General features: G+C 67.9%; 63 protein-coding genes (2 of these 63 cut by a window edge). 51 read left to right on the top strand and 12 right to left on the bottom strand.

Annotated features, from left to right (window positions below):
* From M9945_RS13340 to M9945_RS13315, 6 genes are all read left to right on the top strand, one after another.
* On the top strand, positions 1-1,201 hold the 3' portion of the coding sequence (locus M9945_RS13340) for a 3-methyl-2-oxobutanoate dehydrogenase (2-methylpropanoyl-transferring) subunit alpha (protein ID WP_367944998.1). It extends 32 nt beyond the left edge of the window; only the last 1,201 of its 1,233 coding nucleotides appear in the window; the start codon falls outside the window, past its left edge; its stop codon occupies positions 1,199-1,201.
* A 4-nt stretch (positions 1,202-1,205) separates the two neighbouring features.
* Positions 1,206-2,219 (top strand): alpha-ketoacid dehydrogenase subunit beta, encoded by a 1,014-nt coding sequence (locus M9945_RS13335; RefSeq protein ID WP_367944997.1) that lies wholly within the window; start codon positions 1,206-1,208, stop codon positions 2,217-2,219.
* A gap of 4 nt (positions 2,220-2,223) precedes the next feature.
* Entirely contained in the window at positions 2,224-3,540 is a 1,317-nt protein-coding gene (locus tag M9945_RS13330; protein ID WP_367944996.1) for a dihydrolipoamide acetyltransferase family protein, read from the top strand.
* Between the two features lie 4 nt (positions 3,541-3,544).
* The gene (gene lpdA, locus M9945_RS13325; RefSeq protein ID WP_367944995.1) at positions 3,545-4,942 is read left to right on the top strand and encodes a dihydrolipoyl dehydrogenase; all 1,398 of its coding nucleotides are present in this window, start codon (positions 3,545-3,547) and stop codon (positions 4,940-4,942) included.
* Between the two features lie 422 nt (positions 4,943-5,364).
* Positions 5,365-6,060, top strand: coding sequence for a LuxR C-terminal-related transcriptional regulator (locus M9945_RS13320; protein WP_367944994.1), 696 nt, complete (start codon positions 5,365-5,367; stop codon positions 6,058-6,060).
* The gene (locus tag M9945_RS13315; RefSeq protein ID WP_367944993.1) at positions 6,057-6,821 is read left to right on the top strand and encodes a LuxR C-terminal-related transcriptional regulator; all 765 of its coding nucleotides are present in this window, start codon (positions 6,057-6,059) and stop codon (positions 6,819-6,821) included. The genes M9945_RS13320 and M9945_RS13315 overlap by 4 nt, the downstream gene beginning before the upstream one ends.
* Positions 6,822-6,845: 24 nt before the next feature.
* Here M9945_RS13315 and M9945_RS13310 read toward each other — a convergent pair whose 3' ends face one another.
* The 6 genes from M9945_RS13310 to motA form a co-directional block, all read right to left on the bottom strand.
* Positions 6,846-7,280: a hypothetical protein gene (locus M9945_RS13310; protein ID WP_367930345.1), complete on the bottom strand. Its 435-nt coding sequence runs from the start codon at positions 7,278-7,280 to the stop codon at positions 6,846-6,848.
* Positions 7,277-8,368 carry a flagellar biosynthesis protein FlhB gene (gene flhB / locus M9945_RS13305; protein ID WP_367930346.1) on the bottom strand — a complete coding sequence of 364 codons (1,092 nt, stop codon included), beginning with the start codon at positions 8,366-8,368 and terminating at the stop codon, positions 7,277-7,279. Before flhB ends, M9945_RS13310 begins: the two co-directional genes overlap by 4 nt.
* A gap of 22 nt (positions 8,369-8,390) precedes the next feature.
* Positions 8,391-9,401, bottom strand: coding sequence for a flagellar motor switch protein FliG (locus M9945_RS13300; RefSeq protein WP_367930347.1), 1,011 nt, complete (start codon positions 9,399-9,401; stop codon positions 8,391-8,393).
* 42 nt (positions 9,402-9,443) lie between these two features.
* Positions 9,444-9,857, bottom strand: coding sequence for a flagellar motor switch protein FliN (gene fliN, locus M9945_RS13295; RefSeq protein WP_367945582.1), 414 nt, complete (start codon positions 9,855-9,857; stop codon positions 9,444-9,446).
* A gap of 138 nt (positions 9,858-9,995) precedes the next feature.
* Entirely contained in the window at positions 9,996-10,973 is a 978-nt protein-coding gene (locus M9945_RS13290) for a FliM/FliN family flagellar motor switch protein (protein ID WP_367944992.1), read from the bottom strand.
* Positions 10,973-11,833, bottom strand: a complete 861-nt coding sequence (motA, locus tag M9945_RS13285) for a flagellar motor stator protein MotA (protein WP_367944991.1) — start codon at positions 11,831-11,833, stop codon at positions 10,973-10,975. The genes M9945_RS13290 and motA overlap by 1 nt, the downstream gene beginning before the upstream one ends.
* Positions 11,834-11,996: 163 nt before the next feature.
* Here motA and M9945_RS13280 point away from each other — a divergent pair, with 163 nt between their 5' ends.
* The 39 genes from M9945_RS13280 to M9945_RS13090 all read left to right on the top strand — a co-directional run bounded on the left by M9945_RS13280 (position 11,997) and on the right by M9945_RS13090 (position 44,791).
* Complete coding sequence (locus tag M9945_RS13280; RefSeq protein ID WP_367944990.1) at positions 11,997-13,103, top strand: DUF1217 domain-containing protein; 1,107 nt, start codon at positions 11,997-11,999, stop codon at positions 13,101-13,103.
* A 10-nt stretch (positions 13,104-13,113) separates the two neighbouring features.
* The gene (flgF, locus tag M9945_RS13275) at positions 13,114-13,836 is read left to right on the top strand and encodes a flagellar basal-body rod protein FlgF (RefSeq protein WP_367930351.1); all 723 of its coding nucleotides are present in this window, start codon (positions 13,114-13,116) and stop codon (positions 13,834-13,836) included.
* 4 nt (positions 13,837-13,840) lie between these two features.
* Complete coding sequence (fliI, locus tag M9945_RS13270) at positions 13,841-15,202, top strand: flagellar protein export ATPase FliI (RefSeq protein ID WP_367944989.1); 1,362 nt, start codon at positions 13,841-13,843, stop codon at positions 15,200-15,202.
* Complete coding sequence (locus M9945_RS13265) at positions 15,186-16,358, top strand: hypothetical protein (RefSeq protein ID WP_367944988.1); 1,173 nt, start codon at positions 15,186-15,188, stop codon at positions 16,356-16,358. Before fliI ends, M9945_RS13265 begins: the two co-directional genes overlap by 17 nt.
* Before the next feature lie 74 nt (positions 16,359-16,432).
* Positions 16,433-16,813, top strand: a complete 381-nt coding sequence (gene flgB, locus M9945_RS13260; RefSeq protein ID WP_367930354.1) for a flagellar basal body rod protein FlgB — start codon at positions 16,433-16,435, stop codon at positions 16,811-16,813.
* Positions 16,814-16,818: 5 nt separating this feature from the next.
* The gene (flgC, locus tag M9945_RS13255) at positions 16,819-17,235 is read left to right on the top strand and encodes a flagellar basal body rod protein FlgC (protein ID WP_367930355.1); all 417 of its coding nucleotides are present in this window, start codon (positions 16,819-16,821) and stop codon (positions 17,233-17,235) included.
* Between the two features lie 47 nt (positions 17,236-17,282).
* Positions 17,283-17,561 carry a flagellar hook-basal body complex protein FliE gene (locus tag M9945_RS13250; RefSeq protein ID WP_367945581.1) on the top strand — a complete coding sequence of 93 codons (279 nt, stop codon included), beginning with the start codon at positions 17,283-17,285 and terminating at the stop codon, positions 17,559-17,561.
* Positions 17,562-17,572: 11 nt separating this feature from the next.
* Entirely contained in the window at positions 17,573-18,361 is a 789-nt protein-coding gene (flgG, locus tag M9945_RS13245) for a flagellar basal-body rod protein FlgG (RefSeq protein WP_367930356.1), read from the top strand.
* A 5-nt stretch (positions 18,362-18,366) separates the two neighbouring features.
* The gene (flgA, locus tag M9945_RS13240; protein ID WP_367944987.1) at positions 18,367-18,837 is read left to right on the top strand and encodes a flagellar basal body P-ring formation chaperone FlgA; all 471 of its coding nucleotides are present in this window, start codon (positions 18,367-18,369) and stop codon (positions 18,835-18,837) included.
* The gene (locus M9945_RS13235) at positions 18,834-20,090 is read left to right on the top strand and encodes a flagellar basal body P-ring protein FlgI (RefSeq protein ID WP_367944986.1); all 1,257 of its coding nucleotides are present in this window, start codon (positions 18,834-18,836) and stop codon (positions 20,088-20,090) included. The genes flgA and M9945_RS13235 overlap by 4 nt, the downstream gene beginning before the upstream one ends.
* Before the next feature lie 10 nt (positions 20,091-20,100).
* Positions 20,101-20,637, top strand: coding sequence for a MotE family protein (locus M9945_RS13230; RefSeq protein WP_367944985.1), 537 nt, complete (start codon positions 20,101-20,103; stop codon positions 20,635-20,637).
* Positions 20,634-21,344, top strand: coding sequence for a flagellar basal body L-ring protein FlgH (gene flgH, locus M9945_RS13225; RefSeq protein ID WP_367930360.1), 711 nt, complete (start codon positions 20,634-20,636; stop codon positions 21,342-21,344). The genes M9945_RS13230 and flgH overlap by 4 nt, the downstream gene beginning before the upstream one ends.
* Positions 21,345-21,358: 14 nt before the next feature.
* Complete coding sequence (locus tag M9945_RS13220) at positions 21,359-21,853, top strand: flagellar basal body-associated FliL family protein (protein WP_367944984.1); 495 nt, start codon at positions 21,359-21,361, stop codon at positions 21,851-21,853.
* Positions 21,850-22,605: a flagellar type III secretion system pore protein FliP gene (fliP, locus tag M9945_RS13215; protein ID WP_367944983.1), complete on the top strand. Its 756-nt coding sequence runs from the start codon at positions 21,850-21,852 to the stop codon at positions 22,603-22,605. The genes M9945_RS13220 and fliP overlap by 4 nt, the downstream gene beginning before the upstream one ends.
* Before the next feature lie 211 nt (positions 22,606-22,816).
* Positions 22,817-23,596: a flagellin gene (locus M9945_RS13210; RefSeq protein WP_367930363.1), complete on the top strand. Its 780-nt coding sequence runs from the start codon at positions 22,817-22,819 to the stop codon at positions 23,594-23,596.
* 360 nt (positions 23,597-23,956) lie between these two features.
* Complete coding sequence (locus tag M9945_RS13205; protein ID WP_367930364.1) at positions 23,957-24,742, top strand: flagellin; 786 nt, start codon at positions 23,957-23,959, stop codon at positions 24,740-24,742.
* A 241-nt stretch (positions 24,743-24,983) separates the two neighbouring features.
* Positions 24,984-25,772 carry a flagellin gene (locus tag M9945_RS13200; protein WP_367944982.1) on the top strand — a complete coding sequence of 263 codons (789 nt, stop codon included), beginning with the start codon at positions 24,984-24,986 and terminating at the stop codon, positions 25,770-25,772.
* A 108-nt stretch (positions 25,773-25,880) separates the two neighbouring features.
* Positions 25,881-27,566: a flagellar basal-body MS-ring/collar protein FliF gene (fliF, locus tag M9945_RS13195; protein WP_367944981.1), complete on the top strand. Its 1,686-nt coding sequence runs from the start codon at positions 25,881-25,883 to the stop codon at positions 27,564-27,566.
* A complete protein-coding gene (locus M9945_RS13190; RefSeq protein ID WP_367944980.1) occupies positions 27,566-28,222 on the top strand; it encodes a hypothetical protein in 657 nt (218 codons plus the stop codon). Before fliF ends, M9945_RS13190 begins: the two co-directional genes overlap by 1 nt.
* A complete protein-coding gene (locus tag M9945_RS13185) occupies positions 28,219-29,433 on the top strand; it encodes a MotB family protein (RefSeq protein WP_367944979.1) in 1,215 nt (404 codons plus the stop codon). The genes M9945_RS13190 and M9945_RS13185 overlap by 4 nt, the downstream gene beginning before the upstream one ends.
* Positions 29,430-30,632 carry a chemotaxis protein MotC gene (locus M9945_RS13180; RefSeq protein ID WP_367944978.1) on the top strand — a complete coding sequence of 401 codons (1,203 nt, stop codon included), beginning with the start codon at positions 29,430-29,432 and terminating at the stop codon, positions 30,630-30,632. The genes M9945_RS13185 and M9945_RS13180 overlap by 4 nt, the downstream gene beginning before the upstream one ends.
* Complete coding sequence (locus tag M9945_RS13175) at positions 30,629-32,005, top strand: flagellar hook-length control protein FliK (RefSeq protein WP_367944977.1); 1,377 nt, start codon at positions 30,629-30,631, stop codon at positions 32,003-32,005. The genes M9945_RS13180 and M9945_RS13175 overlap by 4 nt, the downstream gene beginning before the upstream one ends.
* The gene (locus tag M9945_RS13170) at positions 31,959-32,522 is read left to right on the top strand and encodes a lytic transglycosylase domain-containing protein (RefSeq protein WP_367930371.1); all 564 of its coding nucleotides are present in this window, start codon (positions 31,959-31,961) and stop codon (positions 32,520-32,522) included. Before M9945_RS13175 ends, M9945_RS13170 begins: the two co-directional genes overlap by 47 nt.
* 145 nt (positions 32,523-32,667) lie before the next feature.
* Positions 32,668-33,336, top strand: a complete 669-nt coding sequence (locus tag M9945_RS13165) for a winged helix-turn-helix domain-containing protein (RefSeq protein ID WP_367944976.1) — start codon at positions 32,668-32,670, stop codon at positions 33,334-33,336.
* Positions 33,337-33,481: 145 nt separating this feature from the next.
* On the top strand, positions 33,482-34,768 hold the full coding sequence (locus M9945_RS13160) for a flagellar hook protein FlgE (RefSeq protein WP_367944975.1): 1,287 nt from the start codon (positions 33,482-33,484) through the stop codon (positions 34,766-34,768).
* A gap of 34 nt (positions 34,769-34,802) precedes the next feature.
* Positions 34,803-36,254 carry a flagellar hook-associated protein FlgK gene (gene flgK, locus M9945_RS13155; RefSeq protein WP_367944974.1) on the top strand — a complete coding sequence of 484 codons (1,452 nt, stop codon included), beginning with the start codon at positions 34,803-34,805 and terminating at the stop codon, positions 36,252-36,254.
* Between the two features lie 4 nt (positions 36,255-36,258).
* Positions 36,259-37,305, top strand: coding sequence for a flagellar hook-associated family protein (locus M9945_RS13150; protein ID WP_367944973.1), 1,047 nt, complete (start codon positions 36,259-36,261; stop codon positions 37,303-37,305).
* 35 nt (positions 37,306-37,340) lie between these two features.
* Positions 37,341-37,688 (top strand): flagellar biosynthesis regulator FlaF, encoded by a 348-nt coding sequence (gene flaF / locus M9945_RS13145; protein ID WP_367930643.1) that lies wholly within the window; start codon positions 37,341-37,343, stop codon positions 37,686-37,688.
* A complete protein-coding gene (gene flbT / locus M9945_RS13140) occupies positions 37,685-38,119 on the top strand; it encodes a flagellar biosynthesis repressor FlbT (RefSeq protein WP_367930642.1) in 435 nt (144 codons plus the stop codon). The genes flaF and flbT overlap by 4 nt, the downstream gene beginning before the upstream one ends.
* A gap of 5 nt (positions 38,120-38,124) precedes the next feature.
* Positions 38,125-38,517 (top strand): flagellar hook assembly protein FlgD, encoded by a 393-nt coding sequence (gene flgD / locus M9945_RS13135; protein ID WP_367930641.1) that lies wholly within the window; start codon positions 38,125-38,127, stop codon positions 38,515-38,517.
* A 69-nt stretch (positions 38,518-38,586) separates the two neighbouring features.
* Complete coding sequence (gene fliQ, locus M9945_RS13130; protein ID WP_367944972.1) at positions 38,587-38,853, top strand: flagellar biosynthesis protein FliQ; 267 nt, start codon at positions 38,587-38,589, stop codon at positions 38,851-38,853.
* 125 nt (positions 38,854-38,978) lie between these two features.
* Complete coding sequence (gene flhA / locus M9945_RS13125) at positions 38,979-41,066, top strand: flagellar biosynthesis protein FlhA (RefSeq protein ID WP_367944971.1); 2,088 nt, start codon at positions 38,979-38,981, stop codon at positions 41,064-41,066.
* 20 nt (positions 41,067-41,086) lie between these two features.
* Complete coding sequence (fliR, locus tag M9945_RS13120) at positions 41,087-41,845, top strand: flagellar biosynthetic protein FliR (RefSeq protein ID WP_367944970.1); 759 nt, start codon at positions 41,087-41,089, stop codon at positions 41,843-41,845.
* A 2-nt stretch (positions 41,846-41,847) separates the two neighbouring features.
* On the top strand, positions 41,848-42,252 hold the full coding sequence (locus M9945_RS13115; RefSeq protein WP_367930637.1) for a hypothetical protein: 405 nt from the start codon (positions 41,848-41,850) through the stop codon (positions 42,250-42,252).
* An 80-nt stretch (positions 42,253-42,332) separates the two neighbouring features.
* Positions 42,333-42,872, top strand: coding sequence for a rod-binding protein (locus M9945_RS13110; protein ID WP_367944969.1), 540 nt, complete (start codon positions 42,333-42,335; stop codon positions 42,870-42,872).
* A 48-nt stretch (positions 42,873-42,920) separates the two neighbouring features.
* The gene (locus tag M9945_RS13105; RefSeq protein ID WP_367930649.1) at positions 42,921-43,316 is read left to right on the top strand and encodes a hypothetical protein; all 396 of its coding nucleotides are present in this window, start codon (positions 42,921-42,923) and stop codon (positions 43,314-43,316) included.
* Positions 43,313-43,816 (top strand): hypothetical protein, encoded by a 504-nt coding sequence (locus M9945_RS13100; RefSeq protein WP_367944968.1) that lies wholly within the window; start codon positions 43,313-43,315, stop codon positions 43,814-43,816. Before M9945_RS13105 ends, M9945_RS13100 begins: the two co-directional genes overlap by 4 nt.
* A gap of 218 nt (positions 43,817-44,034) precedes the next feature.
* Positions 44,035-44,316, top strand: coding sequence for an SCP2 sterol-binding domain-containing protein (locus M9945_RS13095; protein ID WP_367930634.1), 282 nt, complete (start codon positions 44,035-44,037; stop codon positions 44,314-44,316).
* Positions 44,317-44,467: 151 nt separating this feature from the next.
* Positions 44,468-44,791 (top strand): hypothetical protein, encoded by a 324-nt coding sequence (locus M9945_RS13090; RefSeq protein WP_367944967.1) that lies wholly within the window; start codon positions 44,468-44,470, stop codon positions 44,789-44,791.
* Between the two features lie 40 nt (positions 44,792-44,831).
* Here the strand turns inward: M9945_RS13090 and M9945_RS13085 are convergent, their stop codons facing one another.
* From M9945_RS13085 to M9945_RS13075, 3 genes are all read right to left on the bottom strand, one after another.
* Entirely contained in the window at positions 44,832-45,398 is a 567-nt protein-coding gene (locus tag M9945_RS13085) for a GNAT family N-acetyltransferase (protein ID WP_367944966.1), read from the bottom strand.
* 130 nt (positions 45,399-45,528) lie between these two features.
* Positions 45,529-46,662, bottom strand: coding sequence for an ornithine/lysine decarboxylase (gene odc2 / locus M9945_RS13080; RefSeq protein ID WP_367944965.1), 1,134 nt, complete (start codon positions 46,660-46,662; stop codon positions 45,529-45,531).
* A 519-nt stretch (positions 46,663-47,181) separates the two neighbouring features.
* Positions 47,182-47,814, bottom strand: a complete 633-nt coding sequence (locus tag M9945_RS13075; RefSeq protein WP_367944964.1) for a TetR/AcrR family transcriptional regulator — start codon at positions 47,812-47,814, stop codon at positions 47,182-47,184.
* Between the two features lie 89 nt (positions 47,815-47,903).
* Between M9945_RS13075 and M9945_RS13070 the strand changes: the two genes are divergently transcribed.
* The 4 genes from M9945_RS13070 to M9945_RS13055 all read left to right on the top strand — a co-directional run bounded on the left by M9945_RS13070 (position 47,904) and on the right by M9945_RS13055 (position 51,157).
* Positions 47,904-48,398, top strand: a complete 495-nt coding sequence (locus M9945_RS13070) for a DUF1772 domain-containing protein (RefSeq protein ID WP_367944963.1) — start codon at positions 47,904-47,906, stop codon at positions 48,396-48,398.
* Between the two features lie 45 nt (positions 48,399-48,443).
* Positions 48,444-49,343 (top strand): LysR family transcriptional regulator, encoded by a 900-nt coding sequence (locus tag M9945_RS13065; RefSeq protein ID WP_367944962.1) that lies wholly within the window; start codon positions 48,444-48,446, stop codon positions 49,341-49,343.
* A 114-nt stretch (positions 49,344-49,457) separates the two neighbouring features.
* Positions 49,458-50,102, top strand: a complete 645-nt coding sequence (locus M9945_RS13060) for a DUF1007 family protein (protein ID WP_367944961.1) — start codon at positions 49,458-49,460, stop codon at positions 50,100-50,102.
* 2 nt (positions 50,103-50,104) lie between these two features.
* On the top strand, positions 50,105-51,157 hold the full coding sequence (locus M9945_RS13055; RefSeq protein ID WP_367944960.1) for a nickel/cobalt transporter: 1,053 nt from the start codon (positions 50,105-50,107) through the stop codon (positions 51,155-51,157).
* Here the strand turns inward: M9945_RS13055 and M9945_RS13050 are convergent, their stop codons facing one another.
* The 3 genes from M9945_RS13050 to M9945_RS13040 form a co-directional block, all read right to left on the bottom strand.
* Entirely contained in the window at positions 51,158-51,364 is a 207-nt protein-coding gene (locus M9945_RS13050; RefSeq protein WP_367930625.1) for a hypothetical protein, read from the bottom strand.
* Entirely contained in the window at positions 51,364-52,092 is a 729-nt protein-coding gene (locus M9945_RS13045) for a GNAT family N-acetyltransferase (RefSeq protein WP_367944959.1), read from the bottom strand. The genes M9945_RS13050 and M9945_RS13045 overlap by 1 nt, the downstream gene beginning before the upstream one ends.
* A gap of 308 nt (positions 52,093-52,400) precedes the next feature.
* On the bottom strand, positions 52,401-53,120 hold the full coding sequence (locus M9945_RS13040; protein ID WP_367944958.1) for a tellurite resistance TerB family protein: 720 nt from the start codon (positions 53,118-53,120) through the stop codon (positions 52,401-52,403).
* A gap of 191 nt (positions 53,121-53,311) precedes the next feature.
* On the opposite strand from M9945_RS13040, the gene M9945_RS13035 reads away from it, so the two are divergent.
* Both M9945_RS13035 and M9945_RS13030 read left to right on the top strand, forming a co-directional pair.
* On the top strand, positions 53,312-54,196 hold the full coding sequence (locus M9945_RS13035) for an N-acetylmuramidase domain-containing protein (protein WP_367944957.1): 885 nt from the start codon (positions 53,312-53,314) through the stop codon (positions 54,194-54,196).
* Positions 54,197-54,289: 93 nt separating this feature from the next.
* Positions 54,290-54,506, top strand: the 5' portion of a protein-coding gene (locus M9945_RS13030) for a 2-dehydro-3-deoxy-phosphogluconate aldolase (protein WP_367944956.1). 434 nt of this gene lie beyond the right edge of the window; only the first 217 of its 651 coding nucleotides appear in the window; its start codon is at positions 54,290-54,292; its stop codon lies beyond the right edge, outside the window.

The raw sequence follows: 54,506 nt of genomic DNA, 5'->3' as shown, positions 1-54,506 counted from the left end.
GCCGGAGCCGGAGGTGCGCCCCGGCGACACGCCCGATTTCGCCAATGTGAAGATTCCGCGCGCCGGCACGGTCGAGCGCCCGCCGGTCGACGTCGATCCGCGCGACATCCGCGATCTCGCCTATTCCATCATCCGGGTGCTCAACCGCGACGGCGAGGCTGTCGGCCCTTGGGCCGGAACTCTCACCGACGAGGAACTGCTGGAGGGCCTGCGCCACATGATGACGCTGCGCGCCTTCGATGCGCGCATGGTGATGGCGCAGCGGCAGGGCAAGACCTCGTTCTACATGCAGCACATGGGCGAGGAGGCGGTCAGCTGCGCCTTCCGCAAGGCGCTGTCGCACGGCGACATGAATTTCCCGACCTACCGGCAGGCCGGCCTCCTCATCGCGGGCGGCTACCCCATGGTCGACATGATGAACCAGATCTTCTCCAACGAGGCCGACCCGATCAAGGGCCGCCAGTTGCCGGTGATGTATTCGTCGAAGGAGCACGGCTTCTTCTCGATCTCCGGCAATCTCGGCACCCAGTTCATCCAGGCGGTGGGCTGGGCCATGGCCTCGGCCATCAAGGAGGACACGAAGATCGCCGCCGGCTGGATCGGCGACGGCTCGACCGCCGAGAGCGACTTCCATGCCGCGCTGGTCTTCGCCTCGACCTATCGCGCCCCGGTCGTGCTCAACATCGTCAACAACCAGTGGGCGATCTCGACCTTTCAGGGGATAGCCCGCGGCGGCTCCGGCACCTTCGCCGCGCGCGGCCTCGGCTTCGGCCTGCCGGCGCTGCGCGTCGACGGCAACGACTATCTCGCCGTCCACGCCGTAGCCAAATGGGCCATCGAGCGGGCGCGGAAAAACCTCGGGCCGACGCTGGTCGAATATGTCACCTACCGCGTCGGCGCCCACTCGACCTCGGACGACCCGTCGGCCTACCGGCCCAAGACCGAGTCCGACGCCTGGCCGCTCGGCGATCCGGTGATCCGGCTGAAGAATCACCTGATCGTCCGCGGCGTCTGGTCGGAGGAACGCCACAAGCAGGCGGAGGCCGAGATCCTCGACACGGTGATCGCCGCCCAGAAGGAGGCCGAAGCCAACGGCACCCTGCATTCGGGCGGCAAGCCCTCGGTGCGCGACATGTTCGAGGGCGTCTACGAGACCATGCCGCCGCATCTGCGCCGGCAGCGCCAGCAGGCGGGGGTTTGAGACCATGCCGCGCATGACCATGATCGAGGCGATCCGATCGGCGATGGACGTATCCATGGGCCGCGACGACAACGTCGTCGTCTTCGGCGAGGACGTCGGCTATTTCGGCGGCGTCTTCCGCTGCACCGCCGGCCTCCAGGCCAAATACGGCAGGAACCGCTGCTTCGACGCGCCGATCAACGAATCCGGCATCGTCGGCGCGGCCATCGGCATGGCCGCCTACGGCCTGCGCCCCTGCGTCGAGGTCCAGTTCGCCGACTACGTCTATCCGGCCTACGACCAGATCGTGTCGGAGGCGGCGCGCCTGCGCTACCGCTCCGCCGGCGGGTTCACCTGCCCCATCGTCATCCGCATGCCGACCGGTGGCGGCATCTTCGGCGGCCAGACCCACAGCCAGAGCCCCGAGGCGCTGTTCACCCACGTCTCGGGCCTGAAGGTGGTGGTGCCGTCCAGCCCCTACGACGCCAAGGGCCTCTTGATCTCGGCCATCGAGGACCCCGACCCCGTGATCTTCCTCGAGCCGAAGCGGCTCTACAACGGCCCGTTCGACGGCCACCACGACCGGCCGGTGACGGCATGGTCGAAGCACCCGATGTCGGAGACGCCGGAGGGCCACTACACCGTGCCGCTCGGCAAGGCCGAGGTGCGGCGCGAGGGCTCGGCCGTCACCGTGCTCGCCTATGGCACCATGGTCTACGTCGCCAAGGCGGCCGCCGAGGACACCGGCATCGACGCCGAGGTGATCGATCTGCGCACACTGGTGCCGCTCGATCTCGACACCATCGTCGCCTCGGTGAAGAAGACCGGCCGCTGCGTCATCGTCCACGAGGCGACGCTGACCTCCGGCTTCGGCGCGGAGCTCGCCGCGCTGGTGCAGGAGCACTGCTTCTATCACCTCGAAGCCCCGGTCGCGCGCGTCGCCGGCTGGGACACGCCCTACCCGCACGCGCAGGAATGGGACTATTTCCCCGGCCCCAAGCGCGTCGGTGAGGCGCTTCAAGCCGTGATGGAGGGCTGAAGGAATGGCCGAACACGTCATCAAGATGCCCGATGTCGGCGAAGGCGTCGCCGAGGCCGAGCTGGTCGAATGGCACGTCGCGGTCGGCGATCTCGTGCGCGAGGACGCGATCCTCGCCGCGGTGATGACCGACAAGGCGACGGTGGAAATCCCCTCGCCCGTCGACGGCAAGGTGTCGTGGCTGGGCGCGGAAATCGGCGACACCGTCGCCGTCGGCTCGGCCTTGGTGAAGATCGAGATCGCCGGCGACGCGCCGGCGCCGACGCCGATGGATGACGGCCAGGGCGAGGCGCCGATCGCCGAGGGCATGGCGCCTGAGGGCGAGACGCTTCCGGCCCCGCCGGCCGAAAAGATCGAGAAGCCCAGGGAGCCCGCGCAGGCCGAGAAGCCGGCGGCTCCTGCGAAGAAACCCGCGCCGGCCCCGGCAGCCACCGGCGCGCCGCGCCCGGAGGGCGAGCGGCCGCTCGCCTCGCCCGCCGTGCGCCTGAGGGCGCGCGAGGCCGGGGTCGATTTGCGGCAGGTCGCCGGCAGCGGCCCGGCCGGGCGCATCAGCCATGACGATCTCGACGCGTTCATCGCCCGCGGCAGCGCCCCCGCCGCGGCCGGCCTCAGGCCGAACACGTCCGTCGATGAAATCAAGGTCGTCGGCCTGCGCCGCCGCATCGCCGAGAAGATGCAGATCGCCAAGGCGCGCATCCCGCACATCACCTATGTCGAGGAGGTCGATGTCGGCGCGCTGGAGGATTTGCGCGGCAAGCTGAACGCCGAGAAGCGCCCCGAACAAGCGAAGCTGACGCTCCTGCCCTTCCTCGCCCGCGCCATCGTCAGGGCCGTGGCCGAGCAGCCGCAGATCAACGCGATCTATGACGACGAGGCCGGCATCGTCCACCGCCACGGCGGCGTCCATATCGGCATCGCTGCGCAGACGCCCTCCGGCCTCGTCGTGCCGGTGCTGCGCCATGCCGAGGCGCGCGACCTGTGGGATTGCGCGGCCGAGATCGGCCGGCTGGCCGAGGCCGCCCGCTCCGGCACGGCGACGCGCGAGGAGCTTTCCGGCTCGACCATCACCATCACCTCGCTCGGCGCGCTCGGCGGTGTCGCCACCACCCCGGTAATCAACCACCCGGAAGTCGCCATCGTCGGCGTCAACAAGATGATGGTCCGGCCGATGTGGGACGGCACGCAGTTCGTGCCGCGCAAGATGATGAACCTGTCCTCCTCCTTCGACCATCGCGTGGTCGACGGCTGGGACGCGGCCGTGTTCGTCCAGCGCCTGAAGACGCTGATCGAGACGCCGGCCCTGATCTTTGTCGAGAGCTGATCCCATGAAGGAAATCTCCTGCAAGCTGCTCGTCATCGGCGCCGGTCCCGGCGGCTATGTCTGCGCCATCCGCGCCGGCCAGCTCGGGCTGGACACGGTGATCGTGGAAATGGGCAAGCCCGGCGGCACCTGCCTCAACGTCGGCTGCATCCCGTCCAAGGCGCTGATCCATGCGGCCGACGAGTTCTTCAAGGTCCGCGAGATGGCGCAGGGCCACGACCCGCTCGGCATCTCGCTCGCCACCCCCGCCATAGACATGGGCAAGACGATCGCCTGGAAGGACCGCATCGTCGGACGCCTGAATACCGGCGTCGCCGGGCTGCTCAAGAAGGCCGGAGTCAAGTCCATCGAGGGCCGCGCGCGCTTCCGCGACGGCAAGACCGTCGAGGTCGAGACCGAGACCGGCACGCAGATCGTGCGCGCCGAGACCATCGTCATCGCCACCGGCTCGGTGCCGGTGGAGCTGCCCTTCCTTCCCTTCGGCGGAAATGTCATTTCCTCGACCGGGGCACTGGCGCTGAAGGCCGTTCCCGCCACCCTCGCCGTAGTCGGCGGCGGTTATATCGGGCTCGAGCTCGGCACCGCCTTCGCCAAGCTGGGCGCGAAGGTGACGGTGGTCGAGGCCCTGCCCCGCATCCTGCCGCTCTACGACGCCGACCTCGTCCGGCCGGTTTCGAAGCGCCTCGCCGACCTCGGCGTCACGGTGCTGACCGGCGCGAAGGCCAAGGGGCTTTCGCAGGGAGGTGACGCGCTCATCGTCGAGACCGCCGACGGCAAGGCGCAGGACATCCCCGCCGAGCGCGTCCTCGTCACCGTCGGCCGCCGGCCGGCGACCGAAGGCTGGGGGCTGGAGGAGATCGACCTCGACCGCGCCGGCCCGTTCATCCGCATCGACGAGCGTTGCCGCACCTCGATGCGCGGCGTCTACGCCATCGGCGACGTCACCGGCGAGCCGATGCTGGCCCACCGCGCCATGGCGCAGGGCGAGATGGTGGCCGAGATCGTCGCCGGCATGAAACGGAGCTGGGACAAGCGCTCGATCCCCGCCGTCTGCTTCACCGACCCCGAGATCGTCTCGGTGGGCCTGTCGCCCGACGAGGCGCGCCAGACGACAGCCGAGCTGAAGATCGGCCAGTTCCCGTTCTCGGCCAACGGCCGCGCCATGACCTTGCAGGGCGAGGCCGGCTTCGTGCGCGTCGTCGCCCGGGCCGACAACCACCTCGTCCTCGGCATCCAGGCCGTTGGTTCGGGCGTGTCGGAGCTTTCGGCCGCCTTCTCGCTCGCCGTCGAGATGGGCGCGCGGCTGGAGGACGTCGCCGGCACGATCCACGCCCACCCGACGCAGAGCGAGGGCTTCCAGGAAGCGGCGCTGAAGGCGCTCGGCCACGCGCTGCACGCCTGACGCCTGCCGACGCCCATCCAGGCCTGCCGCTTTGCGCCCCCGCCGGGCGCAAAGTTTTTTCGCGAATGATTCCGGGGAATCTTGACGCGAATCAAATGGATACATATCAATTTGCGGGTAGGTGGACCTGAGCGGAGGAGGGTGATTCGGGGACTGGGCGTCCGTTGAAATGCGTGCCTCCGGTGTTGAGTTCACCCTTTCTCTTGCCTTGAGTAGCCCCGTTTCGGGGCGTGGCGGATGTTCCTTCCGTTATTCTGTTCGTAATTGTCTGGTGGCGTCGTCGAAGTGGCCTGCGGTCCCGCGGGCGCGCGTCGATTCGTGTTGTCGAGTTCACTCTCCCGTGCAGCCGCGCGGGCGAAACGTTCATTGTCGGCCGCGATCCGGACCATGCGCCGGGCGAGGCCGCGAACCGAAAGCCGACGATGCATCTCGCGCCGACAAGAGAAGGGCAGGACGGAGCCGGGCGGATCCACGGCCGGACCGACCTTTCCCGCCTGATGAAGCGGGTCTGCGCCGAGATCGGCGCGCGGTCCTACCTGCTGGTCGAGCCCGCCGTCGAGCGCGGCCCCAAGGGCTTGCGCATCCTCGCCTCCGACTGGATCTACGACGCGCTCGAGGAACTGGGCGGCGAAGGCATCTTCGAGATCATCGAGAGCGGCTATGCCGCCGGCCTCGGCGAGACGCCGCGCGCCCTGCCCGATCCCGCCCCGTTCCTTTCCCCCATGCAGCGGCTCGTCCTTCGCGACTACGGCCATGCCGAGATGTTCGCCCGCCGGCTGAGCGTGCGCGGGCGCACCGTCTTCGCCCTGTTCAGCGCCCCTCGCTGCGGCGCGACCGACCCGGCCGCGCTCGCCCGCGCCAGCATGATGTGCAGCTACGCGCTCGACGGCTATCTCAGCGCGACGGCGCAGGAGCCGGCGCTGGCCGGCGTCCTCTCCGAGCGCCAGCGCGAATGCCTGAAATGGGTTTCCGAGGGCAAGACCACGGAAGAGATCGCCCTGATCCTCGGCGTCTCCTCCAACACCATCAACAGCTATGTCGCCCACGCCATCCAGAAATTCGGCGCGAGCAACCGGGCGATGGCGATCGCGACCGCGATCAGAAGCGGAGTCATATGATGCTGCGCGAGACACAAGCAACGACCGTCGCCGAGGCCTGGCACCCGGCGCACGAAACCGAAATCCGCGAGCCCGTCGCCTCGCTGCCCGAGGCGGTGCTGCGTTGCCGCGCGCTGGCCGCCGGCATCGGCGCCGCCGGCTTCAGCCTGCTGTTCACCGCCGCACAGGGCGAGGCGCGCCGCCTCGCGCCGGTCTTCGACAGCGCCTTTCCGGGCGTGTCGGCACTGTCGCGGGCGCTGTCGTCCCCCTCTGCGGAGCGCCTTGCGCGATCCGCGGCGGCGAGCGCTGCGCCCTTGTGGTGGCGGGCGGAAGGCGCGCCCCTCGTCCTCGACGCGGACGCGCTTTTCTGGGCGCGCGAGGTGGAAAGCCCGCTCATTGAGACCGCCCTTGCCGACCAGCCCGGCATCCTCTTTCCCGTCGCGCAGGAGAACGGCCGCGCCGGCATCGTCGCCTTCTACGGCGCGGCGCTCGCGCTCGACACCGGCGCGCTCTGCGAGGCACATGCGGCATGCTTCGCGCTGTTCGTCGAGGTGGCGCGCCAGCGCCCGCTCGGGAACCCGCCGCTGCCGTCGATGTCCAAGCGCGAGATCGAATGCCTGCGCCTGACCGCGCAGGGCTTCACCAGCGAGGAGATCGCCACCGAGCTCAGCCTCTCCGTCCACACCGCCAATCAGTACCTGACCAGCTCAGCTCACAAGCTGAACGCGGTCAACCGCATCCATGCGGTGGCGAAGGCGCTGCGCGGCGGCCTGATCGACTGAGCCGTTGATTTCGGGGGCTTGCCTTTACGTCGCCACCGGCTCCGAGCGGCGGATGCGGGAATGCTCCAGCGCCCGCTCGAGGAAACCGTCATTCTCGGCCGGGTCGGCCGCCGGCTTGTCGAAGGCGACGTAGTTGACCTCGACCGAAGCCTTGCGCGCCGTCAGCGTCAGCGCGAAATAGACGGTGACGCCGGTCGGGCGCAGTTCGAGGTCGAGGACGATGCGCGGCGGACCTTCCCACGCGACATGCGCCTCGCCGCCATGGCCGAGCCGAAGCGTGCCCGGCTGGAAATAGAGCTCCGCCGCGCTGTCGACGAGATCGGCGATGGAAGCCAGGCGCTCGAGGCGGATATAGGCGATGTAGTCGCCGACATCGACCATGCGCAGTTCCCTGACGACCTCTCCGATCGCGTTGGCGACGATGACCTCGCGGGTCGACGTATGGGGCTGCCGGTTCATGATGTCACCTTGCCCGCAGCGGGCCCTGCCTTGCTCGTATAGAGTACGCGAACCAGTTCCGCCACGGCCTGGTAGAACTGAGGTGGGATCATACTATCCACCGAAACTTGACTGTACATGGAGCGCGCGAGCGCCACGTCCTCGAAGACGGGGATGTCGTTGGCCTCGGCGATCTCCCTGATCTTCAGCGCCACGAGGTCCTGCCCCTTGGCGACGACGACTGGCGCGGCGGTCTCCTCGCGCACGTAGCGCAGGGCAATGGCGTAGTGAGTCGGGTTGGCGATCACCAGCGTCGCCTTGGGCACATCGGCCATCATGCGCCGGCGGGCGCGGTCGCGCTGGAGCGAGCGCAGCCGCGAGCGCATGATCGGGTCGCCCTCCGCCTGCTTCATCTCGTCCTTGACCTCCTGCTTGGTCATGCGCAGGTCCTGCCGCCAGCTGAAGCGCGACCACAAGAGGTCCGCCACCGCGATGACGACCATGATCGCGGTGATGGCGACGACGATCTCGATGGCGATGTCGCGGATCACCGCGCCGAACGCCTCGGGCTGGGTGATCATCCCGGCGAGAAGCTCGGTCTGCGCCCCGCGCATGGCGAAGGCCAGCACCACGCCGGCGAGGACCAGCTTGCCCAGCGACTTGGCGAACTCGGCCAGCCCCTTCTGGCCGAACAGCCGGCCCCAGCCCTGCTTGAGCGAGATGCGCGACAGCTTGGGCTGCACCCGGTCGAGGACCATGCGCGGCATGTTCTGCAGGATCGAGCCGGCAATTCCGGCGCCGATCAGCAGCGCCATCAGCCCGGCGAGCGGCTTGACGATCTCGAGGAACACCTGCCGGTAGAGCAGCACCGCGTCGTGCTCGCTGGCCAGCGTCCAGCTTTCCGGCCGCTCGATGAACATCGACAGGAACCCGCCCAGCTCGATGGCGCGCGGCTCGGCGAGGAAGACGAGGAACACAAGGATCGCGAGGAAGGAGCCGACGACCGAGACTTCCTTGGCGAAGGGGACCTGCCCCTTCTCGACAGAGTCGCGGACCTTCTTCTCGGTGGCTTCCTCTGTCTTGCTGTCCTTGTCCGACTGCTCGGCCATGGAGCGCTCCGTTCAGGAGGGATCAGGCGGCGTCCTGCATGGCAGGCAGTTCGAGCGCGCCGGTGGCGGCCAGCCCGATGGCCGTCGCGGCGATGCGCTTGCGCGCCTTGGCGATCTCGGCCGGGGTCGCCGAATCGGCCGGGATGGTCAGCTCGGATTCGATCATGCGGCGCGAGCGCGCGCCGATGGCGGAAAGCACGGCTTCGGCAAGGTCGGCTTCGGCCCCGCGCAGCGCCAGCGTGACGAGCTCGGTCGACAGCCCGTCGAACAGCGTGACGCGCGACTTCTGGTCGAGAAGCACGATGTCGTCGAAGCTGAACAGCCGCGCCTTGACCTGGTCGATGCCCTCGGCCCCGCTGGTTTCGAGGTCGGAGACCAGCTCGTCCAGCACGTCCTTGTCGAGCTCGTTGAGGAGGTTCGCCACCCGCGTCTGGCTGGCGGAGACGTCCTTGCCGTTGGCGTCGGCGGCGAGGCGCTTGCGCAGCTGGTTCTCGACCAGCTGCTTGGCCGCCGGCTGCACCGTCGTCATCGACAGCATCCGCTTCAGGACCTCGTTGCGCAGCGGCTTGTCGAAGGTGAGCAGCGCGTTGGCCGCCGGCTGGGATTCGAGGTTGGAGAAGATCATCGCGATGGTCTGCGGATGCTCGTCGCGCAACAGCGCGCCGAGCCGCGCCGGCTCCAGCTCGGTCAGCTCCGGCCAGATCGGCGGCGCCTCGTCGCTCATCAGCGACGGCTTGCTCCAGCCCATCAGGACGCTGATTTCCTCGGGCGACAGCGACTCGTTGAGGATCGTGTCCATCTGGTCGCCGGAATCGAGCAGGCCCGCGCCTTCGGTGAACTCGTCCTCGAACTCGGCGACGATGTTCTCCAGCTCGCTCTGGGGAATGGTCCGCAGCTTGCGCGCGGCCTCGATCAGCGCCTTCAGCTCCTCATGCTTGAAGAAGCCCAGAAGGCGTCCGGCCGAAGGCTTGCCCATGGCAACCAGAATGGCGGCCGCCTTCTGCGCCTTGGTGAGCTTGCCTTCCGGACCCATTACACCCCTGTCCCCGATTCGCTGCGCAACAGGATATACGGCCTAGCCCGGCTTGGAAGCGTTGATGATCTGCGTCAGCTTGATGCCGAAGCGCGACGGGTCGTCCTCCAGCACCGTGATTTCGCCGCAGGCGATCTTGCGGCCGTTGACCATGACGTCCACGGGCTCACCGATACGGCGGTTCAGCGCGACGGTCGAGCCCTTTTCCAGCGTCATCAGCTCCGAAACCGACATTTCGGCGCAGCCGAGGACGATCTGCACATCCACAGGAATGTTCATGATGATGTCGGGATTGGCGACCCGCGACGCCCCCAAGCCGGCATCGGCCGCCGCCGCGGACGCCGCGAAGGCCGGCGTGTCCACCGCCTTGTCCTCGTGCAGCACCCCGCGCAGCTCCTCGATCGCCCGGTTCAGCTCGTCCTCCTGCGGGTCGCCGCCGCCGAGGCCGGGGGGCAGCGCGCCAAGATCGAGCGGATTGGAAAAATCGCCGAAGCCGCCGGCCGCGTCGGTCTCGCCGAGATTGCCGAGGGTTTCCAGATCGGGAAGCGGCGGTGTGCTCATACTCGTCTCCTTGCGGGCCTTGCGTTTCGCGCCTCAGCGCGGCATCAGCCCATCGATGAATTCCTTGCCCTGGTCGAAGGGCTCGGTGATGCGGACCGTGAAGTTCTGGCCCAGCTTGCCGAACTCGCAGGTGAACAGCGGCTTCTTGTGCGCCGACAGCGTGGTCTGGGTCGGCGCCGCCTCCGGCATTTCGAGGACCTGCCCGACGAAGAGCTCCGACAGGTCGCCGAGCGTCAGGCGGCCGAGCGGCACCGTCGCTTCCAGCCTGACGGCCGAGCGCATGACCTCCTCGCTGAAGCGCGCATGCCACAGCGCCTGCTGGTCGCCCTTGTCCTCGGCCTCTACCGAGCCGTCGCCCCGGTGCAAGAGCAGCACGCGCTGCGGCATCATGACGATGAACTGGCCCTCGCCCGAGGGCGCGAGCAACTTGAACGTCATCCGCACGGCCGGCCCGTCGCGGATGACGAGCTTTTTCAGGTCGCGCCCGGAGATCGCGGCGGGCATCGGGAAGCGGATCGACAGGGCGCGCACGCCCGAGCCGTTGAGCGCCTTCGCCGTCGCCTCGAACACGACGGAGGCCAGCTCCAGCTCGATCATGGTCAGCGGCCGCAGGATCGGCGCGACGCGCATGTCCGGGTCGCCGCCGAACAGCGCGCTGACGAGCAGCGCGATGGCCTGGGAATCGGCCAGGAGCATCAGCGCGTCGGGCGAAGTCGCCGACGAGGCGACGACGAGCGCGTCGTTCTCCGCCTCTGGGCGCTTGGCGTCGGCAAGGCGCGCCAGCGCCACCGATTCCAGCTCGATCTCGATCGGGTAGGACACCTGCTCGTTGAGGCTTTCGCGGATGGCCGGCAGCGCCCGCATGCCCAGCGAGCGCGCGGCACGCACGATGTGCTCGGGCTCGCCCGTGTCGCCGAGCAGTCGTTCGAGGATCGGGTTGCGCGGCTCCGCGCGCTCCCCGGAATCGGCCTCGGGAAGCTGCTTCTGCTTCTGCGCGGACCGGGGCGCCATCACGCCACCTTGCCGTGGAGGGTGCTCTGCTCGACCGCGTCGATCGACGGGCGGTCATAGGCGGAGATGGTCTTGCGGCCGAACTCCAGCGCGACCTGCGGCAGCGAGCCGTTCATGTAGGCGAGCAGCGTCTGCTTGACGATGATGTAGAGCCGGTTCTTCTTGTCGCGGACGATCTTGACCTTCTGGGCGATGGGCGCGACCACCGCGTAGTTCAGGAAGATGCCGAGGAAGGTGCCGACCAGCGCCGCGCCGACCAGCCCGCCGAGGATCTCCGGCGACTGGTCGATGGCGCCCATCGCCTTGATGACGCCGAGGACCGCGGCGCAGATGCCCAACGCCGGGAAGGCGTCGGCGAGCACGACCAGCGCGTTGTAGGACTTCAGCTTGTCGTGCTTGATGGTATGGATTTCCTCGTCCATCAGCGCCTCGATCTCGAAGGGACGGGCGTTGCCGATGATGATGATGCGGCAGTAGTCGCAGATGAAGTTGGTCAGGTCGCGGTTCTTCAGGACCAGCGGGAACGCCTGGAAGATCGGCGATTCGTCGGGATTGTCGATATGCGCCTCGACCTCGTTGCGCGACTTGGTGCGCAATTCGCGCATCAGGCTGTGCAGCACGCCGAGCGTCTCGAGATAGTCCTGTTCCTTCGGAACCTGGTTGCGGAACGCCTCCATCATCGCCTTGCCGGCGTCTTTTACGGTCGACATCGGGTTGGCGATCAGGAACGCGCCGACGCCGGCGCCGCCGATGATCACCAGCTCCCAGGGCTGCATCAGCACGTCGAGATGCCCGCCCATGGCCATGTAGCCGCCGAGCACGCAGCCGATGATGACGACGAAACCGATCAAAATGCCCACTGGAACCACCTTCCTGTGCGTCTTCGCGCCTCTTGGGTAACGCGCATGGCTTGCGCGAGGCTTGAACGGGCGGCGTCAAGGGCGTTCAGCTTCACGCAAGCATTTGCTCATAGTCTTGCGCGGTCCGTCCTGCGCAATGGAGGCGCATGTGCTCAGTACCAGCATGAGTTATCGGCTTATCGCCCGCGACATCGACAAGTCGCTGGACCGCGTCGGCAATCAGGCTGCCGTCAAGCGCGAGACGGCCTATTTCGAGGCCAATATCGGCAAGGTGACGTCGGTCGAGGAGTTCCTCGACAACACCCGCCTGTTCAACTACGCGATGAAGGCGTTCGGCCTCTCCGAGATGGCCTACGCCAAGGGCTTCATGAAGAAGGTCCTCAAGGAAGGCGTGACCGACCCCGAGAGCTTCGCCAACAAGCTGACCGACAAGCGCTACGCCGAGTTCGCCAAGGTGTTCGACTTCACCACGCGCGGCGCGCAGACCACCTCCTACAACGCCGCGCGCGACGGCACGATGAGCAGCTACATCGCCCGCGCCACCGTCAACGGCGTGCTCGAGCTGAGCGAGGCCGCCAAGGCGGAGAACGCCTATTTCAGCGAGAACATCGTCAAGGTCGAGTCGATCGACGATCTCCTCGACGACCCGCGCCTGCTCGACTATGCCCTGCGCGCCTACCGGATCGAGGATCTGGAATGGACCCGCGCGGACCTGATGAAAATCCTTGAAGGCGGCGTGTCCGATCCCGAAAGCCCCGCCAACAAGCACGAGAACGAGAACGTCGCGAAGTTCGCCGCGGCGTTCGACTTCGTCACGCTCGGCGAGAAGACCACGACCCATGTCGCGCCGCGCGACGTCACCGTCGCCGGCTACATGCGCCAGACGCTGGAGGAGAATGCCGGCGTCGAGAACGAGGGCGTGCGGCTCGCGCTCAATTTCCAGCGCAAGGCGCCCGATATCACCTCCTTCTACCAGATCCTCGGCGATCCGGCGCTGGCGCAGGTCATGCGCACGGCGCTCGGCTTTCCCGAGTCCTTCGCGCAGGCCGACATCGACCGTCAGGTGGCGGCGATGGAGAAGCGCCTCGACATCGAGGATTTCACCGACCCGAAGAAGCTGGAGAAGTTCCTCTCCCGCTTCTCGGCCATGTGGGACGTGACCAACAACACGGCCGTGACGTCCTCGCCCGCCCTCACCCTGCTTTCGGGCGCCGTCTCCTACGGCATATCCAGCGACACGCTGATGGCCATCGCAACCCTGAAGAAATAGGAACCGCCTCGTGCAATCCGGAATCTATGTCGCGCTTTCCTCGCAGATGGCGCTCGCCAAGCGCCTGACCACCATCGCCGACAACGTCGCCAATGCCGGCACGGTCGGCTTTCGCGCGACGGGGGTGAAGTTCGAGGACGTGGTCAGCGGGCTGGGCGACAAGTCCGTCGCCTTCGCCTCGGCGGGCAACACCTATCTGTCGGCCCAGACCGGCTCGATGCGGGAAACCGGCAGCCCGTTCGACTTCGCCATCAAGGGCGACGCCTGGTTCGCCTTCGAAAGCCCGCAAGGCCCGGTGATGACGCGCGACGGCCGCTTCACCATGCTGGAGACCGGCGATCTCGTGACGCTGGAGGGCTATCCGGTGCTCGACGCCGGCAGCGCGCCGATCCAGCTCGACGCCCAGGGCGGGCCGCCCGAGGCCGGCGCGGACGGCACCCTGCGCCAGGACGGCCGACTGATGGCCGCCATCGGGCTGTTCCAGTTCCAGCCGGGCCTCGACTTCACCCGCTACGGCAATTCCGGCGTCGTCCCCTTCGGCATGCCGGAGCCGGTGCTCGACCGCATCGATGCCGGCGTCACGCAGGGGTTCGTCGAGGATTCCAACGTCAACCCGGTCCTTGAGATCACACGCCTCATCCAGGTGCAGCGCGCCTTCGAGCACGTCTCGGCGCTGATCCGCGACAGCGAGCAGGCGCTCGACCAGGCGATCTCGACGCTCGGACCGAGATAGGCCGATGCAAGGGGGCAACTCATCGCTCAACGCGCTGGAGCGCGTCCTGTCGCGCTTCGGCAACGACCGCACGCTGCTGCGCAGCGGCGGGCGCATCGACGAGATCTCCCCCAGCCACTACCGCGTGCGCGGCATCTCCATGAACGCCCGGCTCGGCGACATCGTCGAGCACCGCTCGGCCTCTGGCCCGCGCACCGGCGAGGTCGTGCGCATCGGCCCCGACGAGACGCTCATCGCCCCTTACGACCGCAACCCCGACGCCGGCATCGGCGACGGCGTGTTCATCCGCACCGGCGGCGGCGCGGCGCCGCATGCCTCGTGGCGCGGCCGCGTCGTCGACGCGCTCGGCCGTCCGGTCGACGGCAAGGGCCTGCTGGTCGTCGGCAAGGATATCGCGCCGGCCGCCGCGCCCTCGGCCATGGCCCGCCAGCGCGTCGCCACCGGCTTCATGACCGGCGTGCGCGTCATCGACATCTTCACCCCCATCTGCTTCGGCCAGCGGCTCGGCGTCTTCGCCGGCTCCGGCGTCGGCAAGTCGACGCTGCTCGCCATGCTCGCCGGCGCCGAGGCGTTCGACACCGTGGTCGTCGCGCTCGTCGGCGAGCGCGGCCGCGAGGTGCGCGAATTCCTCGAGGACACGATCGGCGCCGAGTGCCTCGCCAAGACGATCGCCGTCGTCGCCACCAGCGACGAGAGCGCGATGATGCGCCGGCGCGCGCCCGACATGGCCATGCGCGTCGCCGAGCATTTCCGCGACGAGGGCCATCGCGTCCTCCTCGTCCTCGATTCGATCACCCGCTTCGCCCACGCGCTGCGTGAGGTCGCCATCGGCATCGGCGAGCCGCCGGTCGCGCGCGGCTATCCGGCTTCGGTGTTCACCGATCTGCCGAAGCTGCTGGAGCGCGCCGGCCCGGGCATCGACGGGACCGGCTCGATCACCGCGATCCTCTCGGTCCTCGTCGACGGCGACGACCACAACGACCCGGTCGCCGACTCGATCCGCGGCATCCTCGACGGCCATGTCGTGCTGGCGCGCGCCATCGCCGAGCAGGGCCGCTACCCGCCCGTCGACCCGCTGGCCTCGATCTCGCGCCTCGCGCCGAAGGCGTGGTCGAAGGAGCAGCGCGTCCTCGTCACGCGGCTGCGCTCGATGATCGCCCGCTTCGAGGACACGCGCGACATCCGCCTTCTCGGCGCCTACCAGCCGGGCGCCGACCCCGAGCTCGACCTTGCCGTGCGGCAGGTCCCGTCCATCTACGAGGCGCTGACCCAGACGCCGCAGGACCCGGTCTCGGCCGACCCGTTCGCCGATCTGGCGCGTCACCTGAGAAGCAAGGAGATGGTGGCGGATGAACCCGTGGAATAGGCTGCGCAATCTGGCGGAAGGCATCTTCGCGGGCGGCAGAGCGCGCCCGGCGACCGACGACGCCATCTACCTGACGGAGACCGCCTACCGCAACCGCCAGCCCGCCCCGGCCAAGGCCCCGGAGATCCGCGAGCGTTATTTCGGCCTCGGCTCCCGGCGCGAAAAGGCCGCGCGCGAGGCAGTCGCCCCCGCAGGCCGGCGCGCCGGCCTGCTGGCGCGGCTCGGGCTGCGGCGCGATCCCGCCGCCGAAAGCGATTCCGAACGCTATGCCGGGACGAAGATCGTCGGCAAGCCGCACAAGCCGCGCAAGCCGAAAGCCCCGGTCGCGGCGGCCGGGTCCGAGCCGCCCGCCCGCGGCGACAAGGCGAAGGACGCCCCGCAATCGCGGCGGGACACCGTGCGCCCGGCCCTGCCGCGCAAGGCGGAAACGCCGGTCGAAGCCCCAACCGCCACGCCGGCCGTCGAGATCGAAACGCCTGTCCGCGCCGCGAAAACCATCAAAGCCCCGCAGCCGCGGCAGCCCGCCCCGCGCCCGGCCCCGGAGCCCGACGACGAGGCGATGCTGCGCCGCCTGTTCGGCGAGCCGCAGGAGAACAAGCCGGACGCGGTCCCGCCCGCGCCTGCCGCCGCGCCCGCTCCCGCCGTCAAGGCGAAGAAAAAGAAGATGGATCGCGGCGACGTCACCGTCGCGGCCCTCGGCGTCACGCTCGCCGCCATCTGCGCCGTCTTTCCCTGGTACATCTTCTTCAATCAGGAGAAGTTCGGCGTCCGCGAATTCGTCTTCAGCGGCCGCGGCTCGGGGCGTCCCGCCTCGGGCTTCGCCTACCAGCCGCAGCCCGTGGGCAAGCCCTTCGCCAACGCCGAGGTGCCGAAGATGGAGCTCGACTTCTTCCCCACCGCCACCCTGCCCACCGATCAGGGCCCGGGGCGCGCCGTGCCGGCCTCCGAGCAGCCCTTCCCGGCCGACCTGGTCGGCTTCCGGCTGGTCCATGTCGCCAACGGCCGCGCCATGATCGAGGACGGCGACGGCCTGTGGGTCGTCCAGCGCGGCTCGCGCCTTCCCGATTCCAGCCGCGTCGTCTCCATCGAGCAGCGCAACGGGCGCTGGGTCCTGCTCACCTCGCAGGACAAGGTCGTCGAGATCGACGCCAACTGAGCAAGGTTCCCGGCCGCGCGCAAGGTCCGCGCAAGGCCGGATTCTTAAAGTATCGTTACCCTCGAGGAGTAGCGATGCAACCCGTCAACCTGTTCGCACTGGCATCACAGCAGGCACGATGGCTGTCTGTGCGCCAGACCGCCGTTTCCAGCAACATCGCCAACGCCAACACGCCCGGCTACGGCACGGTGGACGTCGAGCCGTTCGAGGCCGTCCTCGACCAGACGCGCGTCGCCATGCGCGCGACGCATCCGAAGCACATCGCCGTCGGCGCGACGGCGGACGCCTTTGCCGTGCGCCAGACCGACGAGAGCCGGCCGCTGATGCCCTCCGGCAACACGGTGGTGCTGGAGCAGGAACTGATGAAGTCCGGCGAGGTCCGCCGCTCGATGGAAATGAACACCGCCATCGTCAAGGCCTTCCACCGCATGCTGATGATGACGACCCGGAGCTGACCCGCGTGGACCCGCTGATTTCCTCTCTCAAGGTGGCCGCGACCGGCCTCGGCGCCCAGTCGGAGCGCCTGCGCGTGGTCTCGGAAAACCTCGCCAACGCCCAGTCGACCGGCAACTTCCCCGGCGCCGACCCCTACCAGCGCAAGACCATCACCTTCACCGCCGAGCTCGACCGCCTGTCGGGCGCGCGGATGGTCGAGGTCTCGGCGATCTCGCCCGACCGCACCGCCTTCCCGACCGAGTTCCAGCCCGGCCACGAGGCCGCCGACGAGCTCGGCTACGTCAAGATGCCGAACGTCAACGTCCTGGTCGAGATGGCCGACATGCGCGAGGCCAACCGCAGCTACGAAGCCAACCTGCAATCGATCAAGCAGGCCCGCGAGCTGATCTCCATGACCATCGACCTCCTGAGGAACCAGTGATGATAGACAGCCTTGCGGCCCTCGGCCGGGTGACCTCTCCCTCGTCGATGCTCGACGGCCTCGCCACCCAGGTCGGTCCGGCGATGAAGCCGGCCAACGTCGCGGCCGCGACCTCGTTCTCCGCCGCGCTGGCGTCGGTGTCGCAGGACGCGGTCTCCACCCTGCGCGACGCCGAGGGCCTGTCGCTCAAGGCGCTCCAGGGCGAGACGGAGACCCGCGAGGTTGTCGACGCGGTGATGAGCGCCGAGCAGACGCTCCAGGCCGCGATCGCCATCCGCGACAAGATCGTCACCGCCTATCTCGAAGTCAGCCGCATGGCGATCTGAGGAAAAATCCCATGAAAGCACTCGCCATCGCAGCCACCGGCATGAACGCGCAGCAGACCAATCTCGAGGTCATCGCCAACAACATCGCCAACATCAACACCACCGGCTTCAAGCGGGCGCGGGCCGAGTTCTCGGACCTGCTCTATCAGGCCGAGCGGGTGCAGGGCGTCCCCAACCGCGCCAATCAGGCCATCGTGCCGGAAGGCTCGCATGTCGGCCTCGGCGTCAAGACGAGCGCCATCCGCAACGTCCACCTGCAAGGCAACCTCGTCAACACCGGCAACAAGCTCGACATCGCGCTGACCGGGCAGGGCTGGTTCCAGATCGAGGGCGCCAACGGCGAGGAGCTCTACACGCGCGCCGGCTCCTTCAACACCAATGCGGAAGGCCAGCTCGTCACCGTCGACGGCTATCTGGTCGCCGGCGGCATCGTCATCCCCGACAACGCGGTCGAGGTCATCGTCAACAAGTCGGGCCAGTTCTTCGCCCGCTACGACGACCAGATCGAGCTGGAGGAGCTGGGCCAGCTCACTTTGTCCAACTTCTCCAACGAGGCCGGCCTCGCCCCGCTCGGCGACAACCTGTTCCAGGAGACCGCGGCGTCCGGCCCGGCCATCGCCGGCATTCCCGGCGATCCGGGCTTCGCCACCACCGAGCAGTATTATCTCGAATCCTCCAACGTCGACCCGGTCAAGGAGATCACCGAGCTGATCTCGGCGCAGCGCGCCTACGAGATGAACTCCAAGGTCATCAAGGCCGCCGACGAGATGGCGGCCACCATCACGCAGGGCATCAGGTAGCAACCATGGTCCGCCGCCGCCTTCGGGCATTCCTGTCCGCCTTCATCCTCGCCGCCGCGGCGGCCATGGCCTTGCCGGCGGCCGCGCAGGACATGGTTCTGGTGCCCGTGCGCACCATCTATCCGGGCGAGACCGTCTCGGCCGACATGCTGCAGGAAGTGCCGCTGCGCCGCCAGCTGCGCAACCCCGCCGCCGTCGAGCGCGACTGGCGGGCGCTCGACGGCAAGGTGGCGCGCCGCACCCTGCTGCCGGGGCGCATGATCCCGACCGGCTCGGTGCGCGAGGCGTGGATCGTCGAGCCCGGCAAGCCGGTTCAGGTGCTCTACGTGCAGGGCGGGCTCGAGATCGCCCTGTCGGCGATCGCCCTCCAGGCCGGGGCGGCGGGCGACATGGTACGCCTGCGCAACGTCGATTCCGGCTCCGTCTTCTCCGGCGTCGTCATGGCCGACGGCACGGTCAGGATCACAGCGTCATGATGCGGCGTCTGGCCCTGGCATTCGCGGTCCTCATCGGCGTCGGCGGCCTCGCCGTCGCCGACGAGCCGCGCGGCACGAACGCCGGCGCGGGCACGGGCGGCTCCATCGCCGCCGGCGACGGGCGCGACGGCACGGCGGCGGGCGAGGTGTATGCCGGCGCGGCCTATGGCGGCGTCTGGCGCAACGACCCGCTTTCCGGCTCCGGCTTCACCACCGCGCGCATCAAGGACATCGCCCTGCTCCAGAGCGCCCGCGACAACCAGCTCGTCGGCTACGGCCTGGTGATCGGCCTTCAGGGAACGGGCGACGGCCTGCGCTCCTCGCCCTTCACCGAGCAGTCGATGCGGGCGATGCTGGAGAATCTCGGCGTGTCGACACGCGGCGGCCAGTCGCGCGCCAAGAACGTCGCCGCCGTCATCGTCACCGCCAATCTGCCGCCCTTCGTCCAGTCCGGCGCGCGGATCGACGTCAACGTCTCCTCGATGGGCGACGCCACCTCGCTGGCCGGCGGCACGCTGGTGATGACGCCGCTGCGCGCGCCCGACGGCGAGATCTACGCCGTGGCGCAAGGCTCGGTCATCGTCGCCGGCTTCTCGGCGCAGGGACAGGCCGAAACCCTGACGCAGGGCGTGCCGACGAGCGGGCGCGTGCCCAACGGCGGCATCGTCGAGCGGCAGGTGCCCGCCTCCTTCACCGCCGACACGACGCTGACGCTGCAGCTGCGCAACCCCGACTTCTCGACCGCCGTGCGCATCGCCGACGCCATCAATGACTACGCCAGCCACCGCTTCGGCCGCCGCGTCGCGCAGGAGCAGGACGCCCGCACCGTGACGATCCAGCGGCCGCAGGGCATTTCGGCCGCGCGCTTCTATGCCGAGCTCGAGAACATCGTCATCGAATCCGACGCCCCGGCCCGCGTCGTCGTCGACGAGCGGACGGGCACCATCGTCATCGGCCAGCAGGTGCGCATCTCGCGCGTTGCCATCAGCCACGGCGCGCTGACCGTGCGCGTCACCGAGATGCCGAAGGTGGTCCAGCCCGAGCCGTTCTCGCGCGGGGAAACGGCGGTCGAGCCGTTCACCGCCATCGAGGCCGACCGGCCGGACGGCAAGGTGGCGATGCTCGACGGACCCGACCTCGAGACGCTGGTCTCCGGCCTCAACCGTCTCGGCGTCAAGCCCGACGGCATCATCGCGATCCTGCAGGGCATCAAGTCGGCGGGCGCGCTCCAGGCCGAACTCGTGCTGCAATAGGATGACCGCGATGGCCCCTCGTCCCGTTTCCGCCAACCGCCGCGCCGCCTTCGCCGCCGGCATCGGCATCGTCTTCGGCGCTCTAGCCTTCGGCGGCACGCCGGCCGCGACGCAGGCCATCGAGACGGTCGCGGCGAAGATCGGCGAGGTCGACGACGACATCCGCCGCTTCTGCTCCAACATCGCCGACGCCGCGCGCGACCGCCGCTACGCGCTCCAGCAGGCGGAGCTCGAAAAGCTCCAGCAGGACATCGACAAGCGCATCGCCGCGCTGGAGGAGAAGCGCGCCGAGTACCAGGACTGGCTGACGCGCCGCAACGACTTCCTCGCCAAGGCCGAGGGCAACCTCGTCGAGATCTATTCGCGCATGCGCCCCGACGCGGCGGCGGAGCGGCTCGCCGAGGTCAATGTCGAGCTCGCCGCCGGCATCCTGATGAAGCTCCAGGCCCGGCAGGCGGGCATCATCCTGAACGAAATGGACAGCAAGGCCGCCGCCACGCTCACCGGCATCATGGCGAGCGCGGCCCGCAGGCAGGACCCGACATGAACGCGAAGCCGCTCCTCCTCACCGCCGCGCTCGCGCTCGCCGGCTGCAACACGCCCTCGATGGACGAGGTCAACCGGGCGCCGGCGCTGTCGCCGGTCGGCTACGGCGTCGGCGTCGACCCGAAATCCGCCTACAGCTATCCGACGCCGCCGGCGCAGGCGACCAAGAAATACTCGCTGTGGGACGACCGCCAGTCGAAGTTCTTCACCGACGCGCGCGCCCTCCAGGCCGGCGACATCCTGACGGTCGACATCCAGATCAACGACCGCGCCCGCTTCCGCAACGAGTCGGAACGCTCGCGCACGTCGAGCCGCGGGCTCGGGCTCGGCGCCGCCGTCGCGACCTGGCCGTGGAAGGGCGTCACCGGCTCGGCCGAGTTCGACATCGATTCCGACACAGCCAGCAAGGGCGCCGGCGCGACCGCCCGCTCCGAGGATATCCGGCTTTCCGTCGCCGCCGTGGTGACGGACGTGCTGCCCAACGGCAACCTCGTCATCTCCGGCTCGCAGGAGGTGCTGGTCAACGCCGAGCTTCGCGTCCTGACCATCACCGGCATCGTGCGGCCCTCCGACATCGGCGCGGCCAACACCGTCTCCTACGAGCGGATCGCCGAGGCGCGCATCTCCTATGGCGGGCGCGGCAGGCTGAGCGAGGTCCAGCAGCCCGGCTGGGGCCACCAGATCGTCGACAACGTCCTGCCCTTCTGACTCCGGTTCGCGCCATGGCCATCATCGACGACACCGCCCCGCCAGAGCCGAAAGGCCAACCGCTGATCGTCCAGATCGCGGCGCTTACCGGGCTGACGGTCGCCGCCATCGCCATCGGCTGGCTCGCCGGCCTCTATCTGTCGGGCCAGCAGCCGGACCGGCAGAAGGAAGCGGAGAGCGCCGTCGTCAAGGCGAGCGAGACCCATCTTGCCGAGGTGGGCGAGAAACTCGGCGTCGTCTATCTCGAGCCCGTCACCACCAATCTCGCCGGCCCGACCGAGACCTGGGTGCGGCTGGAGCTGGCGCTCGTCTTCGCCGACAAGCCGGACCTCGTGGTCGCCCAGACCGTGCAGCAGGACATCCTCGCCTATCTGAGGACGGTGAAATTCCACCAGGTCGAAGGGCCGAGCGGCTTCCAGCACCTGAAATCCGACATCGAGGAGCGCGCCGCCATCCGCAGCGAGGGCAAGGTCAGAAGCGTCCTCATCCGTACCCTGCTGTTCGAATGATCCGCCGGCCTCCCCTTCCGGCCGCCCTCGCCGCTTGCGCGCTTCTGGCGGGCTCTGCCCTGCCGGCCGCCGCGCAGGGGCTCGACCTCGGCGCGATAGCCGGCCAGATGCAGGGCCAGACCGTCGGCACCATCGTCCAGCTGTTCGGGCTGTTGACCGTGCTGTCGCTGGCGCCCGGCATCCTCATCATGGTGACGAGCTTCACCCGCTTCATCATCGTCTTCTCGATCCTGCGCTCCGGGCTAGGCCTGCCGTCGACGCCGGCGAACCTGATCCTCATCAGCCTGTCGCTGTTCATGACCTTCTACGTCATGGGCCCGACCTTCGACCGCGCCTGGAACGACGGCATGCAGCCGCTGATGGCCGAGGAGATCACCGAGGCGGAGGCGTTCGAGCGCATCTCCGACCCGTTCCGCGACTTCATGGCGGCCAATGTCCGCGACAAGGATTTCGACCTGTTCGCCGATCTCGCGCGCGAGCGCGGCCAGGCGGACGTCTCGGTCGAGGACGCGGATTTCCGCATCCTCGTCCCCGCCTTCATGATCTCGGAGATCCGGCGCGGCTTCGAGATCGGCTTCCTGATCGTCCTGCCCTTCCTCGTCATCGACCTCATCGTCGCCACCATCACCATGTCGATGGGCATGATGATGCTGCCGCCGGTCGTCGTCTCGCTGCCGTTCAAGATATTGTTCTTCGTGCTGATCGACGGCTGGAACCTGCTCGTCGGCTCGCTGGTGCGCTCCTTCGCCTGAGCGCGCGGGCTTTCAGCGCCCGTTAACCATATGATTTTCCGGTAAATTAACCATGCCCCTTATCCGTTTCGCAGGCTTTCGCGGTCTAGATTGGCGGTGAGGGGCAGATCGGGGCTTGGGGACTTCCAGCTGATCGGGGCATGACGCCGCGCCGCCTTCGCCGGATCCTTCCGGCATGTCGTTTCGTGTATCGAGTTACAAGGCGTTTATCATGTCCAGTCTTCTGACCAACGCGTCCGCGATGACGGCGCTGCAGACCCTGTCGCAGACCAACAAGAACCTCAACACCACCCAGGCGCGTATCGCCACCGGCCAGCGCGTCTCCGAGGCGTCGCACAACGCCGCCTACTGGTCGATCTCGACCGGCATGAACGCCCAGAACAAGGCGCTGTCGGCCGTTCAGGACTCGCTCGGCTTCGGCAAGGCCATCCTCGACACCGCCTATACGGGCCTCAACGAGGCGCTCGTCAAGGCCGAGGACATGATCGCCAAGTATGTCTCGCTCGAGCAGGACGGCATTGACGCCGCGGCGGTCAACGCCGAGATCACCCAGCTGAAGGCGCAGATCACCGCCATCGCCACGGGCGCCGACTTCGAAGGCCAGAACCTGCTGTCCACCGCCGGCACCGCCGTCGACGTCGTCAACGGTTACAACAAGACCACCGGCGTCTCGACGATGACCATCGCCAAGTACGACCTGGAAGCCGCGTTCGCGGCCGTCACGGACGAGGTCACGGCGCAGGCCGCCTTCACCGCGATGAAGACGGCGGCCGCCGAGTTCGGCGCGATGAAGATGCGCATCGAGTCGCAGTCGTCCTTCATCTCGCAGCAGACCGATGCCATCGACCGCGGCGTCGGCCAGCTGGTCGACGCGGACATGGAAGCGGAATCGGCGCGTCTGTCGGCTCTTCAGGTCCAGCAGCAGCTCGGCATCCAGGCGCTCTCGATCGCCAACGCCAACACCCAGAACATCCTGTCGCTGTTCCGCTAAAGCAATTCCAGGAAAAGTGTGAAGCACTTTTCCGTCCGGAATTGCGTAAGCCAAAGAACTGGATCCGGGCGGCGACAGCCGCTCCGATCGACATCGCAAGGGCCGCGCTCCGCAAGGGGCGCGGCCTTTCGCATGCCTGCCTCCCCTTCGTCGGGAACCGGGCCACAGCCGGGAAAATTGATTAAAATTGTAGTTTTACAAAGCATTAACCATGTTTCTTAGCCTGCGGTTAGCCATTCCAGCAGATAAATACCGGTCAAGAGCGGTCCGGAGTGTTCGTTTCCGGCGGCATGAAGCCCCCTCCGCTTTGCCGGCCCTGCCGGCATGTCGTTCGAGTTTCCCGTACGAGGCACCAGTTTCATGTCCAGCCTTCTGACCAACGCGTCCGCGATGACGGCGCTGCAGACCCTGTCGCAGACCAACAAGAACCTTGCCATCACCCAGAACCGCATCGCCACCGGCCAGCGCATCTCCGAGGCGTCGGACAATGCCGCCTACTGGTCGATCTCGGTCGGCATGAACGCCCAGAACAAGGCGCTGTCGGCCGTTCAGGACTCGCTCGGCTTCGGCAAGGCCATCCTCGACACCGCCTATACCGCCATTCACGAGGCGCTCGGCAAGGCCGAGGACATGATCGCCAAGTATGTCTCGCTCGAGCAGGACGGCATCGATTCCGTCGCGGTCAACGCCGAGATCACCCAGCTGAAGGCGCAGATCCTCGCCATCGCCGTCGGCGCCGATTTCGAGGGCCAGAACCTGCTCTCCACCGCCGGCACGGCCGTCGACGTCGTCAGCGGCTACAACAAGACCACCGGCGTCACGACGATGCAGATCGCCAAGTACGACCTCCAAGCGGCGATCGGCGGCACCATCACCAACGAGACCGAGGCGCAGGCCCTGTTCACCGCCATGAAGACGGCCGCCGCCAATTTCGGCGCCATGAAGATGCGCATCGAGTCGCAGGCAACCTTCGTCTCGCAGCAGATCGACGCCATCGACCGCGGCGTCGGCCAGCTCGTCGATGCCGACATGGAAGCGGAATCCGCGCGCCTGTCGGCCCTTCAGGTCCAGCAGCAGCTCGGCATCCAGGCGCTTTCGATCGCCAACTCGAACACGCAGAACCTGCTCGCGCTGTTCCGCAACTAGCCGCGACAGTCCACCGGACAAAGACGAGGCCGCGCTCCGCAAGGGGCGCGGCCTTTTCGCGCGCGCGGTCCGGCATGGTTAACGGCCGGTCAACCGACATGGTTAACGCTCGTTTAACGACTGGCTCCTATAACGGAACGACATGCAGGACAGGCCGGCGATCCAGCCGCGCATGATGCAGCCTCGTCCTCCCGGCCGGCCCGGATCGTTCCCGTCGAAGTTCGAGTCCCCCTGGAGAGACATGTCCAGCCTTCTCACCAACTCCTCGGCGATGACCGCGCTCCAGACGCTGCGCAGCATCGGCAAGAACCTGTCCGTCACCCAGAACCGGATCGCCACCGGCGAGCGCGTTTCCGAGGCCATGGACAATCCCGCCTACTGGTCGATCTCGGTCGGCATGAAGGCGCAGAATAAAGTGCTGTCGACGGTCAAGGACTCGCTCGGCCTCGGCCAGGCCATTCTCGACACGACCTACACCGCCCTCGCGGACGCGATCATCCACGCGACCGAGGCGCTGGGCAAATATGTCGCGCTCGAGACCGACGGCATCGACACCGCGGCGGTGACGGCCGAGATCGTCCAGCGCAAGGCGCGCATCGTCGAGATCGCCCGGGCCGCCCAGTTCGAGGGCCAGAACCTGCTGCGCACCGGCGGCACCGCCGTCGACATCGTCAGCGGCTACATCAAGGGCGGCGGCGGCGTCCAGACGCTGACGCTGTCGCCCTACGACCTCGAAGCGGCGGCCGCCGGCATCACCAGCGTCGCCACGGCGCAGACCACGCTCGACGCGCTGAAGACCGCGGCCGCCGAGTTCGGCGCCATGAAGATGCGCGTCGAGTCGCAGACCTCGTTCACCTCGCAGCAGATGGACGCGATCGACCGCGGCATCGGCCAGCTCATCGACGCCGACATGAACGCGGAATCGGCCCACCTCTCGGCGCTTCAGGTCCAGCAGCAACTCGGCATCCAGGCGCTGTCCATCGCCAACGCCAGCAGCCAGAACATCCTGACGCTGTTCCGCGGCGGCTGATCGCCGTCGCAACGGGAACGGGGCCGCTCCCCGCGAGCGGCTCGATGCCATGTTCGCGCAAGCTTCACCGCCTATTCTCCGGAGCCTGTAGTCCCGGAGCATGAAGCTTTGCCTGAACAGATCAAGTCCATCCTCGACAATCTCCGCAGCCTGGGTCCCAAGCGCCTCGCCATGATGGGCGGGGCCGGCGCCATTGTCGTCGCCCTCATCCTGACCGCCTCGATCTGGCTGAACAGGCCGGCCTACGAGACGCTCTATGTCGGCCTCGACCGCGCCGATGTCGGCCAGATCGGCATGGTGCTGTCCGAATCCGGCATCCGCTACGACGTGTCGAGCGACGGCACCGCCGTCATGGTGCCGACGGGACGCACCGGCCAGGCGCGCATGCTGCTCGCCGAGCGCGGCCTGCCGACGTCGAGCAATGCCGGCTACGAGCTGTTCGACAATGTCGGCTCCTTCGGGCTGACCTCCTTCATGCAGGAAGTGACGCGCGTGCGCGCGCTCGAGGGCGAGATCGCCCGCACCATCCAGTCCATCGCCGGCATCAAGTCGGCCCGCGTCCACATCGTCATGCCCGAGCGCGCCTCGTTCCGTCGCGAGGAGCAGGCGCCGACCGCCTCGGTCGTGGTGCGCGCCGGCGGCACCGACGCGGTCAAGGCCGCGCTCGCCATCCGCCACATGGTTTCCGCCGCCGTGCCGCGGCTCACCCCCGATAAGGTGACGGTGCTCGACGCCTCCGGCGACCTGCTCGCCGCCGGCGACGACCCCAACAACAACAGCGCCACGCGCTCGATCACCATCGAGCGCACCGTCGAAAGCCAGATCGAGGACAACATCCGCCGCGCGCTCGCGCCCTATCTCGGCCACGAGAACTTCCGCACCAGCGTCAAGGCCGAGGTCAACACCGACATGCGCCAGATCGAGGAGACGATCTTCGATCCGGAATCGCGCGTCGAGCGCTCCGTGCAGATCGTGCGCGCCAACGACCAGGCCAGCCAGCGCCAGGCCGCGCCGCCGACCACCGTGCAGCAGAACCTGCCCGACGAGGATCTGGCCGGCGGCGAGGGCCCGGCCTCGTCCGAGCAGCGCGAGCGCCGCGAGGAAACCACCAATTACGAGATGAACTCGAAGCGCATCGCCACCGTTTCCAACGGCTATTCGGTGTCGCGCCTGTCCATCGCCGTCGTCGTCAACCGCGAGCGTCTGGCCGCCGTTCTCGGCACCGAGGCCACGCCCGAGCACATCGCCGAACGCATCGCCGAGATCGAGAAGCTCGCCGCCTCGGCCGCCGGCTTCGACACCGGCCGCGGCGACGTCATCAACGTCTCCTCGGTCGAATTCATCGACGGCATCGCCGGGACCGAGATCGCCGAGGCCGGCTTCCTCGAGACCGCCGGCCGCCATGTCGGGACGCTGATCAACGCGCTCGCCTTCATCGTCGTCGCGTTCCTCGTTTCCTGGTTCGGCTTGAAGCCGCTGATCGCCGCCGTCACCGGCAGGAAGGACGAGGACGGCGAGCCGAATTTCGGCGACCTCCAGCTCTCGCTGCCCAACCCGCTCGACTCGCTCCAGCTTCCCGACCCGCTCGCCGCCGACGGCGACGGCATGGGGATGGGGATGGGCATGAACCCGTTCGGCGGCCCCTTCCCCGACCACATGGCCGACGACATCCGCTTCAAGATCAAGCCCGCCCCGCAGGACAGGCTGGCCCAGATGGTCGACCTCAACGAGGAGCGCTCGGCCATGATCCTGCGCAAATGGGCCAAGGCTGACGTCCAGGAGGTCGCGGCCTGATGTCCGCATTGTCGCTGGCCGATGCGCTCAAGGACTTCGGAGCAAGCCCCGCTTGCTCCGCGGAGCCTTTTTCCGTCGCCGCGGCGCATTTTCCCATGGAGCCTGCCGGCTTTCCCGACTTTCCGGCGATGGCGCAGCCCGAGCCGGTCGATGTCGACGCCCTCGTCGCCGAGGCAGTGGCGCGGGCCGAGGAGACCCTGTCCGAGCGGCTCGCCGCCGAGCATGCCGAGGCGCTGCGCGCCGAGCAGCAGCGCCACGCCGACGAGATGGCCGAGCTGCAGCTGCGTTTCGCCGAAGCGGCGACGGAGAAGATCGCCTCCGGCTTCGCCGAGATGGAGGAGCGCCTCGCCGCCTCCACCAGCACTGTCACCGCGCGCATCCTCGGCACCATGCTGAGCGACGATCTGCGCGACCGCTCGATCGACCGGCTCGTCGTCCTCATCGGCGAGGCGCTGGGCGACGGCGAGGCCGTGCGCGTGCGCATCCACGGCAGCCTGCCGCTGTTCGAGACGCTGAAGCGGAAGATGCCCGGCCGCGCCAGCCAGTTCGACTTCATGGAAAGCCCCGATTTCGACCTCTCCGTCATCATTGACGACAGCATCTACGAGACACGCCTTGCCGAATGGTCGGCTGCGCTTGCGGAGACATTGGCATGAGCGCATTCGACGCCGAGGAAGGTAAGCGCGAGATCATCATCGTCAAGCGCCACAACAGCGACCATGACGACGGCCACCATGGCGGCGTCTGGAAGATCGCCTTCGCCGACTTCATGACCGCGCTGATGTGCTTCTTCCTGGTGATGTGGCTGGTCAACGCCACCAGCGAGCAGACCAAGGCCGCCATCGCCAGCTATTTCAACCCGATGACGCTGGTGGACAGCGCCCCGAGCAAGAAGGGGCTGGACGATCCGGGCAAGGAGATCCCTCCCGAGCCGTCGCCGAGCGACACCTCGCGCAACGCGCCGCAGCCGGAGACGGCCACCGGCCAATTCGTCAATTCGCTGGAAACGGAAGACACGCACAAGACGTCGGACCAGCACCTGTTCTCCGACCCCTACGCGGTGCTTGCCGAAATCGCCGCCCAGACGGCGACGCTCCAGAACGTCTCCGAGAAGGGCGACGGCGGCGCGCAGACCTCCGGCCCGGCCACCGGCGCGCAGGGCGGCGAATCCTATCGCGATCCCTTCGCGCCCGATTTCTGGTCGCAGGAGATCGCGACGAGCGCTGACGATGCCGAGCTCGACGTGTTCCGGCGCGGGCAGCCCGAAGCGCCGGAAAGCGCCGAGCCGCCGGTCGAGGCGCAGGAGGAAGCCGTGGCCGAGGGCGAAGCCCTGCCCGCCACGCAGCCGGCGCAGATGGCCGAGGCAGAGCCGTCCGAAGAGGGTCAGGCCCCGGCCGCCGGCCATGCGATGAAGGTGGCCGAGGAGGTGCGCGAGGGCATCGCCGAGGCGTTCGGCCGCGATTCCACGCTCAACAAGGCCGTGTCGGTCGAGGTGCAGGGCGACGGCGTCCTCATCTCCATCACAGACGATCTCGATTTCGGCATGTTCGAGGTCGGGTCGGCCGTGCCGAAGGGTGAGCTCGTGCTGGCCATGGAGAAGATCGCCCGCTCGCTCAACGAGCAGAGCGGCCGGATCAGGATCAACGGCCACACCGACGGGCGGCCGTTCCGCAACGCCAATTACGACAACTGGCGCCTTTCCACCGCGCGCGCCCATTCGGCCTATTACATGCTGGTGCGCGCCGGCATGGACGAGGCCCGCGTCAGCGAGGTCGCCGGCTTCGCCGACCGCAAGCTGCGGATCGCCGACGATCCCTTCGCCAACGCCAACCGCCGCATCGAGATCTTTCTGGAGACGGAAAGATGAAACCGCGCGATGGCATCGCGGTCCTCGTCCTGGCGCTCGCCGCGCTCGCGGGCTCGGGCGCGCGCGCCGAGGAGCCGGCGGCGCGGGACGGCGGCCTTCAGCCCTACCAGATGGTGCGCTCGCTCGAGCTGGTGCAGGACCGCATCGCCGGCGGCGACCACGCGGCGCTGCCGATGCAGAAGAAGCTGCTCGAGCTGATCGACGCCCGCTTCCGCAACGCGCAAGGCCAGGAGTTCACCGAGCGCCGCAACTTCGATGCGCTAATGGTCTACGCGATGAGCGGCGGCAATCCCGAAACCGTCGCCGCCAGCCTCGGCGGGCTCTCGCTCGACGAGGCCGACCGCGCCGCGACTGAAGGCGTGCTGAGCTATCTCGGCGGGGACGTGGCCGAGGCGCGCCGCGTGATGGCCTCGGTCGACCCGGCCGCCCACACGCAGGACGTCGCGGCGTTCCTCGCGCTCGTCAAGGGATCGGTCGTCGCCGGCGACGACGTGAAGTCCGGCCTTGCCATGCTCGACCGGGCGCGGCTTCTTGCCCCCGGCACGCTGGTCGAGGAAGCGGCGCTGCGGCGCACGCTGGCGCTTGCGGTCCCGAGCGGCGACGTGGAGCGGTTCACGCGCGCCGCCGAGCAGTATTCCCGCCGGTTCCTGCGCTCGCCCTATGCCGCGCAATTCGCAGAGACCTTCGTCGCCGGCATCCTTGCGCTGAAGGACAGCATCGACCTCGCCCGCGTCGAGCAGGCCGTCTCGTGGATGACGCAGGAGCAGGCCCGCACCGTCTATCTGCGCCTCGCGCGCCGGGCCGCCATCGACGGCGACACCGCCCTGCTCGAGTTCGCCTCGCGCCGCTCGACGGGCGAAGCCGAGGCCGAGGCCGTGTCCGACGCCAGCGACGCGCGCAGCGAGCTCTATGCCAGCATATCGTCGGTGACGTCGGATTCGGTCGACGCCGTGCTCGACCGGCTGATCGAGATGGACGCCTCGCGGCTTTCCTCGGCCGACCGGGCCCTGCTGGAGGCCGCCCGCACCGTCGCCACCGAGGTCGTCGCCCCGGTGAACGCCCATGCCGCCCGCCCGCCCACAGAGGGCGCGCAGAGCGCGGCGGCCGGCGCAGACGACGCCCCGATCGATCCTCTCGTCACCTCGGCCCGCGCGCGGCTGGAGGAGATCGACAGACTGCTTGAGGAGAGCAAGCCATGACGATGGACGTTGCCATGGGCCTCGGCCCCGCAATTGCCACGCGCGACGGCGAACGCGGCGGCAGGATGGAAAAGGGCGAGGCGTCCGCATTCGACGAGGCGCTCACCCAGAAATCGGCAAAGCGCATGCCGCATCCCCGCGACGATGCGGAGCAGGCCGACGGGCAGCCGCCGAAATGGCGGCTCGGCGGCTATGGCGACAAGCTCGCCCTGCTGGTGCCCTTCGGACAGACCCCGGACCCGGCCGCCGGCGATCCCGCCGAGATCGGGCTTCCGGACGCGGACGGGGCGTTGCCCGACATGGCGGCGCATGACGAGGCGCGCGACGCCGTCGATACGCCGGACACGACGCCCCGGATGCAGGCCGATGACCACCCGGCAAGAATAGGGGTGCCGATTGCCGCCGACGAACGGCAGCCCGGCGGGAAGGACGAAGCCGCGCCGGCCTCCGACACGGTCGATGCGGACGGCGGGGAAGCGCCGCGCCGGCAGGCAAGTGCCGACATCATCGCAACGGCCATCGGGAACGAGCGGACCCAGACGGCTGCGCCCGTCGCCGCCGCCATCGGCGAGCCCGCCCCTACAGAGCGGCGGGGCGCGCAGGCGCGCGAGGCGGAGCGCAGGCCGGGCCCGCAGGCATCCCCCGCCGCCGGCCGTGCCGACGAGCCCGTCCGGCAGGAGCAGCGCCCTGCCCCGGCGGAGCGGCAGCAGCCCGAACTCTCCCGCCTGACGGCTCCACGCGCGATGGCCGAGCGTGGCGGGACGGACGGCGGAACCCGGACGGGCGCGGACGGCGGCCAGCCGCGCGTCAGCGTCCTCGGCTTCTCGACCTCGGCGCCGCCCGTGCTGCCCGTGACCCTTTCCCAGCCGGCCGCGCTGTCGCCCACGGCCGCCGGCGTCGTCGCGGCGATGGAAGCGGAGCCGACATGGCGCGCCGCCGCAGCCGAAGCGGCGACCCAGCGCGGCCAGCAAGCCGGCACCGTCTCGACGCTGCGCATCCAGCTGAACCCCGCCGAGCTCGGCATGGTCACCGCCCGGCTGGTCGCCACCGGATCACAACTCGAGATTGAAATCCGCGTCGAATCCAGTGACGCCCGCCAGCGGCTGTCGAACGACGCCGACGCCATCGTCAAGGCGCTGCGCGGCATCGGCTACGACATCGAGCGGGTGACGATCCAGCAGGCGCAGTCCGGCGCGGCCGCGTCCCAGCAGCAGGGCGGCGGCCAGCGCGATCCCTTCCTGCAGGGCCAGCAGGGCGAGGCCGGAGCGAATGCCGGGCGCGGCGGACAGGGCGAGAAGAGCGATGGCAACACGGCGCGCGGCACCCATGGCGAAACGGCTGCGGAGCGCGCTGGCGGCGGCGTTTATATCTAGCTTCGCCTGCTCCGCGGCAGCGGCCGGCAACGCCTGCGAGGCCGAGATCCTGCGGGCGGCGGACCGCTACGACGTGCCTGCCGGCATCCTCTACGCGGTCGGCCTCGCCGAGACCGGTCGCAAGGGCAGCCTCCATCCCTACGCGCTCAACATCGAGGGCCGCGCCGTGTTCGCGCGCTCGGCGACCGAGGCGGAAAACGCGTTCCGCAAGGCGCGCAGCGGCGGCGTCAAGCTCATCGACCTCGGCTGCATGCAGATCAACCATCACTACCATGCCGAGCATTTCACCAGCCTGCGGCACATGCTCGATCCGCGCTTCAACGTCGACTACGCCGCCCGGTTTCTCGCCCAGCTGAAGAAGCGGCACGGCACATGGGCGCTCGCCGTCGCCCGCTACCATGCCGGCCCAGACAACGACCCGGCGCAGAAGCGTTACGTGTGCCGGGTGATCGCCAATCTGGCCGCCACCGGCTTCGGCCAATGGACCCCGCAGGCGCGCGCGTTCTGCCACTCATGATTGCAGAGGGATGCGGCAGCCCCCGTTCCCGGCCTCCCACGCGACTCCCAAAAAACTATCCACAAGAATTAGTGGTTGCCCGAGATTCCCCCGGCCGGATACCCCTTTATCCACAGAACGGATCAACTGATTCGAGGGCGGGCCGATGATAGTGATAGTGGACGAGCGCGAGCTCGTAACGAACGGATATAATTCTCTTTTCAACCGGGAAGGCGTTGCCAGCGCAGGGTTCGCGTCGAGCGAATTCAGCGACTGGGTCTCCAGCGCGCCGGAAGACGACCTGAGGTCGGTGCGCGCCTTCCTGATCGGCGAATGCTCCAGCGAATTCGTGTGTCCGCGTCGCATCCGCGACCGCAGCACGGCGCCGGTCATCGCGCTCAGCGAGCAGCACTCGCTCGAGAACACGCTGCGGCTTTTCGAGTCCGGCGTCGACGACGTGGTGCGCAAGCCGGTCCACATCCGCGAGATTCTGGCGCGCATCTCCGCGATCAGCCGCCGCGCCCAGGACGAAAAGCCGTTCTCGGAATTCGGCGCGCTGCGCATCTTCATGGACGGCCGCGACCCCGAGATCGAGGGCACGCCGCTGCCGCTGCCGCGCCGAGAGCGCCGCATCCTCGAATTCCTCGCCGCCAATGCCGGCCGCCGCGTCACCAAGAACCAGGTCTTCAACGCGATCTACGGCATCTTCGACGAAGACGTCGAGGAGAACGTCGTCGAGAGCCACATCAGCAAGCTGCGCAGGAAGCTGCGCGAGCGGCTCGGCTTCGACCCGATCGATTCCAAGCGGTTCCTCGGCTACCGGCTGGTCGCCTGATGCGCCCAGCGCCGCGGCCCGGAAACGGGCGCCCGTTCTCCGCGGCCGGCTCTTTATTTCCACTCCGGTTCGATCAGAACAGCCTCACGCAAGACACGGCGCATAGCATTCGTCCGAGCGGTTTGAATCTCGAGGAGATACCCATATGAGCCTCTACGGAATGATGCGCACCGGCGTTTCGGGCATGGCGGCGCAATCGACGCGCCTTGCCACCGTCGCCGACAACATCGCCAATTCCGGCACCAACGGCTACAAGCGCGCCAGCGTGGAGTTCTCCTCCCTGGTCATCCCCAACGCCGGCACCAACTACGTTTCCGGCGGCGTCGCCACCACCATCCGCTACGCCATCTCGCAGGCGGGCAACACCCAGTACACCACCTCCGGGACCGACCTTTCCATCAAGGGCAACGGCTTCTTCGTGGTGGAGAACTCCAACGGCCAGCCGTTCCTGACCCGCGCCGGCTCGTTCGTCCCGGACAATGAGGGCCGCCTCGTCAACGCCGCCGGCTTCTACCTCCTCGGCTACAGCTACGAGAACGGCATCCCGAGCCCGGTGGCCAACGGCTATGCCGGCCTCGAGCCGGTCCGCATCACCAACAACGAGCTGCAGGCGACGCCGACCACGCTGGCCAACTATTCGGCCAACCTGCCCTACACCGCCGACGTCGTGGCGGTGGCCGGCCTGCCCTCGACCAACGATCCGAACGCCGAGTTCACCGCCAAGCGCTCGCTCGTCGTCTACGACAATGTCGGTCAGGAAGTGCTGCTCGACATCTTCTTCACCCGGACCGGCACCGCCGATCCCGCAGCCATCCCGCCGACCAACGACACCTGGGAAATGTCGGTCTTCTACCAGCCGAACGCGGCCGCGACGACCTCCTTCCCCTACAGCCAGCCGGCGCTCCAGACCGTGTCGCTGGAGTTCGACGGCTACGGCAAGCTCATCGGCCCGGCCTCGGTGAACATCGACCTTTCGGGGCTGAACGGCGAGATGATCGAGATGGACCTCTCGGGCATGACCCAGCTCGCGGCCGAGTTCACGCAAGGCGACGTCGGCAGGAACGGCAACGGCCCGGCCTCGGTCGACGGCGTCGTCATCGGCACGGACGGCGTCCTCTACGCCCAGTACGCCAACGGCTCGACCGCGCCGCTCTACCGCCTGCCAATCGCGACGGTGCAGAGCCCGGACCAGCTCCAGGTGCTGCCGGGCAACGTCTTCGCCGTCGGGCTGGAGTCGGGCAACGTGCAGATCGGCTTTCCCGGGTCGGGCGGCCTTGGCGACATCATCTCCGGCTCCGTCGAGAACTCCAACGTCGACATCGCCGAGGAGCTGACGAACATGATCGAGTCGCAGCGCAACTACACGGCGAACTCGAAAGTCTTCCAGACAGGGTCGGACCTGATGGACGTTCTGGTCAACCTCAAGAGGTAAGCGGCCGCCGCGGCGGACACGCAGCAGGGAAAACATGTCTCTTTCGACCGCACTGAGCATTGCGCAGAACTCGCTTCTGAATACCCAGCGCCAGACCAGCGTTGTGTCGAAGAACATGGCGAACGCCTACAACGCCGACTATGCGCGGCGCACGGCGATCATATCGAGCCTTGCCCCGGGGGCGCAGGTCGCCTCCATCGCCCGCGCCACCAACACCGCCCTGTTCAGGCAGAACCTGTCGGCGATCTCCGGCTGGACGGCGCAGAGCGCGATCGTCGACGGGCTGGACCGGCTGCAGACATCGGTGAACGGCGTCGACAACGCCTCATCGCCCGCGGTGCTGATCGGCAAGTTGCAGGAAGCCCTGCAATTCTACGCCTCGACGCCGTCGAACCGCACGCTGGCCGAGAACACGGTGGAGGCGGCGCGCCAGCTCGTGCTCGGGCTCAACCAGGGAACGAGCGCGATCCAGGCCTTCCGCACCGACATGGACGGCCAGATCGCCACCGCCGTCGGCGAGCTGAACCAGCTTCTCGCCGACTTCAAGTCCGTCAACGACGAGATCATCAAGGGCACCGCCTCCGGCCGCGACGTCCTCGACAGCCTCGACCGGCGCGACGCGCTGCTGAAGAAGATTTCCGAGATCGTGCCGATCTCGACCATCTCGCGCAGCGGCGGCGACACCATGATCGTCACTGCCGACGGCAGCACTCTGTTCGAGACCATTCCGCGCTACGTGCATTTCGAGCGAACGCCCGCCTACGGCGCGGCGACGCAGGGCAACAACGTCTATGTCGACGGCGTTCCGCTGTTTTCCGCCACGGGCGCCAACACCACCGCCTCCGGCTCCCTCGCGGCCATGGTCCAGCTGCGCGACGAGTACGCCAATGGCATGCAGCTCCAGCTCGATGAGATCGCGCGCGGCCTGATCACGGCCTTCGCCGAGGTCGATCCGGGCAACCCCGCCGACGTCCGGGCGGGCCTGTTCACCTCGCTCAGCGTCGCGCCCGCGATTCCGGCCGGCGGGACGGTCCTGACCGGCCTTGCCGGCGAGATCAGGCTGAACGCGCTGATCGACCCCACCCAGGGCGGCGATCCGCTGCTTCTGCGGGACGGCGCGAACTTCGACTACAACCCGGCGGACCTCGCCAGCTTCAGCGACAGGCTGCGCGGCTACGCCGAGCGGCTCGACGCACAGGACAGCTTCGTCTCCGTCTCGGGCACGATCGTCGGCCAGAGCCTGACCTCCTATTCCGCCTCCATGGTCGGCTGGCTCGAGGACGCGCGCAAGACCGCCGCCGGCGCCGCCGAGACCAAGAGCGCGCTGGTGATCCGCTCCAGCGAGGCCCTCTCGAACATCACCAGCGTCAATGTCGACGAGGAAATGGCGCTGATGCTCGAGCTCGAGCACTCCTATTCCGCTTCGGCCAAGATGTTGCAGGTTGTCGACGAAATGCTCCGGACGCTTCTGAATGCGGTGAGATGACGCCATGAAAGTCTCTTTCGTTTCCTCCCAGGCAATCTCGCAGGCGATGCGCTACCAGACGTCGCGCCTGCAGTCCGATCTCGTCAAGGCGACCAAGGAAATGAGCACGCTGCGCGTCGCCGACACCGGCCTCGCGCTCGGCGCCCGCAGCAGCATATCGGTTTCCCTCCATCGCGAGATCGACCGGCTGAACGGCATCATCGACTCCAACGAGCTCGCCGCCACGCGGCTGAAATCGACGCAGATCGGCCTCAAGGAGCTGACCGAGGCCGCCAGCGATCTGCTCGCCAACTATTCGACCGCGCTGACGGACGCCGTCGACCCGACCATCGTCCAGCAGCAGGCGGAAAAGGTGCTGGCGCTGATGTCGTCGGTACTGAACACCAACCTCAACGGCGAGAACATCTTCGCCGGTATCAACACCGACGCGAAGCCGCTCAACGATTTCCTCGATCCGGCCTCGCCCAACAGGGTCGCCTTCGACGCCAGCTTCGCGGCGCATTTCGGTTTCCCTGCCGACGATCCGGCAGCGGCCGGCATCACGTCCGCCGACATGGACGCCTTCCTCGTCTCGATCGAGAGCCAGTTCCTGGGCGCGGGATGGAGCCTCGACTGGTCGCAGGCCACCGACCAGACCATCACCTCGCGGATCACGCTGACGGAGACGGCCCAGACATCGGTGTCGGCGAACATTCCCGGCTTCCGCAAGCTCGCCATGGCCGCCGCCACCGTGGCCGCCACCTTCAGCGGCCCGCTCAGCGACGAGGCGCGCATCGCCGCCGTCGAGCACGGCATCAGGTTTCTCGGCGAGGCGATCACCGACCTGGCCAACCAGCAAGGCTACACCGGCGTGACGGAACAGCGCCTAAGCCAAGCCAGCGAACGCATGTCGACGCAGATCGACCTCTTCACCGGCAGCATCCACGATCTCGAGGGGATAGACGAGTTCGAGGCGGCGGCGAAGGTGACGAACCTCAAGACCCAGCTGGAAATCTCTTATTCGCTGACCGCCAGCATGCAGAAACTGAGCCTGCTCAACTACCTTTCGTAAGCCGGCACTTGCTGTAAATACCGCACGGGGACGCCATGTATCAATTCTCTTATGCCGAAGTTCAGTCCGACTCCGTGGCCGACGCCAAGGATCGCGAGCGGCAGATCCTGACCCGCTCCATCGATCTTCTCGTGGTCGCGAAGGACAAGGGCGTCCCTTCCGTCGAGGCGGCCCAGGCCATCCATTTCCTCAACCGGGTGTGGAGCACCTTCATCGAGGACCTCGGCAGCGAGGAGAACGAACTGCCGCAGGAGCTGCGCGCCAACCTGATCTCGATCGGCCTGTGGCTGCTGCGCGAGGCCGAGGAAGTCCATCAGGGCCGCTCGGACAATTTCGAGGGCCTGATCGAGGTCTCGCAGATCATCCGCGATGGCATTCAATGAAAAACACCCTGAAGATCACCCTCAAGGCCAACGAGAAAATCTACATCAACGGCGCCGTGCTCAAGGTCGACCGGAAGGTATCGCTCGAGCTGCTCAACGACGTGCAGTTCCTGCTCGAGACCCACGTCCTGCAGCCCGAAGCCGCCAACACCCCGCTGAAGCAGCTCTACTTCATCGTCCAGATCATCCTGATGAACCCGCAAGGGGCGTCGGAAGCGCGCGAGATGCTGCGCAAGTCGATGCCGCTGCTGCTGGCGACCTTCAGCGACGAGCACATCCTGGCGATGCTCAAGAACATCGACCGCATGGTGAATGAAGGCGATGTGTTCGAGGCCCTGAAGGCGCTGCGCGGCCTGTTCCCGCGCGAGGCCGCCATCCTCGAAAGCGGCGCGATGCAGCCTTCCCCTCTCGTCCTCACCGCAGCGGAGTAGACGCCATGAACGTTCCGGCCATCGGCAATACGACGAACGCGGCGCAGAGCGCCGCCGGCAAGGCCCAGACCGTCGACTACCAGTCCTTCCTGCGCCTCCTCGTGGCCCAGATGAAGAACCAGGACCCGACCTCGCCGATGGAATCCACCGACTACGTCGCGCAGCTGGCGACCTTCAGCCAGGTGGAGCAGTCGGTGCAGATCAACAGCAAGCTCGACGGCATTCTTCAGGCCTCGACCTTCGCGCAGGCCGGCGACCTGATCGGCCGCGAGATCGAATCCGCCGACGGCACCATCAAGGGCACCGTCGAGAGCGTGCGCCTCTACAGCGACGGCATCATGGCCAGGCTCGAGGACGGACAGGAACTGCCCGTCTGGGCGGGCGTCGTCATCCGCTGATCCACCAGAGCAATTCCCGGAAAGGTGCGAAGCGGTTTTCCGTCCGGAATTGCGAAGAGAAAGAAAACGATGAACGAGGCCGATGCACTCGACATCGCCCAGTACGCGATCTGGACCGTCCTCGTGGCATCGGGGCCGGCGGTCGCGGTGGCGATGTTCGTCGGCGTCGGCATCGCCTTCATGCAGGCACTGACGCAGATTCAGGAAATCACCCTGACCTTCGTGCCCAAGATCGTCGCGATCCTGCTGACGGTCGCCTTCTCCGCGCCCTTCATCGGCGCCCAGATCGCCAGCTTCACGACGGTGATGTTCCAGCGAATAGAAACGGGATTCTGAGCGAATAGCGAATAGGGAGTAGCGAATAGGGAAAGCGCCGCGGCTTGGAGAACCCTATTCGCTATTCCCTATTCGCTATTCGCTCATCTCATCCTCGCGCAAGGTTCGCGCTCTACTCTCCCGCCATGGCGCTCATCGAAACAGCATCCCCCATCACCGCCCGCAACTACGGCCGCGACGTCGCGCTGGCGCTGGGCGTGATCGTCATCCTGTCGATCCTGTTCCTGCCGATCCCGGCCTTCCTGATCGATTTCGGCCTTGCCCTCTCCATCGCGGTCTCGGTGCTGATCCTGATGGTGGCGCTGTGGATGCAGAAGCCGCTCGACTTCACCTCGTTCCCGACGGTGCTGCTCATCGTCACCATGCTGCGGCTCGCGCTCTCCATCGCCACGACGCGCGCGATCCTGTCGCACGGCAACGAGGGCGTCGACGCCGCGGGCTACGTCATCTCCGGCTTCTCCAGCCTCGTCATGGCTGGCGATTTCGTCATCGGCCTGATCGTCTTCCTGATCCTGATCGTGGTGAACTTCATCGTCATCACCAAGGGCGCGACCCGCATCGCCGAGGTCGGCGCGCGCTTCACGCTCGACGCCATCCCCGGCAAGCAGATGTCGATCGACGCCGACTTGTCCGCCGGCGTCATCGACGACAAGCAGGCGCAGCTCCGCCGCCGCGAGCTGGAGGAGGAATCCTCCTTCTTCGGCGCCATGGACGGCGCGTCGAAATTCGTGCGCGGCGACGCCATCGCCGGCCTCATCATCACCGCCATCAACATCGTCGGCGGCATCGCCATCGGCTACACCCGCCACGGCATGGGCATGGCCGAATCCGCCGACGTCTTCGTCAAGCTGTCGGTGGGCGACGGCCTCGCCACCCAGATCCCGGCGCTGATCGTCTCGCTTTCCGCCGGCCTCGTCGTCTCCAAGGGCGGCACGCGCGGCGCGACCGACGAGGCCGTGTTCGGCCAGCTCGGCGCCTATCCGCGCGCGCTCTCGGTCTCGGCGCTGCTGCTGTTCGGCATGGGCCTGATGCCCGGCCTGCCGATGCTTCCCTTCTTCGCACTCGGCCTGGCCATGGCGGCCATCGCCTACGCCATCCCGCTCCAGCGCCGCAAGAAGCTCGCCGCCGAGCAGGAGGTCGAGCAGAAGGCGGAAGCCGCGAAGGTCGAGGAGGAGAAGCAGTCGATCAAGGCCTCGCTGAAGACCGCCGAGATCGAGCTGCTGATCGGCAAGCAGCTTTCGACCAAGCTCCTGACCTCGCATCAGGAGCTCGCCTTCCGCATGGGCAAGATGCGCAAGAAGTTCGCCACCCAGTACGGCTTCGTCGTGCCCGAGGTGAAGCTGACCGACGATTTCTCGATCCCGCCGAAGAACTACCAGATCAAGATCCACGGCACCGTCGTCGCCGAATACCAGATGCGCGTCGGCGAGGTGATGGTGCTGCTCGGCAACGGCGCGCTGCCGCAGGTGCCGGGCGAGGAAGTGCGCGAGCCGGCCTTCGGCATGCGCGCCTATTCGGTGTCGGAGATGTTCGCCGAGGACCTGAAGCGCGACCGCTTCACCTTCGCCGACAACATGTCGGTGCTGCTCACCCATCTGTCGGAGGTGATCCGCAACAACCTGCCGCAGCTTTTGTCCTACAAGGACATGAAGGCGCTGATCGAGCGGCAGGACCAGGAATACCGCAAGCTGATCGACGAGATGTGCACCTCGCACATCTCCTATCCCGGCTTCCAGGCGGTGCTGAAGCTCTTGCTCGCCGAGCGCGTCTCGATCCGCAACCTGCACCTGATCATCGAGGCCATCGCCGAGATCGCGCCGCATGTGCGCCGCACCGAGCAGATCGTCGAGCACGTGCGCATCCGCATGGCGCAGCAGATCTGCGGCGACCTGACGGAGGGCGGCATCCTCAAGGTGCTGCGCCTCGGCAACCGCTGGGACCTCGCCTTCCATCAGGCGCTGAAGCGCGACGCCAAGGGCGAGATTCGCGAGTTCGACATCGACCCGCGCCTGCTCGAGGAGTTCGGCAACGAGACCTCGAAGGCGGTGCGCGCGCATCTCGACGCCGGCGAGCGCTTCGTGCTCGTCACCGCGCCGGACGCCCGGCCCTATGTGCGGATGATCGTCGAGCGCCTGTTCGCGACGCTGCCTGTCCTGTCCCATGTCGAGATCGCGCGCGGCGTCGAGGTCAAGGTTCTCGGCTCCATCTCCTGACGCGGGAACGGCGCGCCGCCATGCTCCAGAACCTTTCCCTCGAAACGGTCGTGCTGGCGGCGTTCCTCGCCTTCTGCCGCATCGGCGCCTGCTTCATGCTGATGCCCGGCTTCGGCAGCGCGCGCATCGCCATGCATGTGCGCCTGTTCGTCGCCATCGCGGTCACCTGGGCGCTGCTCGCCCATCTGTGGGACGCGATCGTCCCGCATGTGCGCATCGAGACGGCCGCCATGCTGCTGCTCATCGCCTCGGAGCTGATGATCGGCGCGACCATTGGCCTCGTCACCCGGCTCTATACGCTGGCGCTCCAGTTCGCCGGCGCAGTCATCGCCATGACCGGCGGCTTCGGCGGCATGGCCGGCTCGTCGGTCGACGAACTGGAGCCGCAGGCGCCGCTGACCGTCCTCATCACCACCAGCGCCCTGCTCCTGCTGTTCGCGCTCGATTTCCACCACGAGGTGCTGAAGGCGCTGGTCGCCTCCTATCAGGTCGCACCGATGGGGCGGTTCTTCGACGCGCAAGGGGCGCTGATCGACCTCGCCGACACGGTCTCGCAATCCTTCTACCTGACATTGCGCCTCGCCAGCCCGTTCATCGCCTACGCCATCCTCGCCAACCTCGCCATCGGCTTCGTCAACAAGCTGGTGCCGCAGATCCCGGTCTATTTCGTCTCCCTGCCCTTCATCATCGCCGGCGCGCTGATCCTGCTCTATTTCGGCATCGGCATCATGCTGTCGCTGTTCGGCGACGGCTTCCTGCCGACCACCATAGGGCGCTGACGATGACGCCGCGCTCCGACCGCCTCAAGCGTCTCGTCAGGCTGCAAAGGCAGATTAAGGCGCTGCACGAGACCCGCCACGCCACCCACCTGTCGCAGGCGGCGAACGCGCGGCAGGAGGCGGCCGAGTTGCTCGAAGCGCTCAACGCCGCCTCGCCGCTGCCGGGCCTGTTCCCCGATCTCTACAACCGGCGCATCGGCGCGGCCATGGGGCGCGAGACCGAGGCGATGGCACAGGCGGACATCGAGGCCGGCCGCGTCGCGACCGCCACCGCGCGCACCAACATCGTCGAGCGTGCCTGGCGCGACGCCGCGCGCCTCGAGGAGCGCGAGGCGGCGGAGAAGGAGACGCTGGAGAATGTCGAGCGCGGCGCGCTGCCGGGCCCGAAGAGCGACAAGGCCAAATAGGGGGCAAGGCCAAGTAAGCCTGCCACAAGCTTATTCGGCCATAGTCGGCGCATCAGATCAACGTGTCGGGAGTTCGACGCTTGGCAATCGCAACCGCAGGCGACCTGATACTGGACGTGGTTCGGGCGGCCGATCCCGCCGCCGCCGAGGCCGCCCGGGCAAAGCTCGCCTCCCTCTCCGCCAAGGTGGAAGGGGTGAAGTTCGACCCCGCGGCCGCAGGCGCCGACGCCCCGCGCGGCAAGGCCGCGACGCCGGAAGCCTTCGCACGCTTCGAGGCCATGGTGCTGCAATCCTTCATCCAGACCATGCTGCCGGCGGACACCGAATCCGTCTATGGCGGCGGCATGGCCGGCGAGATGTGGCAGTCGATACTGGCCGAGCAGCTCGGCACCACCATCGCCAGGCGCGGCGGCATCGGCATCGCCGAGCGCGTCCTGCGCGATCACTATGTCGCCGACGATGAGAAAGTTCCGGTCCAGGGCGTCTCGGCCGATCCAGGCAGGCCCGCCCTCGACGAGCAGCGCCTTCTGTCGACCGCGCTGATCTACGAGATCCAGCGCCGGGTCGCCGATACGCTCGACCAATGGCAACCGTCTTCATCCGATACCGAAACCCGATAGCCCCACGAGTGAGATGAGAACCATTCCATGCCCGAAGCCGCGGATTTCATGCAGCCATCCGACCCCGACGACGACAAGGCCGGAACTTCGCTCATGAACCTCTCCGCCATCATCGGCCGCATCGAGGAGGCCGTGGACACCGAGACCACCTCGATCCGCACCGACACGCGCTTCGACATCAAAGCGTCGAACGCCCGCAAGAGCCGCTATCTCTACGAGCTGAACAAGGCGATCTCGTCGCTGCGCGGCGCCGTGCTCGGCGAGGAGCAGCGCGCCGGCATCGTGCGGCTGCGCGACAAGCTGGCGCATAACGAGGCCGTCATCCGCGCCCATCTGAGCGCCGTCGCCGAGGTCGCCGCCCTGATGCAGGACGCGATCCAGCGCGCCGAGGCCGACGGCACCTATTCGGCCGACGAGTTCGGCCGGGAAGCGAGCCCGGCATGATCAAGTTCATCGTCGCCGCGCTCTGGATCAGCGTCGCGACGACGGGCGCGCTCCTGTTCGCCTTCCAGTCCTCCCAGCCGGAGGAGACGGTGGAGGGCGCCGAGGCCACTCCCTTCAAAGGTCTCGACTACGTCAAGACCGGGATCATATCGGTGCCGGTCTTCGACAAGGGCCGCGTCCACGGCTACTTCCTCGCCCGGCTGGTCTTCGTCGCCGAGGGCAAGCGGCTGGCGGCGCTGAAGCTGCCCGCCGAGGCGCTGCTGTCGGACCATGTCTACGACCATCTCTTCGCCAATCCCGAGATCGACTTCACCCGCCGCGACAGTTTCGACGTCGACGCGTTCCGCGAGACCGTGCGCACCGGCGTCAACCAGCGGCTGGGCGAGGAGCTGATTCGCGAAATCCTCGTCGAGCAGATCGACTATCTTCCCAAGGACGAGGCCGGATCGAGCTCCGTGCGCGCGCCCGAAGGCGCGGCCAGCCTGCCCGCCGCCCACTGAGCTGTCCTTCTTCGCGCATTCGCTCCCTGCGACGCGTCCGCCGCAGGGTCGATAGGACGCGCTTGCGCCCATCGCATCACCGCCACATTGTCGGCTAGACTGCGCGCTCCTGTCCGGTCGGCCAGGAGCATATCACGTTGACGTAAACGTCAATTTCTTGCTAACTGGAACCGTCCAGCAACTGCGGCAGCAAGCGCCGCCACGAGGGGAGAATTTCCATGAGCCTTGACGCCATTGCAGCCAAGATCGGCGAGCGCGTTGCAGCAACCGGGTTCGACAGGTCGGTCAAGTTCGACCTCGGCGACGACGGTGTCATCCTGATCGACGGCCAGAAGGTCTCGACCGAGGACGGCGCGGCCGACTGCACCATCACCATTTCCCGCGACGATTTCGAGGCGCTGACCGCCGGCGAGCTGAACCCGACCATGGCCTACATGCAGGGCAAGCTGAAGGTTGCCGGCGACATGACCATCGCCATGCAGCTGAGCCAGGTCCTCTGATCTCAGGCAACGGGGCCGGGTCGTTTCGCGACGACCCGGCCCGCGCCCGCAAGGCGATGATTTTCCCGTGCTTTCGGCTCCCGGCGGCTTTTGGCGCCCCCGTGCATGCGCTAGACATGATGCGCATTCGCCCCTTCGGAGCTTATCCCTGATGATTTCCCTGAAGCATCTGCCGCTCGCGGCGGCGGCGTTCCTCGTCGCGGCCCCGGCCATGGCGGAGGATCTCGTCTTCGAGTTCAGCAACGACAGCAGCTTCGCCATCGTCGAGCTCTACGCCTCGCCGCCGGATGTGGACGAATGGGAGGAGGACATTCTCGGTCTCGAAATCCTCGGCCCCGGCGAGGTCGCGCGCGTCACCATCCGCGACGGCCGCCGCGCCTGCGAATACGACCTGCGGATCGTGTTCGAGGACGGCGACGAGATCACCGACACCGCGGATCTGTGCGAAACCGAAAGCTACACGGTCGACGATTGAGACGGACGAGCCGGGCGTACACCGCCCGGCCTCTGCCTGTTCAGGCGGCCCGCGCCAGCGGCGCGAGCCTCGCTTTCCGGCCGGTGGCGACCAGCGTGCCCGACGCGTCGTCGAGCGCGCCTTCCTTGAGTTCGAGCGCCAGGAACCGCTCGCGCTCGTAAGGGCCGGGCATGGCGAGCCTGCCGGTCTTTTCCGCGCCGAAGCCGAAGCGCGCATAATAAGGCGCGTCGCCGACGAGCAGGATCGCAGCGTGGCCGAGCCGGCGCGCTTCCTCGACCGCATGGCGCATCAGCGCCGAGCCGATGCCGGCGCTCTTCATTGCCGGATCGACCGCGAGCGGGCCGAGAAGGAGCGCAGGTATGCCGCCCTCTCCCGCCCGTACGTCCCACAGGCGCACGGTGCCGACGACGCTGCCCGCCTCGTCGACGGCGACCAAGGCCAGCCCTTCGGAGGGCCGGCGGCCGCGCCGCAGGCGATGCGACGCCTTCCGGCGCCAGTTCGGCCCCATGGCGCGGTCGATGAGCGCATCGCGCGCGGGCGCGTCGCCAGCCGTCTCGGCGCGCACGGCGATGACCGGGCCCGGCTGGCGGGCCGTCTGCTCGTTCATGTCCGTAATCCTTCCCGCTAGAGCATTTTGCAGCCGGACGGAATCGTCCGGCGTTGCATAAATGCGGCTAAAGAAAAGAAGCTGGAGCAGCGGAAACCGCGTTCGTCAGAACGCCCGCCGCTCCAGCGCGTCAGATCACGTAGGCGCGCAGCGGCTCGAAGCCGTTGAACGCCACCGCCGAGTAGGTCGTGGTGTAGGCGCCCGTGCCCTCGATCAGCACCTCGTCGCCGATGGTCAGCGAGACCGGCAGCGGATAGGGCGTCTTCTCGTAGAGCACGTCGGCCGAATCGCAGGTCGGGCCGGCGAGGATGCACGGCTCGGTCGCGTCGCCGTCGCGCGGGGTCGCGATGGGGTAGCGGATCGCCTCGTCCATGGTCTCGGCGAGACCGCCGAACTTGCCGATGTCGAGATAGACCCAGCGCACATTGTCGTTGTCGGCCTTCTTCGAGACGAGGACCACCTCGGCCTTGATGACGCCGGCATTGCCGACCATGCCGCGGCCCGGCTCGATGATCGTCTCGGGGATGCGGTTGCCGAAATGGCGTGACAGCGCGGAGAAGATCGCCTCGCCATAGGCCTGTGCCGCCGGCACGTCGCGCAGGTAGCGCGTCGGGAAGCCGCCGCCCATGTTGACCATGCGCAGGCGGATGCCCTCGGCCGCCAGCGCCTCGAACACCATCTTGGCGTCGCCGAGCGCGCGGTCCCAGGCGGTCAAGTCCGTCTGCTGCGAGCCGACATGGAACGACACGCCATAGGCGTCGAGGCCGAGCGAAGCGGCATGGCGCAGCACGTCAACCGCCATCGCCGGCACACAGCCGAACTTGCGCGACAGCGGCCACTCGGCGCCCTCGCCATCGGTCAGCACGCGGCAGAACACGCGCGCGCCCGGCGCGGCGCGCGCCACCTTGTCGACCTCCTCGACGCAGTCGACGGCGAAAAGGTCGATGCCGAGCTCGTGGGCGCGGGCGATGTCGCGCTCCTTCTTGATGGTGTTGCCGTAGCTGATGCGCTCGGGCGAGGCGCCGGCCTCCAGCACCATCTCGATCTCGGCGACCGAGGCGGTGTCGAAGGACGAGCCGAGGCCGGCGAGCAGGCGCAGGATCTCGGGCGCGGGGTTGGCCTTGACCGCGTAGTAGATCTTCGACTGGGGCAGCGCCCGCTCGAACGCCACGTAATTGTCGCGCACCACGTCGAGATCGACCACGAGGCACGGGCCGGTGGGACGTCGGGTGGCGAGGAAATCGAGAATGCGCTGGGTGGCCATGGTGGTTCTCCGCATCGTTCCGGCGCGGGCTTGGCCCGCATGAGGATTCAAGGCTGCGGGCGATGAGCCCGCGGTGGGACAAAGGACGCGGAAGGCGAATCAGGACCCAGCCGGTGGAAAAGCCGGACCGCGAAACGCGCTGCCACGCGAACGATGGGAACCCGCCTTGCGGCGAAAACCCGCTTTGTCTGCCTTGGCTTGGATGGGAGAACCCCGGTCCGCACTGCCGGCAATGAAGGTGTGCCTCTTCAGTAACCCCGGTCTATGGACGACCGGCAAGCACCAGAAAGGCCCGCACCGTCGTTGCTTCAAGGTGTCCTCGGATCAGCGGTTGGCCGTCTGACCGACTGGAGGGGTTAGCTCCAGGTACCTTACCGATTACCTCACCGAACGAGGCTACGGCGGACACCCACAGGCACGTGCGACTTTGGGCAAGCGCGATATAAGGATAAGTCCTAGGATAATCAATGGAAATTTTGTGAAATTTCCGTGACGCCGCGCGGCCGGCGAAGAAGCTCGTCAGCCCGCCGCGCAAAGCCGCAGGAAGGCTGAAAAAGCGGCCTGCGCCCTCGCCTCGATCTCGGCTTCCGAAGGTTCGGCCGCGACCCGGGTGACGCGGCGCACCTGCATGTCGCCGATGAGGAGCGCGATATACCATTCGACCGCCTGCGCCGCCGAGGGCGCGCGAATCGACCCCGCCTCCATCGCCCGCCCGGCGAGCGCGCCGAGAAGCGGCGCAACCGCGTCCCGGCCGCCGGCGGCGAGCGCGCGGCCGAGCTCGCCCGTCTCGTCGGCCGCCGCCGCGCGGTTCAGAGAGACGGCCCGCTCGCCGAGCAACATGCCGAGAAGCAGCGGCGCGACGCCGCGCAGCCCGGCGAGCGCGTCGCCCTCGCCCGCGACCGCCGCCTCCAGCATCGCCCGTATCGCGCGGGCGTTGTCCTCGACCATGCGCGCGAAAAGCCCGCGCTTGTCGCCGTAGCGCCGATAGAGCGTCTCATTCGAGACTTTCGCCGCCTTGGCCACGGCCAGCATCGACGTCGCCCCGTAGCCGCGCTCGGCGATCAGAGCATGGGCGGCCGCGAAGATGCGCGCCTCCCGCTCCTGCCAGGCCCCGCCCCTACCCGTCCCACCCTTACCGTCATTGCCAGCCATGCACGCGATTCCCGGATTGACGAAAAACGTACACAGATGTACGCATCAACTATCGTACATATCTGTACACTTCATTCATGGAGCCCACAATGCCTGCGCTGCTGACGGCGATGTCCATCGCCTCCATCCTTTTCTCTGGGGCGATCTTCGGCTTCTTCTATGCCTGGGTCTGCTCGACCATGTGGGGGCTGGACGCGGCCGACCCGCGCATCGCGATCGCCGCCATGCAGGCGATGAACGCCTCGGTGAGCAACGTCGCCTTCGCCCCCGCCTTCTTCCTCACCCCGGCGGTCACGGCGCTCACCGGCGTCGTTGCCCTTATGTACCGGCGCAAGGATGCAGCGCTCTGGTTCTTCGCCGCAGCCGCGACCTATCTCGCGTTCGGCCTCGTCCTTACCGCGACGGTCAACGTGCCGATGAACGAGGCGCTGGCGCGCGAGGCCGTGCCGGACGACATCGAGGCGGCAAGGCTGATCTGGGACGCCTATTCGCAGCCCTGGCAGGTCTGGAATCTCGTCCGCACGGTGGCGTCGGGCGTCGCGCTCGTCTTCTGTGCGATCGGCTTGATCCGAGCCAAAAAATGAACGACATTCGTCTCCTCGTTTCCGATCCGCGAACGAAGAGACAGCATGGACACCCTGACGCGCATGCGCGCCTTCATCGACGTCGTCGAGGCCGAGGGCTTTTCCGCCGCCGCCCGCAAGATCGGCCGCTCAAAGGCGCTTCTGTCGAAATATGTCCGCGAGCTGGAGGACGAGCTCGGCGCGCTGCTGCTCAACCGCACGACGCGCCAGTTCTCGCTGACCGAGGTCGGCCACACCTATTATCGCCGCGCCTCCGAGATCGTGCGCGAGATCGACAGCCTCGCCGACACGGTGCGCGATTCCTCCGGCGACGTGCGCGGCCGCATCAGGCTGACCGCGCCGCGCACCTTCTCCGACGCGCCCATCGGCCAGTCGCTGATCGACTTCTCCAAGGAACATCCCGACGTGGTGCTCGACATCCATCTCGACGACCGCTTCGTCGATCTGGTCGAGGAGGGCTACGACCTCGCCATCCGCATCACCCGGCTCGAGGATTCCTCGATGATCGCCAAGCGGCTCGCCCCGTTCTCGCTGAAGATATGCGGCTCGCCCGACCTCATCGCCCGCACCGGCCGGCCGGAAAGGCCGCAGGACCTGTCGCGCATGCCCTGCATCGTCGACACCAACGGCCGCTGGCTGTCGAACTGGCCGTTCATGCGCGAGAACGGCGAGATGTTCTCGGTTCCCGTCTCCGGCCCGCTCGAGGCCAACAGCCCGCTGACGACGCGCGCGGCGGCGATCGCCGGCCTCGGCTTCGCGCCGCTGCCCGACTTCATCGCCAAGCCGGCGCTGGAGAGCGGCGAGCTGGTCTCGCTGCTCGACGACTGGGTGCCGCGCGGCGGCGGCATCTTCGCCGTCTATCCGCACCGCCGCTATCTGCCGGTCAAGATCAGGGTGTTCGTCGACTTCCTCGCCCAATGGTTCAGGAAGCACGAGGCCGACTGAGGCCTGCGGCGGATTGGCCGCGCGCGGCCGCCCAAGCGCCCCAGTTTCGCCCCGATTTTGCCGATGCTGCACACGACCGAACCCAAGGGACGGGCTGAGTTGAAACGATCCACCATGCGAGCACTTCTTGCGGCTTTCGTCGCCGGCCCCGCGCTGGCCCCCGCCGCCGCGCTCGCCCACCCGCACGTCTTCGCCGAGGCCAACCTCGAGGTCGCCGTCGACGCCGCGGGCAATGTCGAGGCGCTGCGCCACGTCTGGCGCTTCGACGACCTGTTCTCCTCGACCGTGCTGATCGAATTCGACACCAATGCCGACCTCAAGCTCGACTCGGCAGAGCTGGAGCAGGTCGGCAAGGTGATCCACGAATCGCTGGCCGAGTTCGGCTATTTCCAGTTCGTCACCGTCAATGGCCGCGACATCGAGATGCAGCCCCCCGAGCGCATCATCGCCGATTTCCAGGACAGCCAGTTGATCATCCTGTTCGAATCGCACCCGACCGCGCCGCTGAAGCTCGACGGCACCACCGGCTTCGGCGTCTACGACCCGACCTTCTACACCGCCATCGACTTCTTCGAGGACGGGAACCTGACCGTGAGCGGCTTGCCGACCGGCTGCACCCGCGCCGTCGTCCGCCCCGATCCGGACGAGGCCATCGCCATGAACCAGCAATCGCTGACCGACGCCTTCTTCGACGATCCTTCCGGCAACGACATGAGCAAGATCTTCGCCACCCGGCTCGAACTGACCTGCGAGGGCTGAGGATGAAAGTGAACAAGACCGCCATGCGCGTCGTTTTCGCAACTCTCGCGCTGACCTACGTGCTGACCCATTTCCTCGGCCATGCCCACGCGCAGAGCTCGCTCGGCATCGGCGCCAGCGAGGCCACCCTGCCCTCCACCGGCCTGTTCGCCGGCATCTTCAACTGGATCAACGCGCAGCAGCAATCCTTCTATCGCGCGCTGTCGGGCGCGATGCGCGGCATGCGCGACGGCAATGGCGGCGCATGGCTGCTGGCCGGCCTCTCCTTCGCCTATGGCGTCTTCCACGCCGCCGGGCCGGGCCACGGCAAGGCGGTGATCTCGTCCTACATGCTGGCCAACGAGGTGGCGCTGCGGCGCGGCGTCCTTCTGTCCTTCGTCTCGGCCGTGCTTCAGGCCGTCTCGGCCATCGTGCTGATGGGCGCGGTGTTCCTGATCCTGCGCGGCTCGTCCGTGTCGATGACCGACGCCACCCGCTTCCTCGAAATCGCCTCCTACGTGCTGGTCACGGTGTTCGGCGCATGGCTGCTGTGGCGCAAGGCGGCCCCGGCGCTGCGCCGCCTGTTCATCGGCGCGCCGGCGCACAGCCTGTCCTCGGCCCATGCCCACGACCATCACGACCATGCCGGCGCCTGCGATCACCACGACCACGCGCATCACCACCATCACGAGCATGACGAGAGCTGCGGCTGCGGCCATTCCCACGCCCCGGACCCCAAGCTGATCTCGGGCGAGCGGTTCGACTGGCGCACTGCCTGGGCGGCGGTTCTTGCCGTCGGCCTGCGCCCCTGCACCGGGGCGCTGATCGTGCTGTCCTTCGCCTTCCTCAACGGGCTGTGGGTGGCCGGCATCGCCTCGGTCTTCGCCATGGCGCTGGGCACCGCCATCACCGTCTCGACGCTGGCCGTCCTTGCCGTCACGGCCAAGAACTGGGCCGTGGCGCTGGCCGGCGACGGCCGCATGGGCAACCGCGTTCACGCCGGCATCGAGATCGCCGGCGCGGCCTTCGTCTTCCTGCTGGGGATCACGCTGCTTTCGGCGAGCCTCGTGGCCTGATCATTCCCCCTTGCGGCGCTGGCTGCGTCCGCGCAGCCAGAACACGCCGAAGAAGGCGAGCACGAACAGCGCCGCCGCCGCGCCGCCGGCGTAAGGCGACAGGCCGCCCAGCCACAGCACGATCGCTGGCATGTAGAAGCCGATGACGCCGAAGCCGAGAAGGATGATCGCGGCGGCGACCGCGGCGTTGCGGGTCGAGCGATCCATCAGCCTGCTCCGTCTTGCTTCGCCGCAATCGCGGCCTTGATATCCTCGAGCCGCGCCTTCTGCCCGCCCTGCGCATCGAAATTCTCCGGCGCGAGCCACGCCTCGAACGCGGCGCGGATGACCGGCCAGTCCTTGTCGACGATGGCGAACCAGGCGGTGTCGCGGTTCAGGCCCTTGACCACCATGTGCTGGCGGAACACCCCTTCGAAGGTGAAGCCGAAGCGCAGCGCCGCCCGTTTCGACGGCGCGTTCAGATCGTTGCACTTCCACTCGAAGCGGCGATAGCCGAGCGTGTCGAAGGCATGGCGGGCGAAGAGATAGAGCGCCTCGGTGGCGGCCGGGCGGCGCGCCACCGGATCGTTCCACAGGATGTTGCCGATCTCGATGACGCCGTGCGTCGTGTCGATGCGCATGAGGCTCTGCCGGCCGCCGACGCGGCCGCTCGCCTTGTCGATGACGGCGAAATGCAGCGGGTCCTCGCTCGCCGCCACCTTCTCCAGCCACGCCTGGAAGGCGGCGCGGTCGTCCGGCGCGGTCTCGAAGAGCCAGCGGAAACGGTCGTCGGCGTCGGCCGTGCGCGAGGCGGCGTAGAGCCCGTCGCCGTGGCGCTGCGGGTCGAGCGGCTCCAGCCGCACGTAGCGCCCCTCGATCGCCGCCCGCGCCGGCCGCTCGCGCGGCGTCCATCCCGCCAGCCGCTCGCGCGGCGTCCATCCATTGAGATCGCTCATCGAAACATCCCGTGCCAAAGGAAGGGCAAAACCGGGCCGAGCTTTCCCACCGCCGGCCCGCGGGGTCAAGCGCCAGCCGCCCTGCCGGCATGCGCCAGCGACGAACTCGAGAAGAAGGGGGAAGAGGCGGAAAGAAAGGGCGACCGGTTGCGGTCGCCCTCAGTTAGCGGATCGGCCTGGGAGGAGGAAAGCCTTTCCGGATTGATTAAGATTGAACCCGATTCGTTAACCAAAGGTTGACGAAGATAGCCGGCTGCCTCAAGCCCGATTTCTGGCATGCCAGATTTCACGGCACCGCCGGCGCGGGGTCAGGCGAGCGACGCCTCCTCGGCCTTGGCCGCCGCGACCGTCGATTCGATGTGGTCGACCAGCGCGTCGGGCAGCCGCAGCCGGCCGGCGAGCAGGTCGAGATAGCCGCGCTCGGCGCGCGTTCTCGGCTCGATGGCGATCCGCGAGGCGGTGTAGAGCTCGGCCTTCTGCGCGTCTGTCTGGGCGGCGGCGACGAGGCCGTCGAGATCGACCGGCTTCTCGAGCTCGGCCATCAGGAAGGCTTCCGCCTCCTCGCCGATGCCCGACAGGTGCAGCTTGTCGGCGATGCGCACGCGCTCGGCATCGTCGATATGGCCGTCGGCGCGCGCCGCGGCGATCATCGCCCGGGCGATGACCAGCGCGAACTCGGCCTCGCCCTGCGGCGCCTGCGCCGGGTCGAAGGCGGTGTCGGCCGGAGGCGGCAGCAACTCCGGCTCGCCGGCCTGCTGGCCCGCGCCCGGCTCCGCGCCCTTCGAATAGTTCTGGTACGCCTTGTAGGCGAGGCCGGCGACGGCGGCGAGACCGCCGAGCTTCAATGCCGAGCCGGTGACTTTCCGGCCCGTGCCGGTGCCGAGGAGGATGGCGGCGAGCGCGCCGGCGGCCAGCGGGTTGTCGCGCGCCATCTGCGCCGCCTGGCCGGCCTTGTCCCTCACGGTCGATTCGGTTCCCGGCACTTTCGCGCCCAGAAGGTCGTCCAGCAGCGCCTTCGGATCGAGCATCCTTGCCTCCTTCGTTCGGTTTCGGCGATTTCGCTCTCGCCGGTCTTTCCAAGACCCGTCGCAGATAGGCAGGCAAGCGCGACAATACAATGTCGGCAAGACGATGTTAGCGTGTCCGCCGCCGTCCGCTTTATCCACGTCCCGCGCTGCCGCGCCACAATGGCGTTTTGCCGATGGAGGCGGACAGGCGCATGCTCGACACGATGTTGATCAGGGAAATCGAGACAGCCGCGGCGAGGCTCGGCGTGGAAGCGGCCGCCCTCGCCGCCGTCGCCGACATCGAAAGCGGGCTGAAGGCGCACGCGCCGGTCGACGGCCGGGCCGAGCCGCTGATCCGCTTCGAGGGCCATTATTTCGACCGCCGCCTTGCCGGCCCCGCCCGCGAGGAGGCGCGCCGGCAGGGGCTTGCCGCGCCCGAGGCCGGCAAGGTGAAGAACCCGTCCTCGCAGGCGGCGCGCTGGACGCTGCTTGCCCGCGCCGCGGCCATCGACCGCAAGGCGGCCTGGGAGTCGACGTCATGGGGTCTCGGTCAGGTGATGGGCGCGCACTGGGCATGGCTGGGCTATGCGAGCGTCGATGCGCTGGTCGCCGAGGCGCGCGGCGGCGCCGGCGGCCAGTTGCGGCTGATGGCGCGCTACATCGACAAGGCCGGGCTCGTCCCCGCCCTCGGCGCCCGCGACTGGGCGACCTTCGCGCGCGGCTACAACGGCCCCGGCTTCCGCCGCAACGATTATGACGGCAAGCTCGCCCGCGCCCATGTGCGCCATGCCGCGACGTTCCGGGCGAGCCCGGCCGTCCTGCCCTCCACCGTCCTGCGGCGTGGCGCGCGCGGCGCGGCGGTTGCCGCCCTCCAGACGGCCCTGACGGCGCGCGGCCACCCGCTGGCCGCCGACGGCATGTTCGGCCCCGCGACAGAGCGGGCCGTGAAGGCGTTCCAGAGCCGCGCCGGACTCGTCGTCGACGGCATCGCCGGCCCCGCGACCATGGCCGCGCTCGGCCTCGGCCCGGCTGCCGGAAAATCCCGCAGCTGGCTGCTTTCCATCTTCGCGTGGCTGTTCGCCCCGCGCGGCGGATGACGCCGCCAACGTGGACAGCCGCCCCTTGCCCTGCTAGAGCGGCGGCAGGCTAAATCGATTGAAGGCCATGTTGAACGACGAGGAAATGCGGCAATGACAAGCGGCGCGCAGAAGACGCAAGACCTGCTCGGGATCATGACCGCGCAGCCCGTCATCCCGGTCCTGAAGATCGCGAATGTCGCGGATGCGGTTCCGCTCGCCCGCGCGCTTGCCGCCGGCGGCCTGCCCGCCATCGAGATAACCCTGCGCACCCCCGCCGCGCTCGACGCCATCCGCGCGGTGGCGGCCGAGGTTCCCGAGGCCGTCGTCG

The sequence above is a fragment of the Aquamicrobium sp. genome (assembly GCF_023954335.1).
Classification (GTDB): Bacteria; Pseudomonadota; Alphaproteobacteria; order Rhizobiales; family Rhizobiaceae; genus Aerobium.
This window is presented reverse-complemented; position numbering and strand designations above follow the sequence as displayed.

What these genes read in the sequence shown, in the direction of transcription:
- M9945_RS13335 (WP_367944997.1), top strand. Translation starts at nt 1,206, where the DNA reads ATGCCGCGCATGACCATGATCGAGGCGATCCGATCGGCGATGGACGTA.
- M9945_RS13330 (WP_367944996.1), top strand. Translation starts at nt 2,224, where the DNA reads ATGGCCGAACACGTCATCAAGATGCCCGATGTCGGCGAAGGCGTCGCC.
- lpdA (WP_367944995.1), top strand. Translation starts at nt 3,545, where the DNA reads ATGAAGGAAATCTCCTGCAAGCTGCTCGTCATCGGCGCCGGTCCCGGC.
- M9945_RS13320 (WP_367944994.1), top strand. Translation starts at nt 5,365, where the DNA reads ATGCATCTCGCGCCGACAAGAGAAGGGCAGGACGGAGCCGGGCGGATC.
- M9945_RS13315 (WP_367944993.1), top strand. Translation starts at nt 6,057, where the DNA reads ATGATGCTGCGCGAGACACAAGCAACGACCGTCGCCGAGGCCTGGCAC.
- M9945_RS13310 (WP_367930345.1), bottom strand. Translation starts at nt 7,280, where the DNA reads ATGAACCGGCAGCCCCATACGTCGACCCGCGAGGTCATCGTCGCCAAC.
- flhB (WP_367930346.1), bottom strand. Translation starts at nt 8,368, where the DNA reads ATGGCCGAGCAGTCGGACAAGGACAGCAAGACAGAGGAAGCCACCGAG.
- M9945_RS13300 (WP_367930347.1), bottom strand. Translation starts at nt 9,401, where the DNA reads ATGGGTCCGGAAGGCAAGCTCACCAAGGCGCAGAAGGCGGCCGCCATT.
- M9945_RS13290 (WP_367944992.1), bottom strand. Translation starts at nt 10,973, where the DNA reads ATGGCGCCCCGGTCCGCGCAGAAGCAGAAGCAGCTTCCCGAGGCCGAT.
- M9945_RS13280 (WP_367944990.1), top strand. Translation starts at nt 11,997, where the DNA reads ATGAGTTATCGGCTTATCGCCCGCGACATCGACAAGTCGCTGGACCGC.
- fliI (WP_367944989.1), top strand. Translation starts at nt 13,841, where the DNA reads ATGCAAGGGGGCAACTCATCGCTCAACGCGCTGGAGCGCGTCCTGTCG.
- M9945_RS13265 (WP_367944988.1), top strand. Translation starts at nt 15,186, where the DNA reads ATGAACCCGTGGAATAGGCTGCGCAATCTGGCGGAAGGCATCTTCGCG.
- flgB (WP_367930354.1), top strand. Translation starts at nt 16,433, where the DNA reads ATGCAACCCGTCAACCTGTTCGCACTGGCATCACAGCAGGCACGATGG.
- M9945_RS13250 (WP_367945581.1), top strand. Translation starts at nt 17,283, where the DNA reads ATGCTCGACGGCCTCGCCACCCAGGTCGGTCCGGCGATGAAGCCGGCC.
- flgG (WP_367930356.1), top strand. Translation starts at nt 17,573, where the DNA reads ATGAAAGCACTCGCCATCGCAGCCACCGGCATGAACGCGCAGCAGACC.
- flgA (WP_367944987.1), top strand. Translation starts at nt 18,367, where the DNA reads ATGGTCCGCCGCCGCCTTCGGGCATTCCTGTCCGCCTTCATCCTCGCC.
- M9945_RS13235 (WP_367944986.1), top strand. Translation starts at nt 18,834, where the DNA reads ATGATGCGGCGTCTGGCCCTGGCATTCGCGGTCCTCATCGGCGTCGGC.
- M9945_RS13230 (WP_367944985.1), top strand. Translation starts at nt 20,101, where the DNA reads ATGGCCCCTCGTCCCGTTTCCGCCAACCGCCGCGCCGCCTTCGCCGCC.
- flgH (WP_367930360.1), top strand. Translation starts at nt 20,634, where the DNA reads ATGAACGCGAAGCCGCTCCTCCTCACCGCCGCGCTCGCGCTCGCCGGC.
- M9945_RS13220 (WP_367944984.1), top strand. Translation starts at nt 21,359, where the DNA reads ATGGCCATCATCGACGACACCGCCCCGCCAGAGCCGAAAGGCCAACCG.
- fliP (WP_367944983.1), top strand. Translation starts at nt 21,850, where the DNA reads ATGATCCGCCGGCCTCCCCTTCCGGCCGCCCTCGCCGCTTGCGCGCTT.
- M9945_RS13210 (WP_367930363.1), top strand. Translation starts at nt 22,817, where the DNA reads ATGTCCAGTCTTCTGACCAACGCGTCCGCGATGACGGCGCTGCAGACC.
- M9945_RS13205 (WP_367930364.1), top strand. Translation starts at nt 23,957, where the DNA reads ATGTCCAGCCTTCTGACCAACGCGTCCGCGATGACGGCGCTGCAGACC.
- M9945_RS13200 (WP_367944982.1), top strand. Translation starts at nt 24,984, where the DNA reads ATGTCCAGCCTTCTCACCAACTCCTCGGCGATGACCGCGCTCCAGACG.
- M9945_RS13190 (WP_367944980.1), top strand. Translation starts at nt 27,566, where the DNA reads ATGTCCGCATTGTCGCTGGCCGATGCGCTCAAGGACTTCGGAGCAAGC.
- M9945_RS13185 (WP_367944979.1), top strand. Translation starts at nt 28,219, where the DNA reads ATGAGCGCATTCGACGCCGAGGAAGGTAAGCGCGAGATCATCATCGTC.
- M9945_RS13180 (WP_367944978.1), top strand. Translation starts at nt 29,430, where the DNA reads ATGAAACCGCGCGATGGCATCGCGGTCCTCGTCCTGGCGCTCGCCGCG.
- M9945_RS13175 (WP_367944977.1), top strand. Translation starts at nt 30,629, where the DNA reads ATGACGATGGACGTTGCCATGGGCCTCGGCCCCGCAATTGCCACGCGC.
- M9945_RS13170 (WP_367930371.1), top strand. Translation starts at nt 31,959, where the DNA reads ATGGCGAAACGGCTGCGGAGCGCGCTGGCGGCGGCGTTTATATCTAGC.
- M9945_RS13165 (WP_367944976.1), top strand. Translation starts at nt 32,668, where the DNA reads ATGATAGTGATAGTGGACGAGCGCGAGCTCGTAACGAACGGATATAAT.
- M9945_RS13160 (WP_367944975.1), top strand. Translation starts at nt 33,482, where the DNA reads ATGAGCCTCTACGGAATGATGCGCACCGGCGTTTCGGGCATGGCGGCG.
- flgK (WP_367944974.1), top strand. Translation starts at nt 34,803, where the DNA reads ATGTCTCTTTCGACCGCACTGAGCATTGCGCAGAACTCGCTTCTGAAT.
- M9945_RS13150 (WP_367944973.1), top strand. Translation starts at nt 36,259, where the DNA reads ATGAAAGTCTCTTTCGTTTCCTCCCAGGCAATCTCGCAGGCGATGCGC.
- flaF (WP_367930643.1), top strand. Translation starts at nt 37,341, where the DNA reads ATGTATCAATTCTCTTATGCCGAAGTTCAGTCCGACTCCGTGGCCGAC.
- flbT (WP_367930642.1), top strand. Translation starts at nt 37,685, where the DNA reads ATGAAAAACACCCTGAAGATCACCCTCAAGGCCAACGAGAAAATCTAC.
- flgD (WP_367930641.1), top strand. Translation starts at nt 38,125, where the DNA reads ATGAACGTTCCGGCCATCGGCAATACGACGAACGCGGCGCAGAGCGCC.
- fliQ (WP_367944972.1), top strand. Translation starts at nt 38,587, where the DNA reads ATGAACGAGGCCGATGCACTCGACATCGCCCAGTACGCGATCTGGACC.
- flhA (WP_367944971.1), top strand. Translation starts at nt 38,979, where the DNA reads ATGGCGCTCATCGAAACAGCATCCCCCATCACCGCCCGCAACTACGGC.
- fliR (WP_367944970.1), top strand. Translation starts at nt 41,087, where the DNA reads ATGCTCCAGAACCTTTCCCTCGAAACGGTCGTGCTGGCGGCGTTCCTC.
- M9945_RS13115 (WP_367930637.1), top strand. Translation starts at nt 41,848, where the DNA reads ATGACGCCGCGCTCCGACCGCCTCAAGCGTCTCGTCAGGCTGCAAAGG.
- M9945_RS13105 (WP_367930649.1), top strand. Translation starts at nt 42,921, where the DNA reads ATGCAGCCATCCGACCCCGACGACGACAAGGCCGGAACTTCGCTCATG.
- M9945_RS13100 (WP_367944968.1), top strand. Translation starts at nt 43,313, where the DNA reads ATGATCAAGTTCATCGTCGCCGCGCTCTGGATCAGCGTCGCGACGACG.
- M9945_RS13095 (WP_367930634.1), top strand. Translation starts at nt 44,035, where the DNA reads ATGAGCCTTGACGCCATTGCAGCCAAGATCGGCGAGCGCGTTGCAGCA.
- M9945_RS13090 (WP_367944967.1), top strand. Translation starts at nt 44,468, where the DNA reads ATGATTTCCCTGAAGCATCTGCCGCTCGCGGCGGCGGCGTTCCTCGTC.
- M9945_RS13085 (WP_367944966.1), bottom strand. Translation starts at nt 45,398, where the DNA reads ATGAACGAGCAGACGGCCCGCCAGCCGGGCCCGGTCATCGCCGTGCGC.
- odc2 (WP_367944965.1), bottom strand. Translation starts at nt 46,662, where the DNA reads ATGGCCACCCAGCGCATTCTCGATTTCCTCGCCACCCGACGTCCCACC.
- M9945_RS13075 (WP_367944964.1), bottom strand. Translation starts at nt 47,814, where the DNA reads ATGGCTGGCAATGACGGTAAGGGTGGGACGGGTAGGGGCGGGGCCTGG.
- M9945_RS13070 (WP_367944963.1), top strand. Translation starts at nt 47,904, where the DNA reads ATGCCTGCGCTGCTGACGGCGATGTCCATCGCCTCCATCCTTTTCTCT.
- M9945_RS13065 (WP_367944962.1), top strand. Translation starts at nt 48,444, where the DNA reads ATGGACACCCTGACGCGCATGCGCGCCTTCATCGACGTCGTCGAGGCC.
- M9945_RS13060 (WP_367944961.1), top strand. Translation starts at nt 49,458, where the DNA reads ATGCGAGCACTTCTTGCGGCTTTCGTCGCCGGCCCCGCGCTGGCCCCC.
- M9945_RS13055 (WP_367944960.1), top strand. Translation starts at nt 50,105, where the DNA reads ATGAAAGTGAACAAGACCGCCATGCGCGTCGTTTTCGCAACTCTCGCG.
- M9945_RS13050 (WP_367930625.1), bottom strand. Translation starts at nt 51,364, where the DNA reads ATGGATCGCTCGACCCGCAACGCCGCGGTCGCCGCCGCGATCATCCTT.
- M9945_RS13045 (WP_367944959.1), bottom strand. Translation starts at nt 52,092, where the DNA reads ATGAGCGATCTCAATGGATGGACGCCGCGCGAGCGGCTGGCGGGATGG.
- M9945_RS13040 (WP_367944958.1), bottom strand. Translation starts at nt 53,120, where the DNA reads ATGCTCGATCCGAAGGCGCTGCTGGACGACCTTCTGGGCGCGAAAGTG.
- M9945_RS13035 (WP_367944957.1), top strand. Translation starts at nt 53,312, where the DNA reads ATGCTCGACACGATGTTGATCAGGGAAATCGAGACAGCCGCGGCGAGG.